Here is a 54,671-nt window from a genome sequence, read left to right on the forward strand (position 1 = left end):
GCACCACGGGTGTCCTGCCCTTCTCGCCCCAGGTGCGGCCGGTGACCTGATCGGAGCGGAGGCCGACCTGGTCGGCGAAGAGAATCTCGCCGCCGTCCCTCTTCGCCTTCGCCCGGATCGCCTGCCAGGTCTCCTCGTGCCAGCGGCGCACGGCCTGCGGGTCCTGTTCCACGGCCCGTTTGTCCGGACGCTGGAAGGACAGCCCCCATCGCCTCAGGTACTTGCCCACTCCGGGCTCGGTCAGCCGCACCCGGTACAGCTTCGCGATCAGCTCGCCGACCAACCGACGCGTCCGCAATTGTCCACTCAGCCCCATGTCACAGGGCCGGTGGTCGAGGATCGCCTGCCGCACGGCGGCCTGCTCGGCCTCCCCGAGCACCTGGTGCACGCCGACCGGCTTGCCCCGCGGCCGCATAACCAGCGCACCACGGCCGCCCGCCTGCCACTTCGCCCACCACTTGTCGACCGCCTTCAGCGACACCCCAAAGACCGCCGCCACGTCCTCACGGTCCCGCCCCGCCACCAACGCGGCCACCGCCCGCAGCCGCAGGGCCTCCTGCGCCGACGGCGACAGATGCCGCGCGTCCCCCACCAGATCGCTCACACCCCACCAACGACCCAGAACCCGAACCGTTTCGGATCAATAGGACACGGCCCAAGAGTTGGGAACCCCGGATACAGCGGCACAGTGGGCCGAGGTGCGGAGCACCTTCAAGGAGTCCCATACCCAGATGGTCAAGTCTGCCGAGGACTTCGGCGAAACGGCCGCAGAGCACCACTTTATCGCGGAGCGCTACCCGGACTTCAAGAAGCAACCACTGCTCGGGCCGAAGAACGGAAATGAGCAGTTCGATCAGGTCTGGACGCACGAGGACGGCCGCGTTGTGGTCATTGAGGCGAAGAGCAGCGTAAGACCAGAACTCGGCAGTCGGAGCCTTCCAGGCGCTCAACGAGTTTCCCAGGGCAACAAGGAACACTATGAAGACATAATACGAATCATGGGAAAGCGCGGCGAATATGAACTGATCGGCGCGATGAACAATGCACTGAGAGAGGGTGAGTTAGAAATACGTTGCCATCAAGGGTGAAAGGAATGCAGGGGCATATACTGAATACCAGTACCGACGGTTCGACATCAGCAGAGGAACCCTTCCGTGGCAGAAGTAATTAGCCGACACGCCATCCCTTCGGGCCCCGAAGCAGAAATTTTCGGAGCGCGCCTCGATGAGCACTTACGAAAGGAGATCGACGCCCTTGAAGAGTCAGCAGTGACAATTAGCAGCACTTTCAATACTGCCATCCTGGCCTTGCACGCCTACTGCGTGACCGACGCTCGGGCAGCCGCCGTGGAGACATGGGAATCCACGGTCAACGCCATGCAACTGGGGTCAGCACTGTTCGCAGTAACCGGCGCGGGCGAAAACGCCACCGAGTGTCGGATCAACCGCAAGCTGCGAACAATTCCACCGGTTGGTCCGATGTCGACAGCGAGCGCGGGTGCCTGGTTGTCCGCGTTCTGGCTGGCCGTCGTCTGCCGTGACCAGGAACGCATGACCCAGCTCAGCGAGATCCCGCTGGAGCGGCTGCGGGCGCCCGAGGGCTCGTACGACGACTACATCTACCACTGGGTCGACACCCTGCAGACCTGGTGGCTCCGCCGCCCCGGCCTCGCGGAAAAACTCACCGCCACCATCCAGAAATCCGACCCCGCCGTCGTGCGGATCGCACCCCTGGACCTCCTGCAGGGCCAGCTCTACCCGCCGATCAACCTCTTCTACCACTACATCCGCAACGACCGGGGAGGCTTCACCCCCGCCCTCATCGACGCCCTCAAGCTCCACAAGACCTACTGGACCCTCACCGAAGAACGCGCCACCGACATCGACGGCAGCATCGCCCTCGGCCCCCTCGCCATCGCCTGCCTTGCCCACGATGCCGGCTTCCCCCTCGGCATCGAATCCGACTACCTCCCCAAGCACCTCCTCCAGCGCACCTGGCTCGGCGAATTCCCCACCTGACCAGGCTGGCAACGGGCTGAGAGTGAGGACGCGCACGAGGGAGCAGCCGGCCAAGCACCTTCAGAGCCCGGCGCTCTCCAGCACGCCGTCCCGCCGCTTGCCCGACTACCGCGGTTCGTCGGGTCGTTCGAGCAGAGGCATCCCGGAAGCGAGTTCAGCGATCATGTCCGTGCGGCTCACCGCCCCGGACGGGCGGCCCTTCGGTTCCGCGGCCTCGAAGCCGGTGACCAACCCGTGCGGGAGGTAGTCGGTGTCGACAACCGGCCGCCAACCCTCGCGGCGATAGGCGAGGGCGGCCAGCGCAAGCGGCAGGAGCGGCAGGAGTGTGCTGGGCCAGCCCACCTGATGGGAGGCCGACTCCCTGTGTGCGAGCAACGACTTCGTCAGAGCCTCGTCGAAACGCGACCGGTCGCCGGCAGCGAGAGCCCGCAGGGCGAGGAGCGCGGTGAAGTGGTCGTGGTTCTCCGCATCCCTGTCGGCCTCGTCGCCCAGGGCGCGAGCGCGAGCCAGGGCCGCGTCGATCGCGGCGAGCTTCTGCTCCGCGGAGGGCGGGTAGTCGGCGTCGTCATCGTCCAAGTCGTCGAGAACGTACGCCATGAGCCCGGTGATGAGCTCAACAGTGGGGTATCCCTCACGGCCGTCCTGTACCGGCTGCCGGGCGAAGTGCAGGGCCTCGCGGTACCGTTCGGCAGTGCCGGCGAGCACCGCCAGGCAGAAGGCGCCCAGCCATTCGTCCGCGCTGACGTGGGCACGCGCTCCTCCCGCTTCGGCCTCGTACCCCATCCCGAAGTTCACGTAGTCGAGGAAGACGCTGAAGGACTCGTACGGGTAGTACGCGGCATAAGCCATGGCGCCGGTAGCAGCCTCGGCCGTGCTGTCGAGGACGAACTTGGCCCCCGGAGAGTCGAGACGGGGGTCCTCGACCGACAGCGCTCCCAGATGAGCAAGGAACTCCTCGGCGATCTCCCACCAGTCGCCGTTCGTCATCCGGCCCGCCTTGGACAGGCTCCGCACCCGCGACCCGATCCGGCTGGAGAAGTCCGTACGTGCCTCTGCTACCGCAGCATCACTGACCCGGTGCCGCTCCATTCGCACAAGATCGCCCCATATCCTTGCATTTCTGCGACTGCCTCCCTTGGATTACTTCTGTCCAGGCAGCCCGAGGAAAGCCCTACGGGCACCAGTATAGGTACGCCGTGGATCAGGTGAGACACTTCGATACCCGACAAGGAGGAGCGCTTTGCCAGTCGCCGCCTTCCGCACTTCTGTCCCTCGCGGAACGCGCCGGATTAACGCAGAACGCACATGAGCGCCGCACTGTGTACAGAGGTTGGAATACCGATGCGCCCACCGGGCCCTGAATCCATGCCATGAGGACGACCTTGATCTCCAGCACCCCGATCGCTCAATGGAATTGGGGCGAACGCGGACACAAGACCGATTTGACTCGCGAGGCCGCCCGCAGGGCTTCAGCCGTGCTCGAAGTTGCCGACCGCCACCACCTGGGAACACCGCACGACGGCCTGGTCTCCGTGAAGATTTACGAACAAGGAGGCAGGGGCGTCTTCGTCCAGCGGGAACACCCCGCCGACAGCGCGCTTGCGGATGTAATCAGCAAAAGCGCCGCGGCGGACGCCGTCAGCATGGTGGAGATCTTCACGTCATGCGACGGGGTCATCAGAACAGATGACGCCTCCCTTCCGACGGAAGGCATTTTCAACCTGGCCGTGGACGTATCCGAATACTACTTCAACGTATCATTGGCGACATTCTCAGATGCATGGATGCCGTACAATCTCAAGGGAGAAGACAATGAACCTCTATATCGACTGAATCGACCGCGTCTCGAGGAACTACTACGAGACATTTCTGCGGAACTCGAAATCGAAGGAGAACCCGGGGATGCGACCCGGCTCGGCATCGCAACCCATTGGGGAATCGAAAACCACTTCGAAGAAGACGGCCACGCCTCCGACGTTTGGAGGCGATTCGAGATTCCACGACGGAATGGCATATTCAGCCAGAATTCGCCATTCCATCGCACATACAGACGGGACGCAACCGGGCGTGTTCACTTCGTTCCCGTCCACGGCGAGGACGGAATTCTAGGCTATTTGTGGGCATCGGATGCCGAAAGTGCCGCAAGCTTCGAACCGTGCGACGATGCCGATCTCGCCGGCTACCGCGCAGGGTTGGTGTGGCTGGACGAGTTGCACAACGCCTTCGCTCGCGGATTGAGTCCGCTGGCAGCACTGGAAAGATGCAGACACACTCCTGTTGCCAGCGAGGCAGGACACATCGCGTGCGAGGCACCGGTCACCGAGGCCGAATTCTGGGTGATACGGAGGATGGCCAGTGAGTGACAAAGTCCGTCACCTTTACAAGGCAGGCTGATCACATCGCACGCTTCGATGCATCTGACACCAGCAAAGGGTGGAAGCCGCGCATATCGCCTGCGAACCCTGAAGCCGCCGCCCGCTTGATGGACTGGATGGCCGAGGATGCCGGCGGCTTCGACGCGATAGGGCTCGACCTGAGTGGCGCAGACCTCTCCGGTGCCGACTTCTCCCAGTCCTGGTTCACGGACGCACGCCTCGTCGACACCCGGTTGGCCTCTGCCACGTTCTATCGAGCGGATCTCCAGGGGGCTGACCTCACGCGAAGCGACCTGTCGCATGTGTCCTTCGTGCGCGCGAACCTCGATGACGCCGTGCTTCGCAGGGCCGTGCTGGACGGTGCGGATTTCGTCAAAGCATCGCTCTACGGAGTCGACGCCTCCTTTGCCCGCTGCCGTGGCACACGCTTCATGGGCGCTTCCCTGCTCGGTGTCAACCTTTGCGGCGCGGATCTGAGTCATGCGGTTCTGCGGGAGAACACCTTCAAGGTGAGGTTGGACGCAGACACCATGGTGACCGGAATGACCGGCTCAATGTTCGGGCCGGTGGAACTCGTCGGCGAAGGCATCCCACGGACTGTCGGCGGGACCGCACTTGAAGAGTGGATCAGAGGCCGTGGCGGAGACGTACGCGTCCTGGAACGACGCAAGCCCTGAAAGCTGCCGCCTGACCGCGCGCTCCGGGTGTCCGAGGGAGGGACTTCCCATCCCTCCCCGCGGCTCGTACGGCGCGGCTGCGGCGCACCTGGGCCGCCTTGTCCGCTGCGGTGGAGATCACCAGCCCGGCCCCGGTGGCGCGGTCGCCCGTCGCGCACCCCGCCCGCCATGAGGCCGTTGCGCACGCCATGCAGCCGGGGCCGGGCCCATTCCGTGGACACGTGCGGGCGCAGGCGCCCCGCCCACCACGTGCAGCCCCCGTGCGGCAGGCCCCCACACACCAGCGGGGGGGGGGGGAGGGGGGGGGGGGGGTTCGCCCCGCCCGCTGCCTGCCGCAAGCGGCGTCCGGTCAGACGCGGCGGTGGCGGCCGTAGTACTCGCCGGTGGTGCGGTGGAACTCCGAGTCACCCACGTGCTTGTCCTTGTCGAACTCCGGGGAGTCCTTGATCTGGTCCTTGGTGAGGTCGACGTAGACCTTCTGCTCCTCGACGTCGATCCGGTTGACCGTGCCCGCCGGGAGCAGGACGTGCTTGCCGAAGATCCAGACGCCGGTGTCCACCACCAGGTACGAGGAGCCGACCTCGTCGGAGTGCTTGTCGACCTTGCCGACGCTGCCGTCGGTCGCCTCGACCTTGTAACCGGTCAGGTCGGCTCCGGCGGCGTAGCCGGTCGTCGGCTGGTAACCCCACAGGTTGTCACTCATGACGGACTCCTTCATTGTCGTGGCACAGGTGCTTTCGTAAGGATGGAATCGGGATTGCGTACCCGATTCTCCGGAAGGCGTGTCAGTTCACCGGGTCCGGATATAAAAGGGCGGGCCGCACGTGCGGCCGGTCCTTGCTTCTACCAGCGGTACCAGCGGCCGCTGCCGCCCTTCGGCCGGGCGACGAAGCCCACAAGCCACAGGACGAGAACAATGGCCGCGATGATCCACAGTGCCTTCACGGCGAAGCCGGCACCGAAAAGGATGAGCGCGAGAAGCAGGACGAGAAGCAGGGGAACCATGATTATCAACCTCCGATCAAGCGGTTGCCCTGCCATCTCCAGGTCATGCGAAGAAACCCGTCGTTTTTTGTGAGCGATCGGGGGAAGTAGAGGGGCCCCGTTCGCGGCCGTGCGCCCGTCCGCGTGGCTCCCCGGCGCGTGCGCGGCAAACTCGGGTGTTTGAGATCGCCGACTCCGTCGAGGCTGTGGTAGACAGCCCAAGCGGTGCGGCCGGGCCTTCCGCGCGGAGGAATCGCCTCGCACCGCCGCAACCGCAGCCGAACCGGTGGTGGCCCCCTATGGGCGAAGTGGACGCCGACCTCGATGACGTCCGCGAAGTCGCCAAGGCGCTTCGCGGAGTCATGGAAGCCCTCGAGACCTTCTGGGCGCAGACCCCCGAAGCCTCCTCAGCCATGCCTGGGGCGAGACCCGCCTCGGCGTCCCAGCTCCGTGCCATGTACGTGGTGGAGGGGCAGGAGAGCATCAACCTGCGGCGGCTGGGCAGCGAGATCGGTGCGGCACCCTCGACGGCGAGCCGGCTCTGCGACCGGCTGGAGGCGCTCGGTTACCTACGCCGCTCGTCGAGCACCACGAGCCGGCGGGAGGTCACCCTGCACCTGACCGCGCTGGGGCGCGCCTGCCTGGAGAGGGCGCGGGCCCAGCGCGAGGAGAGGTGGGCGGAGGTGGTGCGCCGGCTCACCCCGGCCGGGCGGGGGCGGCTCCTCGAAGGGCTGGAGGAGGTACGCGCCGCGCTGATCGCCACCCGCTCCGCCTGCTCGCGCACACCGGAGGGGGCGGGGGACCCTACGCGCCGTTCCGCGCCCCCGGCGCCGGGCGCCTCCCCGGCGCCCCCGCCCTCGGAGGACTCCGCATCGCGCTCCGCCTGAATCCGCGACGACACGGGCGGGGCGGCGGACGACGCCGACGGGCGGCAACGGCTACGGGGACGGCGGCGAGGCCCCGCGGCCCGACCCGCCCCCGAGGATTGCCGCCGGGCCTGCGGGGCACACGCCCACCATGCAGGGTGACGTCGTACAGGGTGGGGCTCGGGGCGCAGTCCCCTGCCGTCGGCGGGTACGCGACCCCCGCCGGGTCGGCCGACGACTTCGTCTGTTCTTCGGCGTGGCCACGGCGACCATCGCCTCCCTGGTGGTCCTCACCGTCGCCGTCCCCGGCACCCCGGTCAGCCTGACCGTGATGCTGATGCTCCTGCTGGCCGGCGCGGCGGCCCTGCTGCTCGGAACGTCCTGGGCCCTGTGGGGCGAGGCGGCCCCCGCTTCCCGCCCCGGCACGGGAAGCGCGACCTGACGACCCCGGCCGCCGGGCCCTGACTCCCCCGGCCCCGTGCGCGTGGATCTCGCCCGAGGGCGGGCCCGCCGTACGTGGTCGGCCGACAGGCCCGCCCGGCCCCCGTGCCGTACGCGTAATTCGGTGGAACCGGTCTCCCGGCCGTTGTTACGGTGCTCGCGCCTCCGCCTCCGGTGCCGACCGCGGGCGACGTTCGGGCGCTCCGCGCTCTGGAAAGAAGTTGATGTATGCCCCGGTCAGTGATCCCGAGCCCCCCTCGCCGCCACGTCCGCGCCGGGGCGACCGGACCTGCCCGTATGCCGTTGGTCGCGGCTTCCCGCTGACCGGACCGGTACGCCGTACGGCCCGTCCTCCCCGCCTCCTGCCCGGCGCCCCGCGCTCTCGCGCCGGGTAGTCGCGAGGGCTGCTCGGTACTCCCCTGCTGCTTCGTACCTCACCTTCGGCAAGGAGTATCCGGGTGTCACACGACAACCCCCAGCACCGCTCAGCCATGTCCTTCATCGACACGTTCACCTGTGTCCGCTGCGGGTTGACCGTCACCGCGCACGCGCCTGACGGCAACCGCCGCAACCACTGCCCCAGTTGTCTGCACTCCCGGCACGTCATCGACCACGTCGAGGGCGGGCCGTCCGACTGCGAGGGCCGGATGACCCCGATCTCCATCGCCGTGCTGCGCACCGGTGACTGGATGGTCGTCCACCGCTGCACCCGCTGCGACGAGTTGACCTCCAACCCGGTCCGCGGGGACGACAACCAGCTCATCCTGATGCGGATGGCCGTACGGCCCCTCGCCCAACCGCCGTTCCCCCTCGAAGCGTTCGGTGACCTGTGAACGGGCCTCGGACTCTTCCGGTGAACAGGACAGGAGGCGACCATGGCACGGCGTAGCTCCCGCGCGTCCAGGCAACCCCGCCCCCAGCGGCCCAAGGACGTGCTCCACGGTCCGGCGGGGGTACGGGGTGACGCGTTCCGGTGCGTGGGCTGCCGGCTCGACGTGCCCCTCGCGGCGCCGGGCACCGCTCACCGCAACCACTGCCCGTCCTGCCTGGCCAGCCTGCACGTCGACCGGCGGATACCGGGCGACCGGGCGGCGGAGTGCCGCGGCCGCATGGCGGCGCTGAGCCTGTCGGTGCGGCAGGACGGGGAGTGGACGCTCATCCACCACTGCCTGACCTGCGGCGAACTCAGCGCCAACCGCATCGCGGGCGACGACAACGCCCTGGCCCTGATGCGGCTGGCCCTGCGCCCGCTGGCGGACGCCCGCGTCCCGGTACGGGCGCTGCTCGCGCTCTGATACGACGGGGAGCCCGGCCCCGGTCCGGGCTCCCCGCTCTCCGCTCGGGCCCGAGCCCCGCCCCGTCACGCAGGACGGCGGGGCGGGCGGGCCAGGCGGTGCTCCCCCCTTACGGGCGCAGCCGGAACAGGCCGGACCCCGTCGGATGGTCGCCCTCCGAGCCGTCCGGAATCCCCAGCCGCAGCCCCCGGCTCCGGGCGACCCGGTGGACATCCCGCAACGAGTGGACCAGGGCCACCGCGACATGGCGGACCTGGACCGACGTGGCGCGCTCGTCGTCGAGCAGGTCGTCGGCGTGGTCGAGGAGTTCCAGAGCCATACCGAGCTGGACCGCCTCCACCTTGTCGGCCGTGCGCGAGATGCGTCCCGAGCCGTTGCCGACGACGTAACAGGGCTTGCCCTCCACACCGGCCCACGGGAGGAGGCGCGCGGTGTTCGGGGGATGTTCATTCATGAGGGGGTCAACTCCGTGAGCAGAGGGATGAATTCTTCGCTGTGTAGCGATCCATTCACAGAGTGCGAGCGACACGGCTAGGCTCGCCAGAGGGGTCGGGGTGACATCGCGTTCGTCGCACGGGAGTTAGCTGTGAGTAATACCTATGGCGCATGGTTGAAGGCTCAGCGGGTAGCGGCCGGGCTGACCCAGCAGGAGCTCGCGGACCTGGCCCTGATGACCCGGTCGCACATCTCGCATATCGAAGCGGGACGTCGTATGCCGAGCGAGGAGGATGCCCGTCGGCTGGACAAGGCGCTGGGCACGGGAAATGTCCTGGCGACGTTCCGGCCTCAGGAGGACGGTCGTTCGGTCGCAGAACACTTCGAGGGGGCCCGGAAGCTCGAAGAGCAGGCGACGTTCATCTGCGAGTTCGCCGTCGCCTTCTTTCCTGGAATCCTCCAGACCCGCCGGTATGCGGATGCGGTCCTGGGGACCGCCTTTCCGCCGTACGGAGACGAGGAACGTGACGCGGCCGTAGTCTCACGATTGGAGCGGGCGAAGATCCTGGAGCGCCCCGCCTCTCCCGTAGTCTGGGCGCTTCTGGACGAAGCCGTTCTCCGGCGAGTGGCGGGGAGCGCGGACATCATGGCGGAGCAGATCATGCACGTGGTGCGTCTGGCAGAGCGTGGCCGCATCCGCGTCCACGTACTGCCCCTGGGTGGGCCCGTCTGCACGCTGCACCAGAGCATGGTGACGCTGATGCACTTCGCGGACCAACCACCGGTGGCTTACTCCGAAGGCACGAAAGTGGCCAAGTTGCACGATGCGCCGCACTTGGTCGAGAGAATTCAGGGCGCTTACTCTCTGGCCATGAGCGACGCGCTGTCCCTCTCCGAGTCGCTGAACGCGCTCAGGGCAGCGGCAAAGGAGTACGGATACCGTGACTGAACGCACCCGCCCGCTCGCCGCCTGGCGGAAGTCCTCGTACAGCAGCCCCGACAAAGACAGTTGCCTCGAAGTCCAGGACCACCACCCCACCGCCGTCCCCGTCCGCGACTCCAAGGTCCCCGGCGGGCCCGCCCTGCTCATCCCCGTCGGCGGCTGGACGTCCTTCGTGGACGCGGTCAAGCGCGGGGCCCTCTCCGCCTGACCCGGAAGCCGGGCGGAGAGGACACGCGGCAGGCGGCGCGAGGACCGGCCGTCACGCCCCCACGTACTGCGCCAGGTGCTCGCCCGTGAGCGTGGAGCGCGCGGCGACCAGGTCGGCCGGGGTGCCCTCGAAGACGATCGTGCCGCCGTCGTGGCCCGCGCCGGGGCCGAGGTCGATGATCCAGTCGGCGTGGGCCATGACCGCCTGGTGGTGCTCGATGACGATCACCGACTTGCCGGAGTCCACCAGCCGGTCGAGCAGGCCGAGCAACTGCTCGACGTCCGCGAGGTGCAGGCCGGTGGTCGGCTCGTCGAGGACGTAGACGCCGCCCTTCTCCCCCATGTGCGTCGCCAGCTTGAGCCGCTGGCGTTCGCCGCCGGACAGGGTGGTCAGGGGCTGGCCCAGGCTGACGTAGCCGAGGCCGACGTCCGCGAGGCGTTCCAGGATCCTGTGCGCGGCCGGGATGTTCGCCTCGCCCGTACGGAAGAACTCCTCCGCCTCGGACACCGACATCGCGAGCACCTGGCTGATGTCGCGGCCGCCGAGGCGGTAGTCCAGCACCGACGCCTGGAACCGCTTGCCCTCGCAGTCCTCGCAGGGGCTGGAGACGCCGGCCATCATGCCGAGGTCGACGAAGATGACGCCCGCGCCGTTGCACGTGGGGCAGGCGCCCTCGGAGTTGGCGCTGAAGAGGGCGGGCTTGACGCCGTTGGCCTTGGCGAACGCCTTGCGGATCGGGTCGAGCAGTCCGGTGTACGTCGCCGGGTTGCTGCGGCGCGAGCCGCGGATGGGGCTCTGGTCGATCGAGACCACGCCCTCGCCCGCCGGTATCGACCCGTGCACGAGCGAACTCTTCCCGGCCCCGGCGACACCGGTGACGACGGTCAGCACGCCGAGCGGGATGTCCACGTCCACGTCGCGGAGGTTGTGCGCCGTCGCGCCCCGGACTTCCAGCGCGCCGGTCGGCTTGCGGACCTCGTCCTTGAGCGCGGCCCGGTCGTCGAGGTGGCGGCCGGTGACGGTGCCGGAGGCGCGCAGCCCCTCCAGGGAGCCCTCGTAGCAGACCGTGCCGCCCGCCGTGCCGGCTCCGGGGCCCAGGTCGACCACGTGGTCGGCGATGGCGATGGCCTCCGGCTTGTGTTCGACGACGAGCACCGTGTTGCCCTTGTCCCGCAGCCGCAGCAGCAGGTCGTTCATCCGCTGGATGTCGTGCGGGTGCAGGCCGATGGTGGGCTCGTCGAAGACGTACGTGACGTCGGTGAGCGAGGAGCCGAGGTGGCGGATCATCTTGACGCGCTGCGCCTCGCCGCCGGAGAGCGTGCCCGAGGGCCGGTCCAGCGAGAGGTAGCCGAGGCCGATCTCCACGAAGGAGTCCAGGGTCTGCTGGAGGGCGTCGAGCAGCGGGGCGGCCGAGGGCTCGTCCAGGCCGCGGACCCACTCCGCCAGGTCCCGGATCTCCATCGCGCAGGCGTCGGCGATGCTGATGCCCCGGATCTTCGAGGAGCGGGCGCCCTCGGTGAGCCGGGTCCCGTCGCACGCGGGGCAGGTGGTGAAGGTGACCGCCCGGTCCACGAACTCGCGGATGTGCGGCTGCATCGCCTCCCGGTCCTTGGAGAGGAACGACTTCTGGATCTTGGGGATCAGCCCCTCGAAGGTGATGGTCGCGCCCTCGACCTTCACCTTGGTCGGCTCCCGGTGGAGGAAGTCCCGCATCTCCTGCTCGGTGTACTGCGCGATGGGCTTGTTCGGGTCGAGGAAGCCCGACTCGGCGTAGGTCCGCACGGTCCACCAACTGTCCGACTTCCAGCCGGGGATGGTGAACGCGCCTTCCGCGATCGACTTGGAGTCGTCGTAGAGCTGGGTGAGGTCGATGTCGGAGACCGTGCCGCGCCCCTCGCAGCGGGTGCACATGCCGCCGGTGCGGCTGAAGGTCGCCTTGACGGCCTTCTTGTCGCCGCGCTCCACGGTGATCGCACCGCTCGCCCTCACCGAGGGGACGTTGAAGGCGAACGCGCCGGGCGGGCCGATGTGCGGGTCGCCGAGCCGGCTGAAGAGGATGCGCAGCATGGCGTTGGCGTCGGTGGCGGTGCCGACCGTGGAGCGCGGATCGCTGCCCATCCGCTGCTGGTCGACGATGATCGCGGTCGTCAGGCCGTCGAGCACGTCCACCTCGGGCCGCGCCTGGGTGGGCATGAACCCCTGGACGAAGGCGCTGTACGTCTCGTTGATGAGGCGCTGGGACTCCGCGGCGATCGTGGCGAACACCAGCGAGCTCTTGCCCGAGCCGGAGACGCCGGTGAACACCGTCAGCCGGCGCTTGGGCAGCTCGATGCTGACGTCCTTGAGGTTGTTCTCCCGCGCGCCGTGCACGCGGATCAGGTCGTGGCTGTCGGCGGCGTGCGGCGTGGACGGCTGGGCGTTCGTCGTCGTTCTCGGAGCCATGCTCGTCGTCTCTCCATAACTGGTGCGCTCACGGGGGCGCGTAACCTGCTGGACCACTGTGCGACTGGTGCGCGAGCCTACTGGCAGGCACTGACAGGGGCGTCCCGTCCGGGTGCGTACCGCTTCACCGCTCGCGCGACCGGGCGATGCGCACCATGTTGCCCGCGGGGTCGCGGAAGGCGCAGTCGCGGACGCCGTAGGGCTGGTCGATCGGCTCCTGGAGCACCTCGCCGCCCGCGGCGCGGACGCGTTCGTAGGCGGCGTCCACGTCGTCGGTGGAGAGGTTGACGCCGCGGAGCATCCCCTTGGCCAGCAGTTCGGCCAGGGCGCGGCGGTCGGCGGCCGGGGCGTTCGGGTCCGCGAGGGGCGGCTCCAGCACGATCTCCACGTCCGGCTGGGCGGGGGACCCGACGGTCACCCAGCGCATCCCCTCGAACGCGACGTCGTTGCGCACCTCCATCCCGAGCGCGTCGCGGTAGAAGGCGAGCGCCTTGTCGTGGTCGTCGACGGCGATGAAGCACTGCGAGAGTCTGATGTCCATGCGTTTCACGCTACGGGCGGAGCGGGGGTCGCGCTTCTCCGTTCCTGACCGGTCGTGTGAGCGTCATGGCGACGCACGGGGGGACGGCCGCGCCCGCCCCGTGGTCCTGTGCGCGGTAGGCGCTGGGGCTCTTGCCGACCAGCTCGGTGAAGCGGGAGCTGAACGACCCCAGCGACGTACAGCCGACGGCGAAGCAGACCTCGGTGACCGACAGGTCGCCCCGGCGCAGCAGGGCTTTGGCCCGCTCGACGCGGCGGGTCATGAGGTAGCCGTACGGGGTCTCCCCGAAGGCGGCGCGGAAGCTGCGGGAGAAGTGCCCGGCGGACATGTGGACGGCGCGGGCGAGCGAGGGGACGTCGAGCGGTTCGGCGTAGTCGCGGTCCATGCGGTCGCGGGCCCGGCGCAGCCGGACCAGGTCCTCCAGGGTCACCCCTCCACCCTGCCACAGCCCCCCGGCCCGGCCCCGGCGCCCGTGGCGGGCGGGTGGCGTGCGGTGGCGGTCGCGCGTGCCGAGCGTCACCCTGGACAGCGCAGGCGACCGGCGGGTAACTTCGGAGGAAGTCTGAGCAAGCGCTTAGCCGTGTCGGCGACCCGTCCTGCCGGCGCTCAGCCCTGTACGCGACTTCCGCGAACCGACTGCCGATCTAGGAGGCATCCCGTGCGCCGTACGGTATTCAACGAGGACCACGAGGCGTTCCGGGAGACCATCCGGGCCTTCATCGCGGCCGAGGTCGTGCCGGTCTACGACGAGTGGTTCGCCGCCGGCCAGGTGCCGCGCGACTTCTACCTGAAACTCGGCGAGCTGGGGATCTTCGGCATCGAGGTGGACGAGGAGTACGGCGGCGCGGGCATCGACTCGCACAAGTACGAGGCCGTCATCTACGAGGAGACCGCGCGCGCGGGCGTCTCCTTCGGCGGCTCCGGCGTGCACACGCTGCTCGGCCTGCCGTACCTGAAGATGCTGGCCACCGACGACCAGAAGAAGCGCTGGCTGCCCAAGTTCGCCATCGGCGAGGAGATGTGGGCGCTCGCCATGACCGAGCCGGGCACCGGCTCCGACGTCGCGGGGATGAAGACCACCGCCAAGCTCTCCGAGGACGGCACGCACTACGTCCTCAACGGCGCGAAGACGTTCATCACCGGCGGCGTGCACGCCGACCGCGTGATCGTCTGCGCCCGCACCGCCGCCCCGCGCGAGGACGACCGCCGCTTCGGCATCTCCCTCTTCGCCGTCGACACCACGTCCGAGGGCTACTCGGTCGGCCGCAAGCTCGACAAGCTCGGCCTGCGCACCTCCGACACCGCCGAGCTGGCGTTCGTCGACGTCAAGGTCCCGGCCGAGGACCTCCTCGGCGAGGAGAACAAGGGCTTCGGCTACCTCGGCACCAACCTGGCCTCCGAGCGCTGGGGCATCGCCTTCGGCGCGTACGCGCAGGCCGCGGCGGCCGTCCGCTTCGCCAAGGAGTACGTGCAGCAGCGCACGGTCTTCGGCAAGCCGGTCGCCTCGTTCCAGAACACCAAGTTCGAACTGGCCGCCTGCCAGGCCGAGGTGGACGCCGCCCAGGCCGTCGCCGACCGCGCGCTGGAGGCCCTGGACGCCGGCGAGCTGACCGCGGCCGAGGCCGCCTCCGCCAAGCTGTTCTGCACCGAGGTCGCCCACCGGGTCATCGACCGCTGCCTCCAGCTCCACGGCGGCTACGGCTTCATGAACGAGTACCCGATCGCCCGCCTGTACGCGGACAACCGCGTCAACCGCATCTACGGCGGCACCAGCGAGGTCATGAAGTCGATCATCGCCAAGTCCATGGGCCTGTAAGGGGTCTCGCCCCCTCCATGAGCCCCGCACCCGACCCCCTGCTCGATCTGCTCCGCCTGCTCGACCTGGAGCGGATCGAGCGGGACATCTTCCGGGGCACGAGCCGCAGTTCGCTGGTGCCCCGCGTGTTCGGCGGCCAGGTGGCGGCCCAGGCGCTCGTCGCCGCGGGCCGCACCGCGCCCCCGGACCGCCCCGCGCACTCCCTGCACGCGTACTTCCTGCGGGCCGGGGACCCCGGCGCGCCCATCGTGTACACCGTGGACCGCATCCGGGACGGGCGGTCCTTCACCACCCGCCGCGTCGTCGCCGTCCAGCACGGGCAGCCGATCTTCCACCTCTCCGCGTCCTTCCAGGCGTACGAGGAGGGGCTGGAGCACCAGGCCGCCATGCCCGCGGCCCCGGACCCGGAGACCCTGCCGACCGCCGCCGAACTGCTGCCCCGGTACGCGGACCGCTTCAGCGATCCGGGCGTCGTGGACCGGCTGATCGAGGCGCGGGCGGCGGTGGACCTGCGGTACGTGGACGCGCCGCCGTTCGGCACGGTGGGCGAGGCGCGCGAGCCGCGTTCGCAGGTGTGGTTCCGGACGAACGGCAAGCTCGCCGACGACCCCCTGCTGCACGTCTGCCTGGCCACGTACGTCTCCGACATGACCCTGCTCGACTCGGTGCTCCTCGCGCACGGGCGGGGCGGCTGGGCCGTGGGGGACGTGGTGGGCGCGAGCCTGGACCACGCGATGTGGTTCCACCGGCCGTTCCGGGCCGACGAGTGGCTGCTGTACGACCAGGAGTCCCCCTCGTCCTCCGGCGGGCGGGGGCTGGGCCAGGCCCGTATCCACACCGCCGGCGGGGAGCTGGCGATCACCGTCATCCAGGAGGGAGTCGTCCGCGTCCCCCGGCGATGAACGGGAGATGAGCCGCCGATTCCGACATACTCCGCAGCATGAGCGACCCGAAGGCCCATGGTGAAGAGCGCGGCGCGCGAGCGGACGACGGCGAGCGGGGCGGTGACGGGGAGTCCGCCTTCACGGTGGTCGTCGCGGCCGCCGCCAATCTGGGGATCGCCGTGGCGAAGGCCGTCGCCGGGCTGATCAGCGGCTCCAGCGCGATGCTCTCCGAGGCCGCCCACTCGGTCGCGGACACCGTCACCGAGCTGATGCTGCTCACCGCGCTCAAGCGCGGCGGGAAGCCCGCCGACGAGGACCACCCGCTCGGCTACGGCCCCGAGCGCTACATCTGGGCGATGCTCGCCTCCATCGCCACGTTCGTCGGCGGCGCCGTCTTCTCGATCTACGACGGGGTCCACACACTGGTGGCGGGCGAGGAGCTGGGCGACCCGCTGGTCTCCTACATCGTCCTGGGCGTCGCCTTCCTGCTGGAGGGCTACTCGCTGCGGACCGGGATCAAGCAGGTGCGGCGCGAGGCGTCGCGGCTGCACGTCCCGGACGCGTACTACCTGCGCCACACTCCCGACACGGCGGTGAAGGCCGTCGTGATGGAGGACTCGGCGGCGCTGGCCGGGCTGCTGCTGGCGGCGGGCGGCCTGCTGGGCGGGCAGCTCTCCGGCTCGGGCGTCTGGGACGGCGTCGCCTCGGTCCTGATCGGCCTGCTGCTGGTGTACGTGGCCTGGGTCCTCGGCCGCTCCAACGCCCAGCTCCTGATCGGGCGGCCGCTGCCCGCCGCGATGCGGGCCGGGGTGCGCGAGGAGTTGCTGTCCGTGCCGCACATCGTGGACGTGCTGGAGCTGACCACGCTGATCCAGGGGCCGACCGAGGTCCTGATCGCCGCGAAGATCGACTTCCGCGACATGGCCACCGCCGAGGACGTCGAGTGGGCCTGCGAGGAGGCGGAGGCCCAGTTGCGCGAACGGTTCCCCTCCGTGCGCCGTCTCTACCTGGACCCGACGCCGGGCCGCCGGCAGCACCGCCCCTGACCCCCGGCCGACCGGGGGCGCGCGGCCGTCCCCGGAGCGGCCGGGGGCGCGCGGCCGTCCCCGGAGCGGCCGGGGGCGCGCGGCCGTCCCCGGAGCGGCCGGGGCGCGCGGCCGTCCCCGGAGCGGCCGGGGCGCGCGGCCGTCCCCCGAGCGGTTACGCCGCCGGCTCCCCGACGGCGGGCCCGTACGGCTCCGCCTCCAGCAGTCCGGCCGCGTGGAGGAGGTAGTCGGTCATCGGGTCGTAGAAGCGCGGGTCGGTCACGTGGTCGTCCAGCGGGACCGCGACCCGCAGGGTCCCCTCCGCCTCCCCGAGGAACAGCGCCGGGTCGTTGCAGTCCGCGTAGCCGATCGCGTCCAGCCCCCGCTGGGCCGCGCACCCCGCCCAGCCGTGGTCCGCGACGACGAGGTCGGGCAGCGGGCGGCCCCGGTGGGCCAGGCCGTCCAGGACGGCCGCCATCGGGGCCGGGGAGTGGGTGTGCCAGAGCGTCGCGCCGCGCTCCAGCACCGCGACGTCCGCGAACTGGAAGACCATCCCCTCGTCCGCCGTCAGCCCCGAGGGGATGCGGACGATCTCGCAGCCCGCCCGGCGCAGGGCGTCCGCCGTCTGCCGGTGCACGTCCAGCAGGCCGCCGGGGTGGCCGGTGGCGAACAGGACCCGCTCCCGGCCGTCCGCCGCCTTCCGCAGCCGGGCCGCCATCCGGTCCAGGGCGTCGACCGTCAGCTCGGGGTCGATGGTGTCCTGCCCCGTCCGGTGCGCGGGGTCGTCGCTGACCCCGCACCGCTCCGCCATCACCGCGAGCACGTCCTGCTCGTCGCTCCAGCGGTCCCCCAGCTCCAGGCCCAGCCAGAAGTGGCGATCGCCGTTGGCGAGCTTGCGGTAGTGGGAGAGGTTGTTGTCACGGGGCGTGGCGACGTCCCCCGCGATGCGCGTACGGACGAGGTGGTCGACGAGGGCGGCGCGGCTGGGTATCGGCATGGGCCCATTGTGCCGTCCGGGGCGCGGGGCGCGCCCGGCGTTCGGCCGGGCCAGCGCCGCCCCGTGGCCCTGGGGGCGGTGGGCTGGGGCCCCGCTCCCCGAGGCCGGGGTGATGGCGCCCGTCGCCCTCCCCGTGGCGCGGGCCCGGCGGGTCCGCTCAGGCGGGGTCCGCCGCCGCGGCGAACGCGCCCCGCGCCAGCCGGTGGAGCAGGGCGGCGGTCGCGGCGCGGCCGGGCAGGGCCTCGGGGCGGGCCAGGTGCGGGGTGGAGTTCAGCAGGCCGAAGACGGCGTGCACGGTGACGCGGGCCTGGTTCTCGGCGAGCGCGGGGTACAGGGCGCGGACGACGCCGACCCACAGTTCCACGTACTGGCGCTGGAGGCGGCGCACCCGCTTGCGGTCCGTGTCGCGCAGCCGGTCCAGCTCGCGGTCGTGGAGGGTGATCAGGGGGCGGTCGTCGAGGGCGAAGTCGATGTGGCCCTCGATGAGCGCGTCCAGAAGGGCCTCGGGGGAGCCGTCGCCCCGCTCGGCGTCCTGCGCGACCCGCAGTCGGCCGCCCTCCAGCAGGCGTTCGCTGATGCCCACCAGCAGTTCGGCGAGCATCGCGTCCTTGCCGGCGAAGTGCCGGTAGAGGCCGGGGCCGCTGATCCCCACGGCCGCGCCTATCTCGTCGACGCCGACTCCGTGGAAGCCGCGCTCGGCGAAGAGGCGGGCGGCCTCCCGGAGGATCTGCTCGCGGCGGGTGGGAGCCGCGACACGGGCGGCGGCACGGGTGCTCATGGAAGCCCATTCTAGACAGGGTCGTTAGCGCTCGTTAACCTGGCCCGGAACGGGTTAACGCTCACTAACACCGGCGACTCACGGTCGCGGCAAGGGCAAGGGGGCTCGACACGATGCAGCAGGCACCGGTCCTGGCGAGCGCGGCCGATCCCGCCTCGGCGGCCTGGCGGGCCAACGAGGCGGCGCACCGCGCGCTCTCCGACGAGCTGGCGGCACGGCTCGCAGCGGCACGGCTCGGCGGGGGTGAGAAGGCGCGGGCCCGCCATGTGGCGCGCGGCAAGCTGCTGCCGCGGGACCGGGTGGACGCCCTCCTCGATCCGGGCTCGCCGTTCCTGGAGCTGGCCCCGCTGGCGGCCGAGGGGCTGTACGGGGGCGCCGCCCCGGCGGCCGGGGTGATCGCGGGGATCGGGCGGGTCGCCGGGCGCAGTTGCGTCGTCGTCGCCAACGACGCGACCGTCAAGGGCGGCACGTACTACCCGATGACCGTGAAGAAGCACCTGCGGGCGCAGGAGGTGGCGCTGGAGAACCGCCTGCCCTGCCTCTACCTGGTCGACTCCGGCGGCGCGTTCCTGCCGATGCAGGACGAGGTCTTCCCCGACCGGGACCACTTCGGGCGGATCTTCTACAACCAGGCCCGGATGTCGGGGGCCGGCATCCCGCAGATCGCGGCCGTGCTGGGCTCCTGCACGGCGGGCGGGGCGTACGTCCCGGCGATGAGCGACGAGGCGGTCATCGTCCGCGGCCAGGGCACGATCTTCCTGGGCGGCCCGCCGCTGGTGAAGGCCGCGACCGGCGAGGTCGTCACCGCCGAGGAGCTGGGCGGCGGCGAGGTCCACTCCCGCACGTCGGGGGTGACCGACCACCTCGCGGAGGACGACGCGCACGCCCTGCGGATCGTCCGCGACATCGTCGCCACCCTGCCCGGCCGCCCCCCGCTCCCCTGGTCGGTCGTGCCGGCCGAGGAGCCCGCGGCCGACCCGGCCGGGCTGTACGGCGCGGTCCCGGTGGACCCCCGCACCCCGTACGACGTGCGCGAGGTGATCGCCCGCGTGGTGGACGGCTCGCGCTTCCAGGAGTTCAAGGCGGAGTACGGCACGACGCTGGTCACCGGGTTCGCCCGCGTCCACGGCCACCCGGTCGGGATCGTCGCCAACAACGGCATCCTGTTCTCCGAGTCGGCCCAGAAGGGCGCGCACTTCATCGAGCTGTGCGACCAGCGCGGCATCCCCCTGGTCTTCCTCCAGAACATCTCCGGCTTCATGGTCGGCCGGGACTACGAGGCCGGCGGCATCGCCAAGCACGGCGCGAAGATGGTCACCGCCGTGGCCTGCACCCGCGTGCCGAAGCTGACGGTCGTGGTCGGCGGCTCGTACGGGGCGGGCAACTACTCCATGTGCGGCCGGGCCTACAGCCCCCGCTTCCTGTGGATGTGGCCCAACGCCAAGATCTCCGTCATGGGCGGCGAGCAGGCCGCCTCCGTGCTGGCCACCGTCAAGCGCGACCAGCTCGGCGACGACTGGAGCGCGGAGGACGAGGAGGCGTTCAAGGCCCCGGTCCGCGCCCAGTACGAGACCCAGGGCAACGCGTACTACGCCACCGCCCGGCTCTGGGACGACGGGGTGATCGACCCGCTGGAGACCCGGCAGGTGCTGGGCCTCGCCCTGACGGCCTGCGCCAACGCCCCCCTGCCGCACAAGGACCCGGCCGCGCCCGGCTTCGGCGTCTTCCGGATGTGAGGAGCAGATGACGATGTTCGACACCGTTCTGGTCGCCAACCGAGGCGAGATCGCGGTCCGGGTGATCCGCACCCTGCGCGCGCTGGGGGTCCGCTCGGTCGCGGTCTTCAGCGACGCCGACGCGGACGCCCGGCACGTGCGCGAGGCGGACACGGCGGTGCGGATCGGCCCGCCGCCCGCCGCCGAGAGCTATCTGTGCGCGGACCGCATCCTGGAGGCGGCCCGGCGCACGGGCGCGCAGGCCGTCCACCCCGGCTACGGCTTCCTCGCGGAGAACGCGGACTTCGCGCGGGCCTGCGCGGACGCGGGGCTGGTCTTCATCGGGCCGCCCGCCTCGGCGATCTCCCTGATGGGCGACAAGATCCGCGCCAAGGAGAGCGTGGCGGCGGCCGGGGTCCCGGTGGTCGCCGGCTCCTCGGGCAGCGGCCTGAGCGACGAGCGACTGGCCGCCGCCGCGCGGGAGACCGGGATGCCGGTCCTGCTGAAGCCGTCGGCGGGCGGCGGCGGCAAGGGGATGCGCCTGGTCCGGGACGCCGGGGCGCTGGACGAGGAGATCGCGGCGGCCCGGCGCGAGGCGCGGGCCTCCTTCGGGGACGACACCCTGCTGGTGGAGCGGTGGATCGACCGGCCGCGCCACATCGAGATCCAGGTGCTGGCCGACGCGCACGGCAACGTCGTCCACCTCGGCGAGCGCGAGTGCTCGCTCCAGCGCCGCCACCAGAAGATCATCGAGGAGGCCCCCTCGGTCCTGCTGGACGAGGCGACCCGTGCGGCGATGGGCGAGGCGGCCGTGCAGGCGGCGCGCTCCTGCGGGTACGTCGGCGCGGGCACGGTGGAGTTCATCGTGCCGGGCGACGACCCCGCCGCGTACTGCTTCATGGAGATGAACACCCGCCTCCAGGTCGAGCACCCGGTCACCGAGCTGGTCACCGGCCTGGACCTGGTGGAGTGGCAGCTCCGCATCGCGTGCGGCGAACACCTCCCGTACGCGCAGCGGGACATCACGCTCACCGGCCACGCCGTCGAGGCCCGGATCTGCGCCGAGGACCCCTCCCGCTCCTTCCTGCCCTCCGGCGGCACGGTGCTGGCGCTGCGCGAGCCGCAGGGCGGCGGGGTGCGCACGGACTCCGGCCTCAGCGAGGGCGTGGCGGTGGGCAGCCTGTACGACCCGATGCTGTCGAAGGTCATCGCGTACGGCCCCGACCGCGCGAGCGCCCTGCGCACGCTGCGGGCCGCGCTCGCGGACACGGTGATCCTGGGCGTGCCGACCAACGCCGGCTTCCTGCGGCGGCTGCTGGCCCACCCCGACGTGGTCTCCGGCGACCTGGACACCGGCCTGGTGGAGCGGGAGGCGCCGGGGCTGGTCCCGGACGGGGTGCCGGACGAGGTGTACGCGGCGGCCGCGGCGGTCCGCCGCGACGCGCTGGCCCCCCGACCGGACGCGGACGGCTGGACGGACCCGTTCTCCGTGCCGAGCGGCTGGCGCACGGGCGGCGTCCCGGCCCCGCTGGTGTTCCCGCTGCGGGTGGCAGGCGCGGAGCCGGTGGCGTACGGGGCGCCGCCCGGCGCGACGGTCGCGCCCGACCGGGTGACGGTCGAGGTCGACGGCGTGCGGACCGGCTTCCACCGCAGCGGCCACTGGCTCGGCCGGGACGGCGACACCTGGCACGTCCAGGACCACGACCCGGTGGCGGCGTCGCTGAGCGGGGTCGGGCGGGGCGGGGCGGACACGCTGGCGGCCCCTATGCCGGGCACGGTCACGGTGGTGAAGGCGGCCGTCGGGGACGAGGTCGCGGCGGGGCAGAGCCTGCTCGTCGTGGAGGCGATGAAGATGGAGCACGTGATCTCGGCCCCGCACGCCGGGACCGTCACCCACCTGGACGTCACGCCCGGCGCGACGGTCGCCATGGACCAGGTGCTGGCCGTGGTGGCGCCCGCGACCGCCCCGGAGGGGTCGTGACGGCGGCCCGGCGGCCCCTGCCGATGGCGGTCCCGGCCTCCGGACTGCCCGCACGGGTCCGCATCCACGAGGTGGGCCCCCGCGACGGCCTCCAGAACGAGAAGGGCGTCGTGCCCACCGAGGTGAAGGCCGAGTTCGTCCACCGGCTGGCCGCGGCCGGGCTGACCACCGTCGAGGCGACGAGTTTCGTCCGCCCCGAGTGGGTGCCCCAACTGGCGGACGCCGAGCGGCTTTTCCCGATGCTGGGAGACCTGAGCGGGGTGTCGCTGCCGGTGCTCGTCCCCAACGAGCGCGGCCTGGACCGGGCGTTGGCGCTCGGAGCCCGGTCGATCGCGGTGTTCGGCTCGGCCACGGAGACGTTCGCCGCGCGCAACCTCAACCGGACCGTGGACGAGTCGCTGGCCATGTTCGCGCCGGTGGTCGCCCGCGCACGGGCGGGCGGGGTGCGGGTGCGCGGGTATCTGTCGATGTGCTTCGGCGACCCGTGGGAGGGCGCGGTCCCGGTCGACCGGGTCGTCCGGGTCGCCAAGGCCCTGCTGGACCTGGGGTGCGACGAGCTGTCGCTGGGCGACACGATCGGGGTGGCGACGCCGGGCCATGTGGCGGCGCTGCTGACCGCGCTGAACGCGGCGGGCGTGCCCACCCCCGCCGTCGGCGTCCACTTCCACGACACCTACGGCCAGGCGCTGTCCAACACCCTGGCCGCGCTCCAGCACGGCGTGACCACGGTGGACGCCTCGGCGGGCGGCCTCGGCGGCTGCCCGTACGCGAAGAGCGCCACGGGCAACCTCGCCACCGAGGACCTCGTGTGGATGCTCGACGGCCTCGGCGTCGAGACCGGCGTCGACCTCGACGAGCTGACCGCCACCAGCGTGTGGCTCGCCGGACACCTGGGCCGGCCCAGTCCGTCCCGCACGGTCCGCGCCCTGGCCCCCTCCTCTCCCGCCTCTCCCACAAGGAGCGAGTGACCATGCCCCTGGACCACCGGCTGACCGCCGAGCACGAGGAACTGCGCCGCACGGTCGAGCAGTTCGCCCACGACGTCGTCGCGCCGAAGATCGGCGACTTCTACGAGCGCCACGAGTTCCCGTACGAGATCGTGCGCGAGATGGGGCGGATGGGCCTGTTCGGGCTGCCGTTCCCGGAGGAGTACGGCGGCATGGGCGGCGACTACCTCGCCCTCGGGATCGCCCTGGAGGAGTTGGCCCGCGTCGACTCCTCGGTGGCGATCACCCTGGAGGCGGGGGTCTCGCTGGGGGCGATGCCGCTGCACCTCTTCGGCACCGAGGAGCAGAAGCGCCGCTGGCTGCCGAGGCTCTGCGCGGGCGAGGCGCTGGGCGCGTTCGGCCTGACCGAGCCGGACGGCGGCTCGGACGCGGGCGGCACGCGCACGACGGCGGTGCTGGACGAGGCGGCCGGCGAGTGGGTGATCAACGGGTCGAAGTGCTTCATCACCAACTCGGGCACGGACATCACCGAGCTGGTCACGGTGACGGCGGTGACCGGGCGCAAGCCCGACGGACGCCCGCTGATCTCCGCCATCATCGTCCCCTCCGGCACCCCCGGCTTCGCGGTCGCCGCCCCCTACTCCAAGGTCGGCTGGAACGCCTCGGACACCCGCGAGCTGTCCTTCACCGACGTCCGCGTGCCCGCGGCGAACCTCCTGGGCGAAGAGGGTCGCGGCTACGCGCAGTTCCTGCGCATCCTGGACGAGGGCCGCGTCGCGATCTCCGCGCTGGCCACGGGGTTGGCGCAGGGCTGCGTGGACGAGTCGGTGAAGTACGCGGCCGAGCGCCACGCGTTCGGCCGGCCGATCGGCGCCAACCAGGCCATCCAGTTCAAGATCGCGGACATGGAGACGCGCGCCCACATGGCCCGCGTCGGCTGGCGCGACGCGGCCTCCCGGCTGGTGGCGGGCGAGCCGTTCAAGAAGGAGGCGGCGATCGCGAAGCTGTACTCCTCCACGGTCGCCGTGGACAACGCCCGCGACGCCACCCAGATCCACGGCGGCTACGGCTTCATGAACGAGTACCCGGTGGCGCGCATGTGGCGCGACTCGAAGATCCTGGAGATCGGCGAGGGCACGAGCGAGGTCCAGCGGATGCTGATCGCACGGGAGTTGGGGCTGCCGGGCTGAGAGGGCGGGGCCGGCGGGTTTTGGCGGGCGCGCGGCGGTGGTGAGCGTCGGGTTCGGCGGGCGGGCGGCGGTGTCGGCCGAGACTCACTCCTCGTCCTCCGCTGACACCAGGTCAGGGCAGAGCGAATGCCCACACCGGCAGGGCGGCCACCTGAGCGCGGCACCGGGGACGAGGTCGTCGTCCCCCTGACCGGAGTCGGCCTTCGGGACAATGAGGACGCCGTCACTGCCCAGCTCGCGGATGAGACGGGAGAGATTTCGTCGGGCGCCACGGTTTTCCATCGCTCTGACCCCTGATCTTGCAGTCCTGGGACTACGACTCCACGGGTTCCGATGCCTGCACGCAGTCCCAGGACTGTCAACGTTCGGTCACTGTGTTTGACTGCTCTCGTCGAGAGGAGCAACGCATGGCACCCAAGTGGCGAGACCTGGCCGACAAGCTGGCCGAACGCATCCGGAGCGGTGAGTACGCGCCGGGTCGGCCGCTGCCGCACATCAGAGATCTCGTGGCGGCAGGCGAAGGCTCCAAGTCCACGGTCCATGCGGCATACCGGGCGCTGGAGGCAGAAGGCCTGGTCACTTCGTCACGCGGTCACGGCACCGTCGTACGCCCGCCGGAAGCCCTCACCCGGCTCGGCATCGATCGGTACGACAAGGTGAAATGGCGTGACGGCGACGAAGTGGCCTTCATCGCCGACCGTGTGGCCTCAGGGCGGCCGCACCACCGTGGCGACCAGACACAGACGGTCGCCCGTGTGGAGGCCCCTGCGACCGTCGCCTCCGCCCTCGGCCTGCGGCCCGGCGCCGAGGTGTACGCGCGGTCTCGGCTGATCAAGGAAGAGGGCCGCCCGACGCACACCCTGACCAGCTACTACCGCCCCGAGCACGTCGAGGGAACCCGCCTCGTCGATCCGTCACCCGGACCGGCGGGCCGCGGCGGCGGGTTTCGCGTCCTGTACGAAGCGGGGTACGAGATCGACCACATGCGCGAGGAACTCTTCGCGCGCCCCGCCACGCCGGATGAGGTGAAGCTGCTCCGACTGCCGATCGGTGAAGCCGTGGTCGAGCTGCATCGAACCGCGTTCACCGCTGACGGCACAGTGGTCGAGTTCGCTATAGGGGTGCACGCGGCGTCCAGGTTCCGATGGACCTACGACTTCACCGTGCCCGACTCGGTGCGCGCGAAAGGCGAGGCGCCATGATCTCCAACCAGTCCTGGTCGGACGCGCGGCAGTTGTGGGACCACCACCTCATGCACCACGCCCTCCGCCCCTGTTCGGTCATCGTCGGGCTCGGCAGTCATGATCTCGGGGTGGCCGACACCTCGGCGGAGCTCTTCTTGCGCGAGCTGGCCCCTGTCATCGTGTTCACCGGTTCGACCAGCCCCACCACCCGTGACCGGATGCCTCGCGGCGAGGCCGTGCACTACCGGGAGCGGGCCGTCGAACTCGGCGTGCCGCCGTCCGCCGTGCTGGTCGAGCCTCACGCGCGCAACACCGGAGAGAACCTCCGCTTCTCGCGGGCCCTCCTCGCGGAGATCGGCACGGACGTGACCTCCGTCCTGCTGGTCAGCAAGCCGTACGAGGAGCGGCGCGCGTACGCCACGGCCCGCAAGCTGTGGCCGGGCGTCGATATCGTGAGCGCTTCCAGTCCGATGACGTTCGAGGAGTACGCGGCCTCGATCGGGGACGACCGACTGGTGATCGACATGCTGGTCGGCGCGCTGCAACGGCTGCTCGTGTACCCGACGCGGGGATTCATGATCGAGCAGCCCGTCCCGGACAGTGTCGCGGCGGCATACGAGCGGCTGGTCGGGGCCGGGTTCACCCGTCGCTTGATCCCCTAGGACGCACATCGAGCCGCGCTCCCCGCGTGAAATGGTTCGACGCCCTCCCGCCGGTCCGGCAGAGTCCCGTCATGGACCTCCGACACTGGCCCCTCCACGGACTCCGCCTGCGCACTCCGCGCCTCGAACTGCGCCTGCCCGACCTCGAACTCCTCGACGAGCTGGCCTCGGTGGCGGCCGGCGGGGTGCACGACCCGGACCGTATGCCGTTCACCGTGCCGTGGACCGACGGGACGCCCGAGGAGGTCGGACGGGCCGTGTTCCAGCACGTCCTCGCGACGGTGGCCGACTGGTCCGCAGAGGACTGGACGCTCAGCCTCGCCGTCCTCCACGAGGGACGGGTGGTGGGCCGGCAGGACCTGGCGGGGCGCGCCTTCGGGGTGCGGCGCGAGGCGGCGACCGGGTCGTGGCTCGGAGTCCCGTACCAGGGGCGGGGGTTGGGGAAGGAGATGCGCGCGGCCGCCCTCCACCTGGCCTTCGCCGGGCTGGGGGCGCGGTATGCGGTGTCCAGCGCCATGACCGACAACCCCCGGTCGCTGGGGGTCTCGCGGCGGCTCGGCTACGTGGACGACGGCCTGGAGACGGGCGCGGTCCGCGGGGCCCCCGTCACCCTGCGGAGGTTGCGGCTCGACCGGGCCGGATGGGAGGCGCACCGCACGGTGGAGGTCGCCGTGGACGGCCTCGACGCCTCCTGCCGCGCGGAGTTCGGCGTCTGAGCCGGCGCGCGTGACGCCTCGCGCGCCGGTCTCCCGTACGCCGATACGCCCTTCGCCCGTACGTCCCCACTGGTACGCCGCTGCGCGCGACGCCCGTGCGCCGGTCACGCGTCGCTTCCCGGTACGCGCGCCCGCCGTAGACCGAGGCCCCGGCGGCGTGCGCCCGTCCGCGCCCCACCCGTACGCCGGTACGCGTCCGGGACCGACCCCCTGGGCAGCCTCTGAAACCAAGGGTAGGCTTACCTTCGTCCCGGACCGTCCGGCGGACGCCGGGCGCGCTCGCCCTCGACTCGCGGTCCGCCGCGCTGGAGTGCCCGTTGACGACCGTCGCCGCCCCCACCGTCGCCCCGTTCCGGTTCTTCGAGCTGACCGTCCTGCACACCCGCCGACTGGGGCCCTCCCTGCTGCGGATCACCCTCGGCGGGCCGGGGGCCGACGGCTTCCGCGCCGGCGGCCGGGACCAGAGCCTCTCCCTCTTCCTCCCGCACCCCGGCCAGCACGAGGCCGTGGTCCCGGAGGGCGAGGACGGGGCGTGGTTCCCGCGGTGGCGGGCGCTGCCCGAGGACGTGCGGGCGGTGATCCGCTCGTACACCGTGCGGGCCCAGCGGACGCTGCCGGACGGCTCCACCGAGGTGGACATCGACTTCGCGCTGCACGGCGACGGCGGCCCCGCCTCCCGCTGGGCGCTGGCGGCCGCGCCCGGCGACCGGCTCAAGGTGCTCGGTCCGGCCGTCGCGGAGAACACCTCCATACGCTTCCGGCCACCGGCGGACACCGACTGGGTGCTGATCTGGGCCGACGAGACCGCCCTGCCCGCGGCCGCCGCCGCCCTGGAGTGGCTGCCGGCGGACATGCCCGTCCGGGCGTGGCTGGAGGTCCCGTGCGGGGCGGACCGGCAGAACCTGGCCGCCCCGGCCGGCTCCCGGATCACCTGGCTCGTCCGGGGCGAGGGCGCCGCCTCCGGCCTGGAGGCCGTGCGCGCGGCGGAGTTCCCGCTGGGCACGCCGTACGTCTGGATGGCGGGCGAGGCGTCCGGAGTGCGGGCGCTGCGCCGCCACCTCGTCCAGGAGCGCGGCCTCGACCGCCGGCGCGTGACGTTCGTCGGCTACTGGCGGCGCGGGTTGAGCGAGGAGCAGGTGCGGGCCGCGGAGGCGGCCACCGGGGCCGACATCGCGCAGTAGCCGACCGTTCGCCGCAGGGGCGAGAAGCGGACAACTGTCGTTCGGGGAGGTCAGGGACGGTAGCCGGGAAAGTTAGGTTAGGCTAACCTCGCTTCGGCATCGCCCCTCGTCCCCTTCTTCTGCCCGGAGGGCCGCGATGCGCGCCCCTCACTCGGGAGGACCCCCTTGATGCGTTCGCACCTGCTCAACCACACGACTGCGGGACAGTACCGGCGGACCGTCTCCGCGGGAGTGGAACGGGTCGCCGCCACCATCGCCGCCGCCGACCGCCCCTTCACCGGCATCGGCGTGGACGAACTCTCCCCCGTCATCGACGCGATCGACCTCGACCGGCCGCTCGGCGATGCCGCCGCCGCCCTCGACGAGCTCGGCGAGGTCTACCTGCGGGACGCCGTCTACTTCCACCACCCACGCTACCTCGGCCACCTCAACTGCCCGGTCGTCATCCCCGCCGTGCTCGGCGAAGCCGTCCTCTCCGCCATCAACTCCTCCCTGGACACGTGGGACCAGAGCGCGGGCGGCACCCTGATCGAGCGCCGGCTGATCGACTGGACCGCCGATCGGATCGGGCTCGGCCCGGCCGCGGACGGCATCTTCACCAGCGGCGGCACGCAGTCCAACCTCCAGGCCCTGCTGCTGGCACGGGAGGAGGCGAAGGTCCGGCCCGAGCACTTCACCCGTCTGCGGATCTTCACCTCCGAGTGCAGCCACTTCAGCGTGCAGAAGTCCGCCAAACTCCTCGGCCTCGGCTCCGACGCGGTGGTCTGCGTGCCCGTGGGGGCCGACAAGCGGATGCGGGCCGCGGATCTGGCCCGCGCCCTGGAGCAGTGCGTCGCCGAGGGGGCCGTCCCGATGGCCGTCGTCGCCACCGCGGGCACCACGGACTTCGGCTCCATCGACCCGCTGCCCGAGATCGCCGCGCTCTGCGAGCGGTTCGGCGCCTGGATGCACGTCGACGCCGCGTACGGCTGCGGGCTGCTCGCCTCCCGTGCCCGGCGCGACCTGCTCGACGGCATCGAGCACGCCGACTCGGTCACCGTGGACTACCACAAGTCCTTCTTCCAGCCCGTGAGTTCGTCGGCCATCCTGGTCCGCGACCGGGCGACCCTGCGCCACGCCACGTACCACGCGGAGTACCTGAACCCGCGCCGGATGGCCGAGGAGCGGATACCCAACCAGGTCGACAAGTCCCTCCAGACCACCCGCCGGTTCGACGCGCTCAAGCTGTGGATGACGCTGCGCGTCATGGGCGCGGACGGGATCGGCGAGCTGTTCGACGAGGTCTGCGACCTGGCCGCCGAGGGGTGGCGGCTGCTCAGCACCGACCCGCGCTTCGAGGTGGTCGTCGAGCCGCAGCTCTCCACGCTCGTCTTCCGCTACGCCCCCGCAGGCGCCGTCGACCCGCACGACGTCGACCAGGCCAACCTGTACGCCCGCAAGGCGCTGTTCGCCTCCGGCGAGGCGATCGTCGCGGGGACCAAGGTGGGCGACCGCCAGTACCTGAAATTCACCCTGCTCAACCCCGAAACGACCGCCGGCGACATCGCCGCGGTCCTCGACCTGATCTCCGGCCACGCCGAGAAGTACCTGGGAGACACCCTTGACCGCGCTTCCTGACCCCCACGACTTCATCGGGATCGGGCTCGGCCCGTTCAACCTCGGGCTGGCGTGCCTGACCGAGCCGATCGACGAGCTGAACGGCGTCTTCCTGGAGTCCAAGCCGGACTTCGAGTGGCACTCCGGGATGTTCCTGGAGGGCGCCCACCTCCAGACGCCGTTCCTCTCGGACCTGGTCACCATGGCGGACCCGACGTCGCCCTACTCGTTCCTGAACTACCTCAAGGAGCGCGGCCGCCTCTACTCCTTCTACATCCGGGAGAACTTCTACCCGCTGCGGACGGAGTACAACGACTACTGCCGCTGGGCGGCGGGCAAGTTGAGCAGCATCCGGTTCAACGAGACCGTGGAGAGCGTCCGTTACGACGAGGACGACGAGCTGTACACCGTGCACACCGCCTCCGGCGAGCGCTACCGCTCCCGCCACCTGGTCCTCGGCACGGGCACCCCGCCCCACATCCCCGAGGCCTGCGAGGGCCTCGGCGGCGACTTCCTGCACAACTCCCGCTATCTGGACGGGAAGGCGGACCTCCAGAGGAAGAAGTCCATCACCCTGGTCGGCAGCGGGCAGAGCGCGGCGGAGATCTACTACGACCTGCTCTCCGAGATCGACGTGCACGGCTACCAGCTCAACTGGGTCACGCGCTCCCCGCGGTTCTTCCCGCTGGAGTACACCAAGCTGACGCTGGAGATGACCTCCCCGGAGTACATCGACTACTTCCACGCGCTGCCCGAGGAGACCCGCTACCGGCTGGAGGCCGGGCAGAAGGGGCTGTTCAAGGGCATCGACGGGGCGCTGATCGACGCGATCTTCGACCTGCTCTACCAAAAGAGCCTGGCGGGCCCCGCACCCACCAGACTGCTGACCAACTCCGCCCTCCACAGCGCCTCCTGGGACGAGGAGGGCGGCGCGTACCGGCTGGGGCTGCGCCAGGAGGAGCAGGGCAAGGACTACACGCTGACCACCGAGGGCCTGGTCCTGGCCACCGGCTACCGCTACGCCCCGCCGGCCTTCCTGGAGCCCGTCGCCGGACGGCTGCGCCACGACAGCCGGGGCCGCTTCGACGTGGCCCGCAACTACAGCATCGACGTCACCGGCCGGGGGGTCTTCCTCCAGAACGCGGCGGTGCACACCCACTCGATCACCTCACCGGACCTGGGCATGGGCGCCTACCGCAACGCGTACATCATCGGCGAGCTGCTCGGCCGCGAGTACTACCCGGTCGAGAAGTCCATCGCCTTCCAGGAGTTCGCGATATGAGCACCTCCCCCGCCATCGGTTCCTTCACCGTCCGCCCGCTGGACCCCGGCGCCGACGCAGCCCTGGTGCACCGCTGGGTGACCCACCCCAAGGCCGCGTTCTGGCTGATGGGCGACGCGACGCCGGAGGACGTGGAGAAGGAGTACGCGGCCATCGCCGCCCACCCCCACCACGACGCGTTCATCGGCCTGCACGACGGCGAGCCCGCCTTCCTGGTCGAGCGCTACGACCCGGCCGAGGTCGAGCTGAAGGGGCTGTACGAGCCGGAGCCCGGCGACGTCGGGATGCACTTCCTGGTCGCCCCCTCCGACACCCCGGTGCACGGCTTCACCCGCGCCGTGATCACCGCGGTGATGGAGTTCCTGTTCGCCGACCCCTCGGTGCGCCGGGTCGTGGTCGAGCCCGACGTCGCCAACAGCGCCGTACAGGCCCTCAACAAGGCCGTCGGATTCCAGGTGCTGCGGGAGATCGCCAAGCCGGAGAAGAAGGCCCTGCTCAGCGCCTGCACCCGCGAGCAGTTCGACGCAGCGACCGGAGGTACCGACCGATGACGAACGCCCTCGCCGAGAGCGTCGCCCACCTCTCCCCGGAGCGCTGGGCCACCGCAAACCGACTGCTCGTCCGCAAAGCACTGGCGGAATTCAGCCATGAGCGGCTGCTGACCCCCGTCCCCCTGGGCGAGGACCGCTTCACCGTGCGGAGCGACGACGCCGCCACCGAGTACCGCTTCTCCGCGCGGCTGTTCGCCCTGGACCACTGGCAGGTCGAGGCCGACAGCATCACCCGGCACCGAGACGGACGCGAACTCCCTCTGGACGCACTGGAGTTCTTCATCGAGCTGCGGCAGGCGCTCGGCCTCTCCCCCGAGGTCCTGCCGGTCTACCTGGAGGAGATCTCCTCCACCCTGGCCGGAACCGCCTACAAACTCACCAAGGAACCGGCCACGTCCGCCCAGCTCGTCGCCGCCGGCTTCCAGGCCGTCGAGACGGGGATGACCGAGGGCCACCCGTGCTTCGTCGCCAACAACGGGCGGCTCGGCTTCGGCGTGGACGAGTACCGGGCGTACGCCCCCGAGGCCGCCTCGGAGGTCCGGCTGGTGTGGCTGGCCGCCCGCCGCGAGCGCGCCACCTTCACGGCGGGCGCGGGTCTGGACTACGACGCCCTGGTGGAGGGCGAGTTGAGCGAGGCGGCGCGGGAGCGTTTCGCCGGTGCGCTGCGCGGGCTCGGCCTCGACCCGGACGACTACTTCCTGCTGCCGGTCCACCCCTGGCAGTGGTGGAACAAGCTGGCGGTCACCTTCGCCGGGGAGCTGGCCGAACGGCATCTGGTGGTGCTCGGGGAGAGCGAGGACCGCTATCTCGCCCAGCAGTCGATCCGGACCTTCTTCAACACCGACCACCCCGAGAGGCACTACGTCAAGACGGCCCTCTCGGTCCTGAACATGGGCTTCATGCGGGGTCTGTCGGCCGCCTACATGGAGGCCACGCCCGCCATCAACGACTGGCTGGCCGGCCTCATCGAGCGCGACGACCTGCTGCGCGGGGCCCGGTTCTCGATCATCCGGGAGCGGGCCGCGATCGGCTACCACCACCGGACGTACGAGACGGCCACCGCCAAGGGCTCCCCGTACCGCAAGATGCTCGCCGCCCTGTGGCGCGAGAGCCCGGTGCCGGGCCTGCGGCAGGGCGAGCGCGTGGCGACCATGGCCTCGCTGCTGCACACCGACCACGAGGGCCGGTCGGTGGCGGGGGTGCTGGTCGCGGAGTCCGGGCTCGACCCGCAGGTGTGGCTGCGGCACTACCTGGACGCCTACCTGGTGCCGGTGCTCCACAGCTTCTACGCCTACGACCTGGTCTACATGCCCCACGGCGAGAACGTGATCCTGGTCGTGGAGGACGGCGTCGTCACCCGCACGATCTTCAAGGACATCGCCGAGGAGATCGCGGTCATGGACCCGGACGCGGTGCTGCCGCCCCAGGTCGAGCGCATCCGCGTCGAGGTGCCCGAGGACATGAAGCTGCTGTCGGTCTTCACCGACGTCTTCGACTGCTTCTTCCGCTTCCTCTCCGCCCAACTGGCCGCCGAGGGCGTCCTGGACGAGGACTCCTTCTGGCGGACGGTCGCCGCCTGCGCACGCGGCTACCAGGACGCGGCGCCGCACCTCGCGGACAAGTTCAAGGAGTACGACCTGTTCGAGGAGGAGTTCGCGCTGTCCTGCCTCAACCGCCTCCAGTTGCGGAACAACCGGCAGATGGTCGACCTCGACGACCCGTCCGGAGCACTGCAGTTGGTCGGCCGGTTGAGGAACCCGATCGCCGGGCTCTGAGCGCCCTCCGCGGGCGGCGGACTGGCAGAATCGCCGCCATGGCGGAAATCATCCAGCGCGACGGGACATGGACGTTCGACGGGGAGACGGTACGCGTCGTGCCGGGCGGGAAGGCGCACCCGCTCCGGCAGGCGCTGGGCGAGACGTCCGTCCCCCTGCGGGCGCTGGCGGGGATCTCCTTCGAGTCCGAACGCAAGGGCGGGTGGCTGCGGTTGCGGCTGCGCGGCGGCGCGTGCCCGGTCCTGCGGGCCGGCGGCGGCCGGTTGAAGGACGGCGCCGACCCCTACGCGCTGAGCGTCGAGAAGGAGCGCACGGGGGTCGCGGAGTACTTCGTCGACGCGGTCCGCGACGCGCTGCTGATCGAGCAGGTCCCGAGCGACCCGGTGGACCGCTTCCTGCTGCCCGGCCCCGCGCTGCCGGTCTCCGGCGGGGGCGGCGACGGCACGGCCTCCTTCGACGGCGAGACCGTGCGGCTGACCTGGAACTGGAAGGCCGAGGAGGCGAAGACCGCGGCCGGGCCGTCGTCCCTCCCGCTGGCGCGGATCGCGGACGTGCGCTGGCTGCCCTCGATCGGCCTGGAGAACGGGTACCTGCGCTTCGAGCCGGTCGACGGGCCCGTCACCGCCCCGCCCAAGTACGACCCGTACTCCCTGGACCTGTGGGGCATGTCCAAGAAGGAGTACACCGCGGTTTTGGTCGCGGCGGCGGTGCTGGCCCGCCTGCCCCGAACCCGCCCGGCCGCGTCCGGGCCCGCCGCGGCCCTCGCCCCGGCCGCCGCCGCGCCCGCCGGCGACCACGACGCCCTGCTGCGCCGCCTGCGGGAGCTGGGCGAGCTGCACCGGTCGGGGGTCCTCACCGACGAGGAGTTCACCACCGCCAAGCAGGCCGTCCTCCGGAGCCTGTGACCCGATCCGACCCCTCCACCACCCTTCCGCTGCCCGATATCGGGCAGATTTCTTGCACAAGGGCGTCCGGACACGCAATATCGACGGGTGCTTGAACGCCGCTCGTCGCACGACGACCTCATTGACCACCTCGTACGCTCCACCGCGCTCCAGCGCGGCGAGGCCGCGCGGGTGGTCCTCGACGTGCTGGCGTACTTCGACGAGAGCACCGAGGACTACGTACGGCGCCGCCACCGCGAACTGCAGTCCGGCGGCCTGGTCAACACGGAGATCTTCGAGCGGATCGCGGCCGAGCTGCCGCACCGCGCGGTGGCGCCGCCGGAGCTCTCGCTCCGCCAGTTGCGCCGCATCGTCTACGGCTGAGCGCCGGGCGCCCGGTGCGGGGCGCCGAACAGTGATCGTGTACGTCGATGGAGGGGCAGAGAATCCATGTGCGGAATCGTCGGATACATCGGGAAGCGCGACGTCGCTCCGCTGCTGCTGGAAGGGTTGCAGCGGCTGGAGTACCGGGGCTACGACTCCGCGGGCATCGCCATCACCGGCAAGGCCGCGGCGGGCAGGCCCGGCACGCTGAAGACGGTGAAGGCCAAGGGCCGGGTCCGCGAGCTGGAGGCCAAGGTCCCCAAGCGGTTCGCCGGCACCACCGGCATCGCCCACACCCGCTGGGCCACCCACGGCGCCCCCAGCGACGAGAACGCCCACCCGCACCTGGACGCGGAGAACAAGGTCGCCGTCGTCCACAACGGCATCATCGACAACGCCTCCGAGCTGCGCGCCAAGCTCACCGCCGACGGCGTCGCCTTCCTCTCCGAGACCGACACCGAGGTGCTGGTCCACCTGATCGCCCGCGCACAGGCCGACTCCCTGGAGGAGAAGGTCCGCGAGGCGCTGCGCTCGGTCGAGGGCACGTACGGCATCGCCGTGCTGCACGCCGACTTCAACGACCGCATCGTGGTCGCTCGCAACGGCTCGCCCGTCGTCCTCGGCATCGGCGAGAAGGAGATGTTCGTCGCCTCCGACGTCGCCGCCCTGGTCGCCCACACCCGCCAGGTCGTCACCCTCGACGACGGCGAGATGGCCACCCTCAAGGCCGACGACTTCCGCACGTACACGACGGAGGGCTCGTCCACGACGGCCACGCCGACCACGGTGGAGTGGGAGGCCGAGTCGTACGACATGGGCGGCCACGACACGTACATGCACAAGGAGATCTCCGAGCAGGCCGACGCCGTGGACCGGGTGCTGCGCGGCCGGATCGACGACCGGTTCTCCACCGTGCACCTGGGCGGCCTCAACCTGGACGCCCGCGAGGCGCGCGGGGTGCGCCGGATCAAGATCCTGGGCTGCGGCACCTCGTACCACGCGGGCCAGATCGGCGCGCAGCTCATCGAGGAGCTGGCCCGCATCCCCGCCGACGCCGAGCCGGCCTCCGAGTTCCGCTACCGCAACCCGGTCGTGGACCCCGACACCCTGTACGTCGCGGTCTCCCAGTCGGGCGAGACGTACGACGTGCTCGCCGCCGTCCAGGAGCTCAAGCGCAAGGGCGCGCGCGTCCTGGGCGTGGTCAACGTGGTCGGCTCCGCGATCGCCCGCGAGGCCGACGGCGGCACGTACGTCCACGCGGGCCCCGAGGTCTGCGTCGTCTCCACCAAGTGCTTCACCAACACCGTGGTGGCCTTCGCCCTCCTCGCGCTCCACCTGGGCCGCATCCGGGACCTGTCGGTCGCCGACGGCAAGCGGATCATCGACGGGCTGCGCAGGCTGCCCGAGCAGATCAGCGAGATCCTGGCGGGCGAGGACGAGATCAAGCGGCTGGCGGCGGAGTACGCGGACGCCAAGTCGATGATGTTCATCGGCCGGGTGCGCGGCTACCCGGTGGCCCGCGAGGCCTCCCTCAAGCTGAAGGAGGTCTCGTACATCCACGCCGAGGCCTACCCGGCCTCCGAGCTGAAGCACGGCCCGCTCGCGCTCATCGAGCCCGCGATGCCGACCGTGGCGATCGTGCCGGACGACGACCTGCTGGAGAAGAACCGCGCCGCGATGGAGGAGATCAAGGCCCGCAGCGGCCGCATCCTCGCCGTCGCCCACCAGGTCCAGGAGAAGGCCGACCACACCATCGTCGTGCCGAAGAACGAGAACGAGCTGGACCCGATCCTCATGGGCATCCCGCTCCAGCTCTTCGCCTACCACACGGCCCTGGCGATGGGCCGCGACATCGACAAGCCGCGCAACCTGGCGAAGTCCGTCACGGTCGAGTAGACCGCCGCGCCGCACGGCCCGAGGGCCCCGCACCGTCCCCGACGGCGCGGGGCCCTCGTGCTTCCCGGACGGGGCTGGGCCTCGCGCTCCAGGGCAGGGCGCAAGGCGGGCCGTGACGGACGCTCAGGGGCGGTGACGGACTCCCGCGGGCGGAGCCGGGCGCTCAGGGGATGACGATGACGGGGCGCCGCGCCCGTCGCGCGAGGCGGCCGGAGACCGAGCCGAAGAACCGGCCGACGATGCCGTGCGTGGAGCCCACGACGATGGCGTCGGCGGCGTACTCCCGGCCGACCTCCTCCAGCTCGTGGCAGATGTCGCCGCCGCGCTCGACCAGCACCCAGGGCACGTCGCGGAGGTAGTCGGCACAGGCCAGCTCCAGCCCGAGGACCTCGGTGCGGTGGTCGGGGACGTCGACGAAGACGGGGGGCTCGCAGCCCGCCCAGACGGTGGTCGGCAACCGGTTGGCGACATGGACGATGATCAGGCCCGAACCCGACCGGCCGGCCATGCCGATGGCATAGGCGAGAGCCCGCTCGCTGGACGTGGAGCCGTCGAAGCCGACCACGACTCCGTGCCGGAAGGCGGGATCGCACGCGTGGCGTGCTTCTTCGACCGCCCGCGGCGCCGACGCGGGGTCGGCTAGCCGCTTGCGGTCCTGGGGTTCGGGGATTTCGTGACCGGCCATCGATGTCTCGGCGAAGAGAGTCCTCGTGAGGAGGGAGCGGGTTCGAGAAGTGCTCAGCAGGTGGTGCAGCTCTGTCCGGGAATCGTCTTCCCTACCCCCTACCCTCCAGGGTAAGGCGTCACGCCTCCACTGCCCAGATCCCCGCAAAAGCGCGCTCGACGTTGCAGGGAGTGTGCCCGAGGCCGTCCGGGATGGCAATGCCGGATGTGTCGTACACGGGCCCGAGGAAGCGAAAACCCCGTCCGCCGCCCTGTTTTTCCGCTGAGCCCCGCGACCGCCCCGCACACCGGCCGGCCACCCCCGCACCCGGCCCCCGTTGGCCACGCCTCCGCCGGGCCGCCGGACCGGCGGAGGCGGCCGCGCCGACCCTCGCCGGGGGCGGGCGGGGCCCCGGTCCGCGACCCGAGGGGCGGCGCGGCGGCGCGGGCCTCCCCCGGCCGATCGCCCGGACCCGCGCGGCTCGGCGCCCGTAGCGCATCGGTCGGTAATTGCGCTCGCCCCGCTCCGGAGCCGTTTCCGCCCGTCACGGCCGCCTCGGCGCTCCGAACGCGCCAAGGTTCGGGCGTCCGAGGGAGCGCACCGGGGCGGCCGCCGACCCGCAGTTGTGCGCCGGGCGTGACCGAATCCCCTCCGCACAACCGATGGTTTCAAGCCAACTTCTGCCGGGTGCCCCACCCATGCCGGGACGGCCGGACACCCCACTGCCCACCAGGCAGGAAGAGACCGCGCGGTACGCTTTCACCCGACGCGGACGGGCCACGTTGTCGAAGGGCACTTCCCTGTGCGCTTCGCGGGTGAAACGCTTCGTGATCGAACGCTTCACGCCACGTGTCCTTATCGACTTAGCGCCGGTGGGGGAAGGTGTCACGGCGAGACCACGCGACGCAGTAGATTCGATCTTGAAAATCGGAGACTGGGGACCCGTGCGATACCGAGGGGAAACGTGCAGGAGCGACAGGCCCGTAAGGACCAGGGAGACGCGAACACCGAGGGGGGCTTAGCGTCATGAGCCAGGACTCCGCCGCCGCGACGGAGGCCGCACGCAAACTGACCGGGCGGCGACGCCGGGAAGTCGTTGCCGTGCTGCTGTTCAGCGGCGGCCCTATCTTCGAGAGCTCCATTCCGCTCTCCGTTTTCGGAATCGACCGGCAGGACGCGGGAGTTCCCCGCTACCGCCTGCTGGTCTGCGGCGGCGAGGAAGGGCCGCTGCGCACGACCGGGGGGCTCGAACTGACCGCGCCCTACGGCCTGGAGGCGATCAGCAGGGCCGGCACCGTGGTGGTGCCCGCCTGGCGGTCGATCACCTCGCCGCCGCCCGCCGAGGCGCTGGAGGCGCTGCGCCGCGCCCACGAGGAGGGCGCCCGCATCGTCGGCCTGTGCACGGGGGCCTTCGTACTGGCGGCAGCCGGCCTGCTCGACGGACGGCCGGCCACCACCCACTGGATGTACGCGCCGACGCTGGCCAAGCGCTACCCGTCGGTGCACGTCGACCCCCGTGAGCTGTTCGTCGACGACGGCGACGTGCTCACCTCCGCGGGCACGGCCGCGGGCATCGACCTCTGCCTCCACATAGTCCGCACCGACCACGGCACGGAGGCCGCCGGGGCGCTCGCCCGCCGGCTGGTCGTGCCGCCGCGGCGCAGTGGCGGGCAGGAGCGCTACCTGGACAGGTCTTTACCCGAGGAGATCGGCTCCGACCCGCTCGCCGAGGTCGTGGCCTGGGCCCTGGAGCACCTGCACGAGCAGTTCGACGTGGAGACGCTCGCCGCACGCGCCTACATGAGCCGGCGGACCTTCGACCGGAGGTTCCGCTCGCTCACCGGCAGCGCGCCGCTGCAATGGCTGATCACCCAGCGGGTGCTCCAGGCGCAGCGGCTGCTGGAGACCTCCGACTACTCGGTCGACGAGGTCGCCGGCCGCTGCGGCTTCCGTTCGCCGGTCGCACTGCGCGGGCACTTCCGCCGCCAGCTCGGCTCCTCCCCCGCCGCGTACCGGGCCGCCTACCGGGCCCGCCGTCCGCAGGGGTCGGCGGAGAGCGCCGCGGTCGACCCGGTGGTGCCCGGCCAGGGCGCGCCGGCGGGCCGCCGGGGCGCGCAGGCGCCCGTCGCGGTGGCGGCCGGGGTGGGCTCCGCGGAGCACTCCCTGCCAGGGCCGGAGGCGTACGCCGCCGGACGCCCGGCCCTGCCGGGACAGCGGAGCGCCCCGTAGGGTGGGGTCCATGAACGACCGCATGGTGTGGATCGACTGCGAGATGACCGGGCTCTCGTTGACGGATGACGCGCTCATCGAGGTGGCCGCCCTGGTCACCGACTCGGAGCTGAACGTGCTCGGCGAAGGGGTGGACATCGTGGTCCGCCCGCCGGACGCGGCCCTGGAGACCATGCCCGAGGTGGTGCGGCAGATGCACACCGCCTCGGGCCTGCTCGACGAGCTGGCCGGGGGCACCACCCTGGCCGACGCCGAGGAGCGGGTCCTGGCGTACGTCCGGGAGCACGTGAAGGAGCCGGGCAAGGCCCCGCTCTGCGGAAACTCGGTCGGCACCGACCGCGGGTTCCTGGCGCGGGACATGCGGGAGCTGGAGGGCTATCTCCACTACCGGATCGTGGACGTGTCCTCGGTCAAGGAGCTGGCCCGCCGCTGGTACCCCCGCGCGTACTTCAACAGCCCGGCCAAGAGCGGCAACCACCGGGCGCTGGCGGACATCCGCGAGTCCATCGCGGAGCTGCGCTACTACCGGGAGGCGGTCTTCGTCCCGCAGCCCGGCCCGGACTCGGAGCGCGCCAAGGAGATCGCGGCCCGCCACGTCATCCCGGCCACTCCGTAGAAACCCGCTGGTCACAGGGGTGCGAGCGCCCCTCGACCGGCTCGGGGAATCGGGGGCGCGAGCACCCTCCCGGACCCTGTACACTTTTTCTCGGCCGGTCGGAAACGACCGGACGACATGGTGGGTATAGCTCAGCTGGCAGAGCACCTGGTTGTGGTCCAGGATGTCGCGGGTTCAAGTCCCGTTACTCACCCTGATTGATCAAGGCCCGACCTGTGAGAACAGGTCGGGCCTTCTTCATGCCCGAAAGTCCTGGGAACCCCACGGCAGGAGGAAGTGCCGGTCCCGTGGCCCGCCCCGGCGAAGGCGAAGGCCCGGCCTGTGCGAACAGGCCGGGCCTTCGTCGTGTCCGGTGCCGCCGGTCAGAACTTGACGTCGGAGCAGGCGTAGAACGCGTTGCCCGTGTCCGCGATGGTCCAGACGCCGAGGATCAGGTGCTTGCCGGACTTCTGCGGCAGGTTGCCCGCGTGCGTGACCGTCGCTCCCGGCTGCCGGCCGCCGAAGGGCACCGTGAGGAAGGGCTGCGGGTCCAGGTCGGCGCGGGTGAGCGGCTTCGCGGGGTCGTAGCCGTCCTTGGTGACGTAGTACCGGAAGTCGGTCGTGGCGTGCCGGGCGGAGATCCGCCAGCGGAAGGTGTAGCTCTGCCCGGCGCTCACGGTGGAGGCGGGCCAGGCGCCGCCGCGGGGGTCGTCCAGCTCGGCGAAGCGCTGGTTGCCGCCCGCGCAGATCAGGCCGTCCTGGGGGCCGCGCGCCGGGAAGCCCTTGGGGCCTTCGACGCTCGGCGGCTCCCACTGGATCTGCCCGCAGTTGCGGACGGTCCCGTTGCCGCAGAGCTGCTGCCGGCTGACGGGGGCGTCGGTGTAGCCGTGGCTCTGCGCGCTGCCGGAGGTGGCGAGCAGCGAGACCCCCGCGACGCCGAGGCCGAGGAGTAAGGAGGTGATCTTCCTGCGCATGGTGTGCTCCTGATGTGGAGGGAGGGAGCTGCGGAACAAGGGGCCGGGCTCTTCGGATCCTTGGTCTAGACCAACATCAGGCTAGACCCGCCACTCGGTCATGTCCATACCAATGACGGGTGCGGAGAAGGGGCGGGGCGACGCCGCCGTCCCGTCCCTGCGAGGACGTGCTCGGGCCGGCCTGGGAGCCGCCTGGAGCGGCCGTCCGACGGGGAGGCCCATCGCCGCCGAGGGGCGCGCGACGGCGCGCTCCCGCCGCCCCCGCCCGCCCGTGTCACGCGGGCGGCTCCGCGGCCGGCGGCTGGAGCTTCACGCCCACGCCGCGCAGCGTGTGCAGATAGCGCGGGCGGGCGGCGGACTCGCCGAGTTTGCGGCGCAGCCAGGACAGGTGGACGTCGACGGTCCGGTCGTCACCGTAGGACTGCTGCCAGACCTCGGCCAGCAGCTCCCTGCGGGCGACGACCACGCCGGGGCGCCCCGCCAGGTAGGTCAGCAGGTCGAACTCCCGGCGCGTCAGGCCAAGTTCGGACCCGTCCAGGACCGCGCTGCGACGCAGCGGGTCGATGGCGAGGCCGCCGACCCGGATGACCCCGCACCGCGCCGCCTCGCCGCCGGCGGCCCGCGAGCGGCGCAGTACGGCGGCGATGCGCGCGGAGAGGTGCTCGACGGAGAACGGCTTGGGCAGGTAGTCGTCGGCGCCGTCGTTCAGCGCCCGGACGATCTCGCCCTCGTCGTCCCGCGCGGTGGCGACGATCACGGGGACGTCCGTGATGGACCGCAGCATCCTCAGCGTCTCGCGGCCGCCCAGGTCGGGCAGCCCCAGGTCGAGGACGACCACGTCGAACCGGAAGTGCGCCACCTCGCGCAGCGCGTCGAGCGCGGTGCCCACACTCCGTACCGTGTGGGAGGACTCGGTGAGGTGCCGGATGAGGGCGGAACGGGCGAACTGGTCGTCCTCCACCACGAGCACACGTGCCATGGGCGGCACCGTACGCCATGCCGCCCGGCCCGGAGCCGACCTCCCGGAAACCTCCCCGAACACCCGAAGTCCCCCTCCTCGCGGGCCCGGTGGGGACTCGCGCGCACCTCCGACGAAGGCGGCGCGGGTCGTCAGGAAGCGTCGAAGACGGAGGGCGGCGGCGCGGGGGACGGCTTGGCGGACGCGTCGGTGACGACGGCGGCGCCGCCGGTGAAGTCGGTGAGCGCCCGCCCGTGTTCGACGCGGCCGGGGTGCGGGTCGCTCGCCACGCGGCGGGTGAACTCCGCGACCGGCAGCGGCAGGGCCGAGGCGAGCAGGACCGCGTTGCCGAAGCGGCGGCCCCGCCACACCACCGGGTCGGCGGCCAGGGCCAGTTCGGGGAAGACGGCGGCGGCGGTGGCGACCTGGCCGCGCAGGTGGGCGAGCGGGGGCCCGTCCGCGAGGTTGGCGGCGTAGCTCCCGCCGGGCTTCAGGACCCGGCGCACCTCGGCGAGGAACGCGGCGGAGGTCAGGTGGGCCGGGGTGCGGGCCCCGTCGAACACGTCGGCTATGACGAGGTCGGCCCAGTCGTCCGGAAGCCTGCCGAGCCCCTCGCGGGCGTCCGCGGCGCGGACCCGGATACGGGCCTGCGGGTCCAACGGAAGGCTCTCGCGGACGAGTTGGACGAGAGGGGCGTCGACCTCGACGATCTGCTGGGTGGAGCGGGGGCGGGTCTCGGCGGCGTACCGGGCGAGCGTGAACGCGCCGCCGCCCAGGTGCAGGACGTGCAACGGCTGCTGCGGGGGTGCGACGAGGTCGATGACGTGGCCGAGCCGGCGCTGGTAGGCGAACGCGAGGTGCGCGGGGTCGCCGAGGTCCACGTGGGACTGCGGGGCCCCGTCGATGAGGAGCGTCCAACCCTGCGGACGCTCCCGGTCGGGCACGAGTTCGGCGAGCCCGCCGCCGACCGCCCGGGAGACCGGCTCCCGCTCGGCCCGGCCGGCGCTCCGGCCGCCCTGGCGTTCGGGCCGGCCCTTCTTCCGCGCGCCCCCGGCCGGTCCTCCTCGACGTGCCACGTTCACTGGTCCTTGCTGGTGGGGGGACCGGGTCGCCGGCCGCGGCGGAGGCGTTCCGCCCGTACGGCCATTATGGGCTCAGTGGCAGTTGTCGGCCGCCTCCAGCAGTTGGGCCGCCTGGTCGAGCGCGGCGCGGAGCGCGGCGGGGTCGGTGACCGGGGCGTCGTCGGCGGGCGGGAGCAGCCAGGCCGCGCCGGTGACCGGCGGCTCGGCGGGGACGCGCAGGCCGCGGCCCTCGGTCCGCGTACAGGCGCTTCCCGGTACGTCCCAGGCGTCGGCGGTGCCCGGTGGCACGAGGAAGCCGAGGGTGTCGCCCGTCCCGTCGTGCAGGACGGGGCCGACGGCGTCGTGGTGGGCCCCCCGCCGGAGGATGTCGACGGCCTCCAGGCCCTGCCGGGCGGGGACGGTGACGAGGTCGCAGGACGCCTCCCGCGGTTCCGGGCGCTGGCCGCCCGCCCGGATCGCGCGGGCCGCCGGGGGCACGGCGGCCGCCGGGGGCTTCGGGGTCCTCGTCGAGGGCGTCGCAGTGGTCGCGGCGGTCGTCCATGAACCGGTCTCCCTGCCGAGATGCAACAAGGGAACTTCTCCTCTCATCGCGAACGGAGCCGGACTCCGTCTCCACGGGGACCAACGCGGCGAGTGCGTCAAGGGCTACGGCCCCACACCGCCGCAAAGGGTGGCAGTTCATGGCGGATCAGAGGCGATACATCCCTTTTATAACGAAACGCTGCGTGTGCGTCTCGTCACAGCAGGTACGTTCTTGCTCCGCCGGGGGCACCGGGAAGCGGGTGCCCGGCCGCACCAGAGAGGGGCCGGCCATGGTGTCGACAGGGGCAGTTCCCAACCTCGCCTTCCGTCAACTGCGCGGCCAACGCTCCGCCGGGGAGTTCGCGGCGCTCGTGCGCAGGGCGGCGCGGGAGATCGGGGAGCAGGTCGCGTGCGACGCCCGCTACGTCGGACGCGTGGAGTCCGGGGAGATCCGCTGCCCCAACTACGCCTATGAACGGGTATTCCTGCACATGTTCCCCGGAACCTCCCTGACGGACCTCGGTTTCACGGCCCGCGAGAGCGTACGCGGAAGGGGCGCGCGCGCCGCGTCCGCGCCCCCGCCGGGGGAACCGCCGCCCGCGCGCCCCGGCGGCGGCCCGGACGGGCGCCGCACCGGCGTTCACGACGCCCAGGGAACCAACGCCATCGACGACACGGACGAGGAGAGCGACGTGCTGCGTCGCGTGTTCATGACGAGCGGCACCGCCACGGTGGCGGCCGCCTCACTGGGGTTCGGCGGAGCGACCGCGCTCGCCGACCCCGCCGCCCCGCCCCCGCCCCGCAGGGTCGGGGAGGCGGAGGTGAGCGCCGTCGAGGACGCCGTACGGCAGATCCGGCTGATGGACGACCGGCACGGCGCGGACGGGCTGTACCGGCGGGCCGCCCAGCCGCTGCGCGCCGTGTACGAGCTGCTGGACGCCGGGACCACCGCCCGGCGCGCCACCGCGAACCGGCTGCACGCGGGCGCGGGCGAGCTGACCATCTCGGTGGGCTGGCTGGCCCACGACTCGGGCCGCTTCGACGACGCCCGCTCGCACTACGCGGAGGCGCTGGCCACGGCCCGGCTGGCCGGGGACGCGGGGTTGGAGGCGCACGCGTTCTGCAACGCGTCGTTCCTGGCGCGGGACGCGGGGCGGCCTCGGGAGGCGTTGCGGGCGGCGGAGGCCGGGCAGCGGGCGGCCCGCGGGCTGGGGTCGCCCCGGTTGCTGGCGCTGCTCGCGCTGCGGGAGGCGGGGGGCCGGGCCGGGCTCGGGGACCGGGCCGGGTGCGACCTGGCGATCGGGCGGGCCCGCGCGGCGTTCGAGCAGGGGCCGGCGGCGGCCGATCCGGAGTGGATGAGCTTCTTCCGGGAGGCGGAGCTGGAGCTGCTGGAGGCGCAGTGCTGGTCGGCGCTGGGCGACTGGTCGCGGGCGGCCCGGCACGGGCGGCGGGCGACCGCGCTCCAGGACGCGCACTTCACCCGGAACCTGGCGCTCTACCGGGCCCAGCTCACGGGCGACCTGGCCCGCGCGGGCCGGGCGGACGAGGCGGCGGCCACCGGCCACCAGGTGCTGGACCTGCTGTCACGGGTCCGCTCCTCCCGCATCCGGGGGATGCTCGCGGAGGCGGCCCGCGTGCTGGCGTCCCGCGGCGGGGCGGCCCCGGTCACCGCGTTCCTGGCCCGGCACCGGGAGTCGTCCCCCGCCGGATGAGGGACCGGGCGGCGGTGGGCCGCCGCCGGACGAAGGGGCGCCGTCGAAGGCGCCCCGCCCACGGGGCGGCTGCCACCGGGAGCCCGCCGCCCACGGGGCGCCGGGCGCTCGCGCCGGAAGGCCGCCGAGCGCCCCCCGGCGGAAGGCCCTCGCGCCGCCCGCCCCGTCCATCGGGGCCCTACCGCTCCAGGTGGCCCGTGTCGTTCCAGCGCTCCACGGCCGGCATCCCGTACGCCCATCCCAGCACCGACAGGGACGTCGGCTCCAGGCGGATGCGGGCGCCGAAGGACAGGTCCTCGCCCAGCCAGCGCGCCGCCAGCGCGCGCAGGATGTGGCCGTGGGCGAAGACGAGGACGTCCCGGTCGGCCGAGCGCGCCCACTCCACGACCTCGTCGGCGCGGGCGGCGACCCGTGCGGGCGACTCCCCGTCCGGCACCCCGTCGCGCCAGATCAGCCAGTCGGGGCGGTCCGCCTTGATCTGGGCCGGGGTCAGGCCCTCGTACGCCCCGTAGTCCCACTCCATCAGCGCGTCCCACGGCTCGGCCCGCTCCCCGAACCCCGCGATCGCGCAGGTCTCCGCGGCCCGGACCAGCGGGCTGGTGCGGATCTCCACGCCGGGGAGCCCCGCCCAGGGGTCCCGGTGCAGCCGCTCGCCGAGCAGCGCCGCGCCCTCGCGGCCGGTGTCCAGGAGCGGGATGTCCGTCCTGCCGGTGTGGTTGCCCCGGACGGACCACTGGGTCTGGCCGTGCCGGGCGAGCAGGATGCGCGGTGCCATGTCGGAGCTCTCCCTGGAACGCTGGTGCTGGGCCCTCCATCATCCCGTACCCCCCATCCTGGCAACCCTCCGGGCCGTGGCGGCGTCCCTTCCTGAGCAGCCTCCCGCCACCGGCCCCGGCCCGGCGGGACGGTCTGCGCACGGGATGTCCGGAAGGGGGCCCCGGAGGGTTCGGCGGCCCCACTCCGCCGTACGGTTGAACGCTCGCCGTCGGCCGCATGAACATGGGGAGAGCCACCGGATGCCGCACGCCACCGCCCTGTCCCCGACCGGCCACCGCCCCCGCTGGTGGACGGAGCTGCCGCTGATCGCGGTGGTGTACGCCCTGTACTCGGCCGGCCGGCTCCTGGTGCGGGGCGACGTGTCGACGGCCGTCGACCACGGCCTGGCGATCCTGCGGCTGGAGCAGGCCCTCCACCTGAACGCCGAACACCCGCTGAACCGTCTCTTCACCAGCACCCCCTCGCTCGGGATACCCGCCGACTTCGCGTACGCCTCCCTGCACTACGCGGTCACCCCGGCCGTCCTCGTCTGGATGTTCCGGCGCAGGTCGGCGGCGTACCGGGCGGCCCGCGTGTGGCTCATGAACGCGACCCTGCTGGGGCTCGTCGGCTTCACGCTGATGCCGACCTGCCCGCCCCGGCTGCTGGACGCGGGCCACGGCTTCGTCGACACGATGGCCCAGTACAGCGCCTACGGCTGGTGGGGCGAGGGCGCGAGCGCCCCGCGCGGGCTGAGCGGGATGACCAACCAGTACGCGGCGATGCCGAGCCTGCACGTCGGCTGGTCGGTCTGGTGCGGAATCCTGCTGTGGCGGCACGGCCGCCACCCCCTCGTGCGGGCGGCGGGGGTCGCCTATCCGCTGCTCACCGCGGTCGTCGTGATGGGCACCGCCAACCACTACTTCCTGGACGCCGTCGCGGGCGCGGCGGTGATGGGGCTCGGGGCCCTGCTGACCAGGCCCGCCATGCGGTTGGCCGACCGGTGCAAGGAGGGGGTCGGGGCCCGGTCCGCGTCGGTCCCGGCGGGCCGCCCCGCGGGCGGCGGCAGCCCGGCCGCAGCGGCCGTTTCCCCGAATGTCAGTGCCGGGTGCGAGACTTCGGCGGGTGAGCGAATCCCCGGCCAGCGGACCTCCTCCGCAGATCCCCCCGGCACGGCAGTCGGCGACCCGGCGGCCGGAAGCGCCGCGGCCGCCAGCGACGACGCTCCGGCAGCGGCTCGCTGAGCTGCGCGGCCCCTCCGTCCAGCCGCATCCGCTGGACGCCCGCGCCCTCGCCGCCCTCGCCGCCAACCCCGGCTGCAAGCGCCGGGCCCTGCTCGACGGCGCCGGGGTGGACAAGGGCGTGCTGGCCACCGCGCTCGGCTCCCCCGCCCCCTTCGGGCAGTCCCAGTTCGCCTTCATGCGGGGCAACGCGTTCGAGGCGCGGGTCAAGGCCGACGGCGGCGCGGAGCTGCTGCGCCTGCTGTACGAGCGCCTCGGCGACGGCGCCCCCGCCCCGGCCGGGGACGCGGCCACCCCCGATCTGAGCGCCGCCGGCCCCGAGGGCCGGGCCGCGCGCACCGCGCTCGCGCTGCGGGAGGTCACGGCGGCGGGCGCGTGGGCCCTGCTGGACCACCCGATGCTCGCCCTGGAGGTGGCGGGCTCCCCCGCCTATCTGGAGCCGGACGCGGTGGTGGTGCACCCCGACGGCCGGTGGACGGTGATCGAGATCAAGTCGTTCCCGATGATCGACGCGTCCGCCGACGCCGCGAAGGTCGGGGCGGCCGCCCGGCAGGCCGCGGTGTACGTGCTGGCGCTGGAGCGGGTGGCGGCGGTCACCGAGGGCGCGGAGGTCGGGCACCGGGTCCTGCTGGTCTGCCCCAAGGACTTCTCCAACCTGCCGACCGCCTCCGTCGTGGACGTACGCAAGCAGCGTGCCGTCACCCGCCGCCAGTTGACGCGGCTGACGCGCATCGAGGACATCGCGGCGGCCCTGCCCGAGGGGACCACGTTCGACCCGGCGTGCCCGCCCGCCGAGCTGGACGCCGCCGTCGGCTCGGTGGCCGCCGCCTACGCCCCGGAGTGCCTGGCCGCCTGCGAGCTGGCCTTCCACTGCCGGGCGAAGTCCCGCGCCGAGGGGGCCGTGGAGAGCCTCGGCCGGAGCGTGCGCGGCGAGCTGGGCGGACTGACGACGGTCGCCGGGGTGCTGGCGGCCGCGGCCGGCAAGGAGGGCGACCCCGCCGACCCGACCGTCGCCGCGCTGCGCCGGGCGGCCGCGCTGCGCGCCGAGGCGCTGGAGGGGGCGGCCGCATGTCGCTGATCACCACCCTCGCCCGGTTGGAGGCCGTCGACTCGGGCCGCGCCCAGCCGCTGGCGACCGTCCGCCACCGCCACGTCGCCGACCGGCCCCTCGTGCTGGTGCCGCTGACCACCGCCGGTGAGGCCGGGGCCCCGCTGGGGGCGCTGGTCGGCACCGACCGGGAGGCGCCCCGGCTGCTGGCCGTCGCCCAGCCGCGCGACCGCGACCTGCGGTTCGCGTTCCTGGCGGAGCTGGCGGAGGCCGTCCTTCCGCACATCGAGGCGTACGCGGACGTCGTCGAGCCCGCCGAGCGCAACGAGACCGACCCGGCCACCGGCAAGAAGACCAAAGTCGAGGTCGAGCTGTGCGCGGACGCGCCCCAGCTCGTCGTGCCGAGCCGGGCGGGCGTCGAGTTCGTCCGGCTGCTCGGCCGGTCCATGCGCTTCCGGCGCACCGCCGAGGACGACCCGGACACCCCCTACCCGGCCCCGGCGCGGGTCCCGCTGCTCGGCCGCTGGCTGACGCACTACGGGGAGCGGGCCCGTGTCCCCGGCTCCTCGCTGCTGCTCGCCGCCACGGACCTGCTGAACCGGCACTGGGCGACCGGGCAGAGCAGTCTGGAGGACCAGCACCTGGGCGCGCTGCTCGCCTGGATCGACCCCCCGGAGGACTCCTCGGGGGCCGAGGCGGCGCTCCGGGCGGAGCTGGCCCGCGACCAGGAGGGCCAGTTGCTGTGCCCGCCGGCCGGTCCGGCCACCGACCCGGCGTTCGACAACCGGCGCCTCGCCCCCGCGATCGAGCGGTACGACCGGGCGCGCACGGCGCTCGCGGCGGCCGAGGACGGGCTCGCGGCGGACGCCCGCCTCGGCGAGCTGAGCGGTGCCGAGCGCGAGATCCGCGCCCTGCTGGCCGGGGTGATGCTGCCGACCTGGGACGCGGTCTGGCGGGGTCTCGACCTGCTGCGGGAGCTGCCGGAGGGTGCCAGGGTCGAGGACCGCTGGCGCCGGGACCGCTGGTCGTTCACCGGCCACCGGGACCGGGTGCGTTCGGGCGAGCCCCCGCAGCCGCGCCGCGACGACGCGGTGACGGCCGCGCAGAAGTTGGCGTCGCGGGAGACGGCCCAGGCCCAGTTGGAGGCCCAGGAGGCGCTGGACGACCCGCTGGTGCTGGCGGGCCGCCGGCTCGCGGGCGAGGCGTTCGTGGCCGAGGTGACCGGGGTGGAGATGGCGTACACCGAGTCCAAGCGGCCCTCCCCGCGCCCGCTGGTCACGGTCCGCACCGACGAGCGTCCGCACCTGGGCGAGCGGACCAGGGTCTACCGCTCGCTGGAGGGCCGACCGCAGACGGCGGAGTTCGTGGCGTACGGGGACGAGCCCGCCGGGGAGGGGGAGATCCGGCTGGTGCTGCGCGTCCTGGACCGGATGGGCCGGGGCAGGGAGCCCGCGCCCGGTTCGGTGCCGGAGCCGGGCGAGCGGATCGCCTGGACCCTGTTCGAGCACGACCAGCGCGGCGGCCCGAAGCTGCCGGACCCGGAGGAGACGCCGTGGACCCACGGCGGCCCGCCGGGCGCGGACGCCGTCCGCGCCGAGCACCCCGACCCCGTGACCCCCGAGGACCTGCTGTGACCGCCACCGGCTGGGGAGGACCCGCTGTGACCCCGACCCCCCGTCTCCCCGAGGGCCCGCGGTGAGCGCCGTCCTCGACCCCGGCGCGGCGGCGGCGCGGGCGACCGGCGCGATCCTGGACGACACGTTGCGCGGCACCGCCCGCGGGGTCGTCGTGGACTCCCCGCCGGGCGCGGGCAAGTCGACGCTGGTGGTCCGCGCCGCGCTGGAGCTGGCCGCCGCCGGGCGGCCGCTGATGGTGGTCGCCCAGACCAACGCCCAGGTCGACGACCTGGTGGTGCGGCTGGCGGAGAAGGAGCCGGAGCTGCCGGTGGGCCGGCTGCACAGCAGCGACTCCGATCCGTACGACAAGGTCCTGGACGGCCTGGACAACGTGGTGAAGTCGGCGAAGGCGGCGGATCTGGCCGGGCTGGACGTGGTGATCTCGACGGCCGCCAAGTGGGCGCACGTCAAGAACGTGGAGCCGTGGGGGCACGCGATCGTCGACGAGGCGTACCAGATGCGCTCGGACGCGCTGCTGGCCGTGGCCGGGCTGTTCGAGCGGGCGCTGTTCGTCGGGGACCCCGGCCAGTTGGACCCGTTCTCGATCGTGGGCGCGGACCAGTGGGCGGGGCTGAGCTACGACCCGTCGGCGAGCGCGGTGTCCACGCTGCTGGCGCACAATCCGGAGCTGCCGCAGCACCGGCTGCCGGTCTCCTGGCGGCTGCCGGCCTCGGCGGCCCCGCTGGTGTCGGACGCGTTCTACCCGTACACCCCCTTCCGCAGCGGTACGGACCACGGGGACCGGCGGCTCTCGTTCGGCGTCGCGTCGGACGGGTCGGGGCCGGACCGGGTGCTGGACGAGGCGGCGGAGACCGGGTGGGGGCTGCTGGAGCTGCCGGCCCGGCACACTCCGCGCACGGACCCGGAGGCGGTACGGGCGGTGGCGCTGGTGGTCCGGCGGCTGCTGGACCGGGGCGGCGCCGCGACGAGCGAGCGGGCCGAGGGGCCGGTGCCGGTGACGGCGGACCGGGTCGCCGTGGGCACGGCCCACCGGGACCAGGCGGCGGCGGTCCGGGCGGCCCTCGCGGAGCTGGGCGTGGTGGGCGTGGCGGTGGACACGGCCAACCGGCTCCAGGGCCGGGAGTTCGACGTGACGGTGGTCCTGCACCCCTTGTCGGGCCGCCCGGACGCGACCGCGTTCCATCTGGAGACGGGCCGGCTGTGCGTGCTGGCCTCGCGCCACCGGCACGCCTGCGTCGTGGTGTGCCGGGCGGGCGTGGCGGACCTGCTGGACGAGCACCCGTCCACGGAGCCGGTCCAACTGGGCGTCACGGTCAAGTTCCCGGACGGCTGGGAGGCCAACCACGCGGTGCTGGCGCACCTCGCGGAGCGGCGGGTGTCCTGGCGGCCGTGACGCGACGCGGGGGTGCGCTGCGGGAGGCGGACGCGGCGGCCGGTCGCCGCGGCCGTGCGCGCGACGGTGGCGACACCGCCGCACCCGCTCGGGCGGCCCCTCGTGCCGGCGGGCCCCCGCCGGTCCGTGACGCGTGCGGCGGTCCCCTTGCGCGGGGGCGGACAATGGAGGGTGGCCGTCCGGGCCATCGGAGGAAGGAACGTCCATGACACAGTCCGAGCGGAACGAACGGCAGCGGCTGCGCCCCGCGCCCCTGCTCTTCGACCCGTCTCAGGCGGCGGCCGATCCGGAGCACTTCTTCGACCTGGAGTCGATGGAGGACCCCCGCGAGCTGCTGGCCCGCGCGACCGAGCTGACCCAGGCGTTCCGGGCGGCGACGGACCGGTCGGTGGAGTTCCAGGCGATGGCGGCGGCCCAGCTCGCCGATCCGCGCCGCTTCGACCGGCTGACGGCGGCGGACGTGGCGGAGCGCGCGCAGTGGACCGAGGACTACGCGAAGAAGATGATCGAGTTCGGCCGGTCGTTGCTGGACGCCCCCCGTACGTGACGCGACGCCGGTCCGACCGCCGGTGCGGCCTTCGTGCGCCGCACCGGTCCCGGCGGCGGCTCCCCCGCACGCCGCACCGGCTGCGGCAGCCTCCGTACGCCGCGCCGGTCCCGACCCCGACGGCTCATCCGTACACCGGGCCGGTCCCGCCGGCAGCTCACCGGTACGCCGCACCGGCCCGTTCGCCGGGGCCGCTCGGTTCGCCACCGGCGGCGTGCTGCACCCCCTCGCGCACCGGCCCGGTCGCCGGGCCGCACCCGTACCCCGTACCGGTCGTGGCCTCGGCATCCCTCCGTGCGCCCCCCGTACGTGACGCCCACCGGCCCCGACGCCGGGGCCTCCCCCCTCGCGTCCACCGGGCGTGCGCGCCCGGCGTGCGCCGGGCGGTCAGGGCGTCAGCGCAGTCCCGTGGCATATTCAGCCGGGCAAGATACTCCTCCGGTTCCCTCCCTGTCCGAGTTTTCGACGACTCTGGGGAACTCCTTCGTCACTCCCGGTAGAACGTTCTCCATGAGCGCATGGCTGAAAGACGAAACGACCCTTCGGGCCGGTGCCGCCGCGTACCACGGCGTCGACATCTTCGCCCTGCTGCGGGACCAGACCGGACAGCAGGCGGCCGCCCAGGTCACCGCTGACGGCGCCGCCTGGCTGGCGGGGGCCACGGCCTATCCGCGCAGCACGCTCGCCCAGTGGCGGGAGCGTCCCGGTGCGCCCGGAGTGCTGCCCTGCGGGTCCGCCTTCGACGTCGTCAGCGCGCCCGCGCTCTTCGGCCGCCAGATGCTGGAGCAGCTCTGGGCGGAGGGCCCCGGTTCCGGTCCGGTGGCCTCGCACCGGGGGCGGATGCTGCTGTTCGCGGCCCCCGGAACCGCCCAGCGGCTGCCCTCGCTGCTCGCCTGGGAGGAGTGGGGGACCGGGGGGCCGCAGGACGGCGGGGCGAGGCGGGTCGCCGCGCCGCCCCTGCTCTGCCACGGCACCGGTGACGCCGTGACCGTACCGCCGCTGACCTGTGCGTCTGCGGACGGGGGGCCGCGCTGGCTGGTCGCCCCGGACACCCGATGTCCATGGCTTCCCGGCCCCGACGTCCTGCTCTGGGCCTGTGTGCGGGCGAGCCGGTCGGCGGCTTCGCGGAGCGGCGGGCAGACGATTTTTCCTCGGGCGGACCAGGGTGCTAATGTCTACGACGTCAGCAGGCGCCGTTAGCTCAGTTGGTTAGAGCAGCTGACTCTTAATCAGCGGGTCCGGGGTTCGAGTCCCTGACGGCGCACCGACGGAAGAAGCCCCTCGCGCGAGCGGGGGGCTTCTTCGTGTGCGGGGACCGTTCAGACGCCGGTGGTGACGCGGACCGTCCAGGAGCCGGAGGGGGTGCGGTCGGCCACCTCGACGCGGGTGCGGTCGCCGGGCACGGTGAGGGTCTCCCCGACCTCGAGCGGGGCGTCGGCGAGCGGCGGGTAGACCGAGCGGCCCCAGCAGGCGCCGGTCTCCGGATGGGCGTCCACCACCTCGACGGGGCCGCCGCCGGAGGCCGCCCCGCTGCGGACGCGGTAGATCAGGATCCCCTCGGCGCAGGTGTCCCGGTCGTTCCCGGTGGCGCCGCGGGCCTCGATGGCGAGGGCGCTGTCGACGCCGGTGCGGACGACGGCGAGCCGGGTGCCCATCGACGCGCCGGGCAGGGGGGCGGCGGCGATCGGCTCCAGGGTCAGGTCGGCCGAGCCCCGCACGCAGACGATCTGCCGGCCGCCGAGCCAGCCCAGCTTCCACTTGTGCCAGCCGAAGAGGTCCGGGGCGAGCCCGAACTGGCTGCCCATGACGTCCCAGTCGCCGACGTGGGTGTCCCAGTCGCCCTTGCCGTCGGCGGGCCGGCGGTAGAGGTCGGCGAGGTCGAAGACGTGGCCGGTCTCGTGGGCGAGGACGTTGCGGTCCGGCGGGTGCCGCTCGAAGACGGTCACCACCCGCCGGATGTCGGCGCCGTCCGCGCGCAGCGGCCGTTCGAAGTTGACGACCTTGGTGGCGTCGGAGTCGACGCCGGGGGCGTCCGGGTCGGCCACCAGGTAGACGATGTCGTACGCGGAGAAGTCGACCTCCGGGTCGGCGGCGGCGATGGCGTCGCGCAGGTACGCGGTGCGCCGCTCGGGGTCCCAGTCGCGCGCTATGCCGTACGCGGACGAGTCGCGCGGCATGGGCGTCCAGCCGGGCCGGGGGTGGGCGCGCAGGGTGAACGCGCCGTAGCTGGCGCGTTCGAAGAAGCGGGTGGTGGAGGGGAAGTGGTCGGCGGCCAGCTCCGCGGGGGTGAGGACGGGCGCGGAGTCGGGGAAGGACAGGAAGACCATGACCGCGTCGAGGCCGCGGCCGGGGCGCGGGTAGGCCGTGTTCCAGGTGTCCAGGCCGACCGAGTGGTGCGCCGCCGTCCGCGGCAGGGCGCACGGCGCGGCGTCGCCCTCCGGGGCTGCCGCGGCGGGGCCCGCGACGAGGGAGGTGGCGGCGAGCGCCAGGAGGGAGGTCGCGGTGGCCGCCAGACTGCGCAGCGTCGACCGGTCCGCTTCTCCGGGTCCGCGACGGCACGGCACATCGACCTCCGGGTGGGGACGCGGGGTATCACGTCCACCCTGGGCCGGTCGGCGCCGGTGCGCCCTGTTGTGCTGCCCCA

54 protein-coding genes and 2 tRNA genes are annotated in these 54,671 nt (G+C 72.5%); 39 read left to right on the forward strand and 17 right to left on the reverse strand.

Translation table 11 applies throughout. The annotated features are described in order from the left end of the window. On the reverse strand, window positions 1-604 hold a 604-nt coding region (locus ACZ6EJ_RS07165; protein ID WP_469265140.1), incomplete at its 3' end, for a winged helix-turn-helix domain-containing protein. 127 nt (window positions 605-731) lie between these two features. Here ACZ6EJ_RS07165 and ACZ6EJ_RS07170 point away from each other — a divergent pair. Together ACZ6EJ_RS07170 and ACZ6EJ_RS07175 are read left to right on the forward strand one after the other, a co-directional pair. Then, the gene (locus tag ACZ6EJ_RS07170) at window positions 732-1,088 is read left to right on the forward strand and encodes a hypothetical protein (RefSeq protein WP_469265141.1); all 357 of its coding nucleotides are present in this window, start codon (window positions 732-734) and stop codon (window positions 1,086-1,088) included. Between the two features lie 258 nt (window positions 1,089-1,346). Next, entirely contained in the window at window positions 1,347-2,018 is a 672-nt protein-coding gene (locus ACZ6EJ_RS07175) for an immunity 49 family protein (protein WP_469265282.1), read from the forward strand. A gap of 105 nt (window positions 2,019-2,123) precedes the next feature. Here the strand turns inward: ACZ6EJ_RS07175 and ACZ6EJ_RS07180 are convergent, their stop codons facing one another. Then, entirely contained in the window at window positions 2,124-3,107 is a 984-nt protein-coding gene (locus tag ACZ6EJ_RS07180; protein ID WP_469265142.1) for an Imm49 family immunity protein, read from the reverse strand. A gap of 293 nt (window positions 3,108-3,400) precedes the next feature. Here ACZ6EJ_RS07180 and ACZ6EJ_RS07185 point away from each other — a divergent pair, with 293 nt between their 5' ends. Both ACZ6EJ_RS07185 and ACZ6EJ_RS07190 read left to right on the forward strand, forming a co-directional pair. Then, the gene (locus ACZ6EJ_RS07185) at window positions 3,401-4,381 is read left to right on the forward strand and encodes a hypothetical protein (RefSeq protein WP_469265143.1); all 981 of its coding nucleotides are present in this window, start codon (window positions 3,401-3,403) and stop codon (window positions 4,379-4,381) included. Beyond that, a complete protein-coding gene (locus ACZ6EJ_RS07190; protein ID WP_469265144.1) occupies window positions 4,378-5,070 on the forward strand; it encodes a pentapeptide repeat-containing protein in 693 nt (230 codons plus the stop codon). The genes ACZ6EJ_RS07185 and ACZ6EJ_RS07190 overlap by 4 nt, the downstream gene beginning before the upstream one ends. Before the next feature lie 349 nt (window positions 5,071-5,419). Here the strand turns inward: ACZ6EJ_RS07190 and ACZ6EJ_RS07195 are convergent, their stop codons facing one another. Both ACZ6EJ_RS07195 and ACZ6EJ_RS07200 read right to left on the reverse strand, forming a co-directional pair. Further along, the gene (locus ACZ6EJ_RS07195) at window positions 5,420-5,773 is read right to left on the reverse strand and encodes a PRC-barrel domain-containing protein (RefSeq protein WP_469265145.1); all 354 of its coding nucleotides are present in this window, start codon (window positions 5,771-5,773) and stop codon (window positions 5,420-5,422) included. Between the two features lie 140 nt (window positions 5,774-5,913). After that, a complete protein-coding gene (locus ACZ6EJ_RS07200) occupies window positions 5,914-6,075 on the reverse strand; it encodes a DUF5670 family protein (RefSeq protein WP_469265146.1) in 162 nt (53 codons plus the stop codon). 278 nt (window positions 6,076-6,353) lie between these two features. Between ACZ6EJ_RS07200 and ACZ6EJ_RS07205 the strand changes: the two genes are divergently transcribed. The 4 genes from ACZ6EJ_RS07205 (at window position 6,354) to ACZ6EJ_RS07220 (ending at window position 8,656) form a co-directional block, all read left to right on the forward strand. Then, on the forward strand, window positions 6,354-6,941 hold the full coding sequence (locus ACZ6EJ_RS07205; RefSeq protein WP_469265147.1) for a MarR family winged helix-turn-helix transcriptional regulator: 588 nt from the start codon (window positions 6,354-6,356) through the stop codon (window positions 6,939-6,941). 235 nt (window positions 6,942-7,176) lie between these two features. Further along, window positions 7,177-7,362: a hypothetical protein gene (locus ACZ6EJ_RS07210; RefSeq protein ID WP_469265148.1), complete on the forward strand. Its 186-nt coding sequence runs from the start codon at window positions 7,177-7,179 to the stop codon at window positions 7,360-7,362. Window positions 7,363-7,852: 490 nt separating this feature from the next. Then, complete coding sequence (locus ACZ6EJ_RS07215; protein ID WP_469265283.1) at window positions 7,853-8,194, forward strand: RNHCP domain-containing protein; 342 nt, start codon at window positions 7,853-7,855, stop codon at window positions 8,192-8,194. Window positions 8,195-8,236: 42 nt separating this feature from the next. Continuing rightward, window positions 8,237-8,656 (forward strand): RNHCP domain-containing protein, encoded by a 420-nt coding sequence (locus ACZ6EJ_RS07220; RefSeq protein ID WP_469265149.1) that lies wholly within the window; start codon window positions 8,237-8,239, stop codon window positions 8,654-8,656. Between the two features lie 109 nt (window positions 8,657-8,765). On the opposite strand, the gene ACZ6EJ_RS07225 is transcribed toward ACZ6EJ_RS07220, so the two are convergent. Further along, window positions 8,766-9,110, reverse strand: a complete 345-nt coding sequence (locus tag ACZ6EJ_RS07225) for a hypothetical protein (RefSeq protein WP_469265150.1) — start codon at window positions 9,108-9,110, stop codon at window positions 8,766-8,768. Between the two features lie 132 nt (window positions 9,111-9,242). Here ACZ6EJ_RS07225 and ACZ6EJ_RS07230 point away from each other — a divergent pair, with 132 nt between their 5' ends. Both ACZ6EJ_RS07230 and ACZ6EJ_RS07235 read left to right on the forward strand, forming a co-directional pair. Continuing rightward, window positions 9,243-10,040 (forward strand): helix-turn-helix domain-containing protein, encoded by a 798-nt coding sequence (locus ACZ6EJ_RS07230; RefSeq protein ID WP_469265151.1) that lies wholly within the window; start codon window positions 9,243-9,245, stop codon window positions 10,038-10,040. Beyond that, the gene (locus tag ACZ6EJ_RS07235) at window positions 10,033-10,242 is read left to right on the forward strand and encodes a DUF397 domain-containing protein (RefSeq protein WP_469265152.1); all 210 of its coding nucleotides are present in this window, start codon (window positions 10,033-10,035) and stop codon (window positions 10,240-10,242) included. The genes ACZ6EJ_RS07230 and ACZ6EJ_RS07235 overlap by 8 nt, the downstream gene beginning before the upstream one ends. Before the next feature lie 51 nt (window positions 10,243-10,293). On the opposite strand, the gene ACZ6EJ_RS07240 is transcribed toward ACZ6EJ_RS07235, so the two are convergent. From ACZ6EJ_RS07240 to ACZ6EJ_RS07250, 3 genes are all read right to left on the reverse strand, one after another. Continuing rightward, window positions 10,294-12,684, reverse strand: coding sequence for an ATP-binding cassette domain-containing protein (locus tag ACZ6EJ_RS07240; RefSeq protein WP_469265153.1), 2,391 nt, complete (start codon window positions 12,682-12,684; stop codon window positions 10,294-10,296). 124 nt (window positions 12,685-12,808) lie between these two features. After that, window positions 12,809-13,225 carry a VOC family protein gene (locus ACZ6EJ_RS07245; protein ID WP_469265154.1) on the reverse strand — a complete coding sequence of 139 codons (417 nt, stop codon included), beginning with the start codon at window positions 13,223-13,225 and terminating at the stop codon, window positions 12,809-12,811. Between the two features lie 10 nt (window positions 13,226-13,235). Continuing rightward, on the reverse strand, window positions 13,236-13,655 hold the full coding sequence (locus tag ACZ6EJ_RS07250) for a helix-turn-helix transcriptional regulator (RefSeq protein ID WP_469265155.1): 420 nt from the start codon (window positions 13,653-13,655) through the stop codon (window positions 13,236-13,238). 228 nt (window positions 13,656-13,883) lie between these two features. Here ACZ6EJ_RS07250 and ACZ6EJ_RS07255 point away from each other — a divergent pair, with 228 nt between their 5' ends. The 3 genes from ACZ6EJ_RS07255 to ACZ6EJ_RS07265 are packed head-to-tail and all read left to right on the forward strand — an operon-like array spanning window position 13,884 to window position 16,971. Continuing rightward, a complete protein-coding gene (locus ACZ6EJ_RS07255; protein WP_469265156.1) occupies window positions 13,884-15,041 on the forward strand; it encodes an acyl-CoA dehydrogenase family protein in 1,158 nt (385 codons plus the stop codon). A 17-nt stretch (window positions 15,042-15,058) separates the two neighbouring features. After that, on the forward strand, window positions 15,059-15,943 hold the full coding sequence (locus ACZ6EJ_RS07260) for an acyl-CoA thioesterase (RefSeq protein WP_469265157.1): 885 nt from the start codon (window positions 15,059-15,061) through the stop codon (window positions 15,941-15,943). 38 nt (window positions 15,944-15,981) lie between these two features. Further along, on the forward strand, window positions 15,982-16,971 hold the full coding sequence (locus ACZ6EJ_RS07265; protein ID WP_469265158.1) for a cation diffusion facilitator family transporter: 990 nt from the start codon (window positions 15,982-15,984) through the stop codon (window positions 16,969-16,971). A gap of 154 nt (window positions 16,972-17,125) precedes the next feature. Here the strand turns inward: ACZ6EJ_RS07265 and ACZ6EJ_RS07270 are convergent, their stop codons facing one another. Next, a complete protein-coding gene (locus ACZ6EJ_RS07270; protein ID WP_469265159.1) occupies window positions 17,126-17,947 on the reverse strand; it encodes a phosphatase in 822 nt (273 codons plus the stop codon). 157 nt (window positions 17,948-18,104) lie between these two features. Next, window positions 18,105-18,725, reverse strand: a complete 621-nt coding sequence (locus ACZ6EJ_RS07275; protein WP_469265160.1) for an SACE_7040 family transcriptional regulator — start codon at window positions 18,723-18,725, stop codon at window positions 18,105-18,107. A 113-nt stretch (window positions 18,726-18,838) separates the two neighbouring features. Here ACZ6EJ_RS07275 and ACZ6EJ_RS07280 point away from each other — a divergent pair, with 113 nt between their 5' ends. The 15 genes from ACZ6EJ_RS07280 (at window position 18,839) to glmS (ending at window position 36,669) form a co-directional block, all read left to right on the forward strand. Further along, a complete protein-coding gene (locus ACZ6EJ_RS07280; RefSeq protein ID WP_469265161.1) occupies window positions 18,839-20,461 on the forward strand; it encodes a carboxyl transferase domain-containing protein in 1,623 nt (540 codons plus the stop codon). A 7-nt stretch (window positions 20,462-20,468) separates the two neighbouring features. Further along, window positions 20,469-22,421, forward strand: a complete 1,953-nt coding sequence (locus tag ACZ6EJ_RS07285; RefSeq protein WP_469265162.1) for an acetyl/propionyl/methylcrotonyl-CoA carboxylase subunit alpha — start codon at window positions 20,469-20,471, stop codon at window positions 22,419-22,421. 23 nt (window positions 22,422-22,444) lie between these two features. Beyond that, window positions 22,445-23,389 (forward strand): hydroxymethylglutaryl-CoA lyase, encoded by a 945-nt coding sequence (locus tag ACZ6EJ_RS07290; protein ID WP_469265284.1) that lies wholly within the window; start codon window positions 22,445-22,447, stop codon window positions 23,387-23,389. A 2-nt stretch (window positions 23,390-23,391) separates the two neighbouring features. Beyond that, complete coding sequence (locus tag ACZ6EJ_RS07295) at window positions 23,392-24,558, forward strand: acyl-CoA dehydrogenase family protein (protein ID WP_469265163.1); 1,167 nt, start codon at window positions 23,392-23,394, stop codon at window positions 24,556-24,558. A 407-nt stretch (window positions 24,559-24,965) separates the two neighbouring features. Continuing rightward, window positions 24,966-25,760 carry a GntR family transcriptional regulator gene (locus ACZ6EJ_RS07300; protein WP_469265164.1) on the forward strand — a complete coding sequence of 265 codons (795 nt, stop codon included), beginning with the start codon at window positions 24,966-24,968 and terminating at the stop codon, window positions 25,758-25,760. Continuing rightward, on the forward strand, window positions 25,757-26,404 hold the full coding sequence (locus ACZ6EJ_RS07305; RefSeq protein WP_469265165.1) for a YdcF family protein: 648 nt from the start codon (window positions 25,757-25,759) through the stop codon (window positions 26,402-26,404). The genes ACZ6EJ_RS07300 and ACZ6EJ_RS07305 overlap by 4 nt, the downstream gene beginning before the upstream one ends. 71 nt (window positions 26,405-26,475) lie before the next feature. After that, window positions 26,476-27,120 (forward strand): GNAT family N-acetyltransferase, encoded by a 645-nt coding sequence (locus ACZ6EJ_RS07310; RefSeq protein ID WP_469265166.1) that lies wholly within the window; start codon window positions 26,476-26,478, stop codon window positions 27,118-27,120. A gap of 317 nt (window positions 27,121-27,437) precedes the next feature. Continuing rightward, on the forward strand, window positions 27,438-28,301 hold the full coding sequence (locus ACZ6EJ_RS07315; protein WP_469265167.1) for a siderophore-interacting protein: 864 nt from the start codon (window positions 27,438-27,440) through the stop codon (window positions 28,299-28,301). A 168-nt stretch (window positions 28,302-28,469) separates the two neighbouring features. Next, on the forward strand, window positions 28,470-29,918 hold the full coding sequence (locus ACZ6EJ_RS07320; protein ID WP_469265168.1) for a pyridoxal phosphate-dependent decarboxylase family protein: 1,449 nt from the start codon (window positions 28,470-28,472) through the stop codon (window positions 29,916-29,918). Then, window positions 29,902-31,179 carry a lysine N(6)-hydroxylase/L-ornithine N(5)-oxygenase family protein gene (locus tag ACZ6EJ_RS07325; RefSeq protein WP_469265169.1) on the forward strand — a complete coding sequence of 426 codons (1,278 nt, stop codon included), beginning with the start codon at window positions 29,902-29,904 and terminating at the stop codon, window positions 31,177-31,179. Before ACZ6EJ_RS07320 ends, ACZ6EJ_RS07325 begins: the two co-directional genes overlap by 17 nt. Then, complete coding sequence (locus ACZ6EJ_RS07330; RefSeq protein WP_469265170.1) at window positions 31,176-31,730, forward strand: GNAT family N-acetyltransferase; 555 nt, start codon at window positions 31,176-31,178, stop codon at window positions 31,728-31,730. Before ACZ6EJ_RS07325 ends, ACZ6EJ_RS07330 begins: the two co-directional genes overlap by 4 nt. After that, complete coding sequence (locus ACZ6EJ_RS07335) at window positions 31,727-33,505, forward strand: IucA/IucC family protein (protein WP_469265171.1); 1,779 nt, start codon at window positions 31,727-31,729, stop codon at window positions 33,503-33,505. Before ACZ6EJ_RS07330 ends, ACZ6EJ_RS07335 begins: the two co-directional genes overlap by 4 nt. A gap of 38 nt (window positions 33,506-33,543) precedes the next feature. Continuing rightward, the gene (locus ACZ6EJ_RS07340) at window positions 33,544-34,410 is read left to right on the forward strand and encodes a DUF4429 domain-containing protein (protein WP_469265172.1); all 867 of its coding nucleotides are present in this window, start codon (window positions 33,544-33,546) and stop codon (window positions 34,408-34,410) included. Window positions 34,411-34,497: 87 nt separating this feature from the next. Beyond that, entirely contained in the window at window positions 34,498-34,773 is a 276-nt protein-coding gene (locus ACZ6EJ_RS07345) for a hypothetical protein (RefSeq protein ID WP_469265173.1), read from the forward strand. A 66-nt stretch (window positions 34,774-34,839) separates the two neighbouring features. Then, the gene (gene glmS / locus ACZ6EJ_RS07350) at window positions 34,840-36,669 is read left to right on the forward strand and encodes a glutamine--fructose-6-phosphate transaminase (isomerizing) (RefSeq protein ID WP_469265174.1); all 1,830 of its coding nucleotides are present in this window, start codon (window positions 34,840-34,842) and stop codon (window positions 36,667-36,669) included. Window positions 36,670-36,832: 163 nt separating this feature from the next. Here the strand turns inward: glmS and ACZ6EJ_RS07355 are convergent, their stop codons facing one another. Continuing rightward, window positions 36,833-37,354 (reverse strand): universal stress protein, encoded by a 522-nt coding sequence (locus ACZ6EJ_RS07355; RefSeq protein WP_469265175.1) that lies wholly within the window; start codon window positions 37,352-37,354, stop codon window positions 36,833-36,835. A 1,005-nt stretch (window positions 37,355-38,359) separates the two neighbouring features. Between ACZ6EJ_RS07355 and ACZ6EJ_RS07360 the strand changes: the two genes are divergently transcribed. The 3 genes from ACZ6EJ_RS07360 (at window position 38,360) to ACZ6EJ_RS07370 (ending at window position 40,371) form a co-directional block, all read left to right on the forward strand. After that, complete coding sequence (locus tag ACZ6EJ_RS07360) at window positions 38,360-39,562, forward strand: helix-turn-helix domain-containing protein (protein WP_469265176.1); 1,203 nt, start codon at window positions 38,360-38,362, stop codon at window positions 39,560-39,562. Between the two features lie 10 nt (window positions 39,563-39,572). Continuing rightward, window positions 39,573-40,178, forward strand: coding sequence for an oligoribonuclease (gene orn, locus ACZ6EJ_RS07365; protein ID WP_469265177.1), 606 nt, complete (start codon window positions 39,573-39,575; stop codon window positions 40,176-40,178). 120 nt (window positions 40,179-40,298) lie between these two features. Next, window positions 40,299-40,371: transfer RNA gene (locus ACZ6EJ_RS07370), tRNA-His, on the forward strand. A gap of 169 nt (window positions 40,372-40,540) precedes the next feature. On the opposite strand, the gene ACZ6EJ_RS07375 is transcribed toward ACZ6EJ_RS07370, so the two are convergent. The 4 genes from ACZ6EJ_RS07375 to ACZ6EJ_RS07390 all read right to left on the reverse strand — a co-directional run bounded on the left by ACZ6EJ_RS07375 (window position 40,541) and on the right by ACZ6EJ_RS07390 (window position 43,741). Then, on the reverse strand, window positions 40,541-41,131 hold the full coding sequence (locus tag ACZ6EJ_RS07375) for a lytic polysaccharide monooxygenase auxiliary activity family 9 protein (protein ID WP_469265178.1): 591 nt from the start codon (window positions 41,129-41,131) through the stop codon (window positions 40,541-40,543). Window positions 41,132-41,405: 274 nt separating this feature from the next. Then, window positions 41,406-42,110 carry a response regulator transcription factor gene (locus tag ACZ6EJ_RS07380; protein ID WP_469265179.1) on the reverse strand — a complete coding sequence of 235 codons (705 nt, stop codon included), beginning with the start codon at window positions 42,108-42,110 and terminating at the stop codon, window positions 41,406-41,408. A 131-nt stretch (window positions 42,111-42,241) separates the two neighbouring features. Next, complete coding sequence (locus tag ACZ6EJ_RS07385; protein WP_469265180.1) at window positions 42,242-43,165, reverse strand: spermidine synthase; 924 nt, start codon at window positions 43,163-43,165, stop codon at window positions 42,242-42,244. A gap of 78 nt (window positions 43,166-43,243) precedes the next feature. Continuing rightward, window positions 43,244-43,741 carry a hypothetical protein gene (locus ACZ6EJ_RS07390; RefSeq protein ID WP_469265181.1) on the reverse strand — a complete coding sequence of 166 codons (498 nt, stop codon included), beginning with the start codon at window positions 43,739-43,741 and terminating at the stop codon, window positions 43,244-43,246. Between the two features lie 242 nt (window positions 43,742-43,983). Here ACZ6EJ_RS07390 and ACZ6EJ_RS07395 point away from each other — a divergent pair, with 242 nt between their 5' ends. Continuing rightward, window positions 43,984-45,405 carry a tetratricopeptide repeat protein gene (locus ACZ6EJ_RS07395; protein ID WP_469265182.1) on the forward strand — a complete coding sequence of 474 codons (1,422 nt, stop codon included), beginning with the start codon at window positions 43,984-43,986 and terminating at the stop codon, window positions 45,403-45,405. Between the two features lie 178 nt (window positions 45,406-45,583). Here the strand turns inward: ACZ6EJ_RS07395 and ACZ6EJ_RS07400 are convergent, their stop codons facing one another. Then, window positions 45,584-46,180 (reverse strand): histidine phosphatase family protein, encoded by a 597-nt coding sequence (locus tag ACZ6EJ_RS07400; protein ID WP_469265183.1) that lies wholly within the window; start codon window positions 46,178-46,180, stop codon window positions 45,584-45,586. Window positions 46,181-46,421: 241 nt separating this feature from the next. Here ACZ6EJ_RS07400 and ACZ6EJ_RS07405 point away from each other — a divergent pair, with 241 nt between their 5' ends. The 7 genes from ACZ6EJ_RS07405 to ACZ6EJ_RS07435 all read left to right on the forward strand — a co-directional run bounded on the left by ACZ6EJ_RS07405 (window position 46,422) and on the right by ACZ6EJ_RS07435 (window position 53,291). After that, window positions 46,422-47,405: a phosphatase PAP2 family protein gene (locus ACZ6EJ_RS07405; RefSeq protein ID WP_469265184.1), complete on the forward strand. Its 984-nt coding sequence runs from the start codon at window positions 46,422-46,424 to the stop codon at window positions 47,403-47,405. Next, window positions 47,287-48,480: a hypothetical protein gene (locus tag ACZ6EJ_RS07410; RefSeq protein WP_469265185.1), complete on the forward strand. Its 1,194-nt coding sequence runs from the start codon at window positions 47,287-47,289 to the stop codon at window positions 48,478-48,480. The genes ACZ6EJ_RS07405 and ACZ6EJ_RS07410 overlap by 119 nt, the downstream gene beginning before the upstream one ends. Continuing rightward, complete coding sequence (locus ACZ6EJ_RS07415; protein WP_469265186.1) at window positions 48,471-50,084, forward strand: hypothetical protein; 1,614 nt, start codon at window positions 48,471-48,473, stop codon at window positions 50,082-50,084. Before ACZ6EJ_RS07410 ends, ACZ6EJ_RS07415 begins: the two co-directional genes overlap by 10 nt. Before the next feature lie 61 nt (window positions 50,085-50,145). Further along, on the forward strand, window positions 50,146-51,480 hold the full coding sequence (locus ACZ6EJ_RS07420) for an AAA domain-containing protein (protein WP_469265187.1): 1,335 nt from the start codon (window positions 50,146-50,148) through the stop codon (window positions 51,478-51,480). A gap of 205 nt (window positions 51,481-51,685) precedes the next feature. After that, the gene (locus ACZ6EJ_RS07425; RefSeq protein ID WP_469265188.1) at window positions 51,686-52,027 is read left to right on the forward strand and encodes a hypothetical protein; all 342 of its coding nucleotides are present in this window, start codon (window positions 51,686-51,688) and stop codon (window positions 52,025-52,027) included. Between the two features lie 510 nt (window positions 52,028-52,537). Further along, window positions 52,538-53,227 (forward strand): bifunctional DNA primase/polymerase, encoded by a 690-nt coding sequence (locus ACZ6EJ_RS07430; protein ID WP_469265189.1) that lies wholly within the window; start codon window positions 52,538-52,540, stop codon window positions 53,225-53,227. Beyond that, window positions 53,218-53,291, forward strand: a tRNA-Lys gene (locus tag ACZ6EJ_RS07435). The genes ACZ6EJ_RS07430 and ACZ6EJ_RS07435 overlap by 10 nt, the downstream gene beginning before the upstream one ends. A gap of 55 nt (window positions 53,292-53,346) precedes the next feature. Here ACZ6EJ_RS07435 and ACZ6EJ_RS07440 read toward each other — a convergent pair. Further along, window positions 53,347-54,591 carry a M6 family metalloprotease domain-containing protein gene (locus tag ACZ6EJ_RS07440; RefSeq protein ID WP_469265190.1) on the reverse strand — a complete coding sequence of 415 codons (1,245 nt, stop codon included), beginning with the start codon at window positions 54,589-54,591 and terminating at the stop codon, window positions 53,347-53,349. Window positions 54,592-54,671: the final 80 nt, after the last annotated feature.

It is taken from the genome of Streptomyces sp. NPDC041970 (assembly GCF_055588985.1).

Excerpts from the sequence above, each read along its gene's own strand:
- ACZ6EJ_RS07220 (WP_469265149.1), top strand. The coding sequence starts at position 8,237 with ATGGCACGGCGTAGCTCCCGCGCGTCCAGGCAACCCCGCCCCCAGCGG.
- ACZ6EJ_RS07335 (WP_469265171.1), top strand. The coding sequence starts at position 31,727 with ATGACGAACGCCCTCGCCGAGAGCGTCGCCCACCTCTCCCCGGAGCGC.
- ACZ6EJ_RS07195 (WP_469265145.1), bottom strand. The coding sequence starts at position 5,773 with ATGAGTGACAACCTGTGGGGTTACCAGCCGACGACCGGCTACGCCGCC.
- ACZ6EJ_RS07355 (WP_469265175.1), bottom strand. The coding sequence starts at position 37,354 with ATGGCCGGTCACGAAATCCCCGAACCCCAGGACCGCAAGCGGCTAGCC.
- ACZ6EJ_RS07265 (WP_469265158.1), top strand. The coding sequence starts at position 15,982 with ATGAGCGACCCGAAGGCCCATGGTGAAGAGCGCGGCGCGCGAGCGGAC.
- ACZ6EJ_RS07340 (WP_469265172.1), top strand. The coding sequence starts at position 33,544 with ATGGCGGAAATCATCCAGCGCGACGGGACATGGACGTTCGACGGGGAG.
- ACZ6EJ_RS07395 (WP_469265182.1), top strand. The coding sequence starts at position 43,984 with ATGGTGTCGACAGGGGCAGTTCCCAACCTCGCCTTCCGTCAACTGCGC.
- ACZ6EJ_RS07320 (WP_469265168.1), top strand. The coding sequence starts at position 28,470 with ATGCGTTCGCACCTGCTCAACCACACGACTGCGGGACAGTACCGGCGG.
- ACZ6EJ_RS07200 (WP_469265146.1), bottom strand. The coding sequence starts at position 6,075 with ATGGTTCCCCTGCTTCTCGTCCTGCTTCTCGCGCTCATCCTTTTCGGT.
- ACZ6EJ_RS07415 (WP_469265186.1), top strand. The coding sequence starts at position 48,471 with ATGTCGCTGATCACCACCCTCGCCCGGTTGGAGGCCGTCGACTCGGGC.
- ACZ6EJ_RS07180 (WP_469265142.1), bottom strand. The coding sequence starts at position 3,107 with ATGGAGCGGCACCGGGTCAGTGATGCTGCGGTAGCAGAGGCACGTACG.
- ACZ6EJ_RS07400 (WP_469265183.1), bottom strand. The coding sequence starts at position 46,180 with ATGGCACCGCGCATCCTGCTCGCCCGGCACGGCCAGACCCAGTGGTCC.
- ACZ6EJ_RS07225 (WP_469265150.1), bottom strand. The coding sequence starts at position 9,110 with ATGAATGAACATCCCCCGAACACCGCGCGCCTCCTCCCGTGGGCCGGT.
- ACZ6EJ_RS07295 (WP_469265163.1), top strand. The coding sequence starts at position 23,392 with ATGCCCCTGGACCACCGGCTGACCGCCGAGCACGAGGAACTGCGCCGC.
- ACZ6EJ_RS07280 (WP_469265161.1), top strand. The coding sequence starts at position 18,839 with ATGCAGCAGGCACCGGTCCTGGCGAGCGCGGCCGATCCCGCCTCGGCG.
- ACZ6EJ_RS07375 (WP_469265178.1), bottom strand. The coding sequence starts at position 41,131 with ATGCGCAGGAAGATCACCTCCTTACTCCTCGGCCTCGGCGTCGCGGGG.
- orn (WP_469265177.1), top strand. The coding sequence starts at position 39,573 with ATGAACGACCGCATGGTGTGGATCGACTGCGAGATGACCGGGCTCTCG.
- ACZ6EJ_RS07245 (WP_469265154.1), bottom strand. The coding sequence starts at position 13,225 with ATGGACATCAGACTCTCGCAGTGCTTCATCGCCGTCGACGACCACGAC.
- ACZ6EJ_RS07240 (WP_469265153.1), bottom strand. The coding sequence starts at position 12,684 with ATGGCTCCGAGAACGACGACGAACGCCCAGCCGTCCACGCCGCACGCC.
- ACZ6EJ_RS07285 (WP_469265162.1), top strand. The coding sequence starts at position 20,469 with ATGACGATGTTCGACACCGTTCTGGTCGCCAACCGAGGCGAGATCGCG.
- ACZ6EJ_RS07310 (WP_469265166.1), top strand. The coding sequence starts at position 26,476 with ATGGACCTCCGACACTGGCCCCTCCACGGACTCCGCCTGCGCACTCCG.
- ACZ6EJ_RS07275 (WP_469265160.1), bottom strand. The coding sequence starts at position 18,725 with ATGAGCACCCGTGCCGCCGCCCGTGTCGCGGCTCCCACCCGCCGCGAG.
- ACZ6EJ_RS07380 (WP_469265179.1), bottom strand. The coding sequence starts at position 42,110 with ATGGCACGTGTGCTCGTGGTGGAGGACGACCAGTTCGCCCGTTCCGCC.
- glmS (WP_469265174.1), top strand. The coding sequence starts at position 34,840 with ATGTGCGGAATCGTCGGATACATCGGGAAGCGCGACGTCGCTCCGCTG.
- ACZ6EJ_RS07215 (WP_469265283.1), top strand. The coding sequence starts at position 7,853 with ATGTCCTTCATCGACACGTTCACCTGTGTCCGCTGCGGGTTGACCGTC.
- ACZ6EJ_RS07430 (WP_469265189.1), top strand. The coding sequence starts at position 52,538 with ATGAGCGCATGGCTGAAAGACGAAACGACCCTTCGGGCCGGTGCCGCC.
- ACZ6EJ_RS07425 (WP_469265188.1), top strand. The coding sequence starts at position 51,686 with ATGACACAGTCCGAGCGGAACGAACGGCAGCGGCTGCGCCCCGCGCCC.
- ACZ6EJ_RS07300 (WP_469265164.1), top strand. The coding sequence starts at position 24,966 with ATGGCACCCAAGTGGCGAGACCTGGCCGACAAGCTGGCCGAACGCATC.
- ACZ6EJ_RS07260 (WP_469265157.1), top strand. The coding sequence starts at position 15,059 with ATGAGCCCCGCACCCGACCCCCTGCTCGATCTGCTCCGCCTGCTCGAC.
- ACZ6EJ_RS07360 (WP_469265176.1), top strand. The coding sequence starts at position 38,360 with ATGAGCCAGGACTCCGCCGCCGCGACGGAGGCCGCACGCAAACTGACC.
- ACZ6EJ_RS07405 (WP_469265184.1), top strand. The coding sequence starts at position 46,422 with ATGCCGCACGCCACCGCCCTGTCCCCGACCGGCCACCGCCCCCGCTGG.
- ACZ6EJ_RS07270 (WP_469265159.1), bottom strand. The coding sequence starts at position 17,947 with ATGCCGATACCCAGCCGCGCCGCCCTCGTCGACCACCTCGTCCGTACG.
- ACZ6EJ_RS07290 (WP_469265284.1), top strand. The coding sequence starts at position 22,445 with ATGGCGGTCCCGGCCTCCGGACTGCCCGCACGGGTCCGCATCCACGAG.
- ACZ6EJ_RS07330 (WP_469265170.1), top strand. The coding sequence starts at position 31,176 with ATGAGCACCTCCCCCGCCATCGGTTCCTTCACCGTCCGCCCGCTGGAC.
- ACZ6EJ_RS07205 (WP_469265147.1), top strand. The coding sequence starts at position 6,354 with ATGGGCGAAGTGGACGCCGACCTCGATGACGTCCGCGAAGTCGCCAAG.
- ACZ6EJ_RS07170 (WP_469265141.1), top strand. The coding sequence starts at position 732 with ATGGTCAAGTCTGCCGAGGACTTCGGCGAAACGGCCGCAGAGCACCAC.
- ACZ6EJ_RS07305 (WP_469265165.1), top strand. The coding sequence starts at position 25,757 with ATGATCTCCAACCAGTCCTGGTCGGACGCGCGGCAGTTGTGGGACCAC.